The sequence below is a fragment of the Amedibacillus sp. YH-ame6 genome, from assembly GCF_053848845.1.
Genome location: NZ_JBSPEZ010000013.1, coordinates 1 through 57,671 on the forward strand (window position 1 = coordinate 1; position 57,671 = coordinate 57,671).

At 33.8% G+C, this 57,671-nt stretch carries 56 protein-coding genes, 2 tRNA genes and 2 riboswitches (1 of these 60 running past the window's edge); of the genes, 43 read left to right on the forward strand and 15 right to left on the reverse strand.

Translation table 11 applies throughout. The annotated features are described in order from the left end of the window. Positions 1-195 precede the first annotated feature (195 nt). From ACWG0P_RS09435 to ACWG0P_RS09445, 3 genes are all read left to right on the forward strand, one after another. A tRNA-Glu gene (locus ACWG0P_RS09435) sits at positions 196-271 on the forward strand. 149 nt (positions 272-420) lie between these two features. After that, a complete protein-coding gene (locus tag ACWG0P_RS09440) occupies positions 421-2,136 on the forward strand; it encodes a peptidase M3 (RefSeq protein ID WP_455801505.1) in 1,716 nt (571 codons plus the stop codon). 248 nt (positions 2,137-2,384) lie between these two features. Next, a complete protein-coding gene (locus ACWG0P_RS09445) occupies positions 2,385-3,152 on the forward strand; it encodes a GNAT family N-acetyltransferase (protein ID WP_455801506.1) in 768 nt (255 codons plus the stop codon). Between the two features lie 35 nt (positions 3,153-3,187). Here the strand turns inward: ACWG0P_RS09445 and ACWG0P_RS09450 are convergent, their stop codons facing one another. Continuing rightward, positions 3,188-3,646, reverse strand: a complete 459-nt coding sequence (locus ACWG0P_RS09450) for a GNAT family N-acetyltransferase (RefSeq protein WP_455801507.1) — start codon at positions 3,644-3,646, stop codon at positions 3,188-3,190. 111 nt (positions 3,647-3,757) lie between these two features. Here ACWG0P_RS09450 and ACWG0P_RS09455 point away from each other — a divergent pair, with 111 nt between their 5' ends. From ACWG0P_RS09455 to ACWG0P_RS09480, 6 genes are all read left to right on the forward strand, one after another. After that, entirely contained in the window at positions 3,758-4,078 is a 321-nt protein-coding gene (locus ACWG0P_RS09455) for a PadR family transcriptional regulator (RefSeq protein ID WP_455789595.1), read from the forward strand. Further along, a complete protein-coding gene (locus tag ACWG0P_RS09460; RefSeq protein ID WP_455801508.1) occupies positions 4,071-4,688 on the forward strand; it encodes a DUF1700 domain-containing protein in 618 nt (205 codons plus the stop codon). Before ACWG0P_RS09455 ends, ACWG0P_RS09460 begins: the two co-directional genes overlap by 8 nt. Beyond that, positions 4,675-5,517, forward strand: coding sequence for a DUF4097 family beta strand repeat-containing protein (locus ACWG0P_RS09465; protein ID WP_455801509.1), 843 nt, complete (start codon positions 4,675-4,677; stop codon positions 5,515-5,517). The genes ACWG0P_RS09460 and ACWG0P_RS09465 overlap by 14 nt, the downstream gene beginning before the upstream one ends. A gap of 3 nt (positions 5,518-5,520) precedes the next feature. Continuing rightward, entirely contained in the window at positions 5,521-6,702 is a 1,182-nt protein-coding gene (locus tag ACWG0P_RS09470) for a hypothetical protein (RefSeq protein WP_455801510.1), read from the forward strand. 280 nt (positions 6,703-6,982) lie between these two features. Then, positions 6,983-7,606, forward strand: coding sequence for a hypothetical protein (locus ACWG0P_RS09475; protein ID WP_455801511.1), 624 nt, complete (start codon positions 6,983-6,985; stop codon positions 7,604-7,606). Positions 7,607-8,079: 473 nt separating this feature from the next. Next, on the forward strand, positions 8,080-9,180 hold the full coding sequence (locus tag ACWG0P_RS09480; protein ID WP_455801512.1) for a GGDEF domain-containing protein: 1,101 nt from the start codon (positions 8,080-8,082) through the stop codon (positions 9,178-9,180). A 791-nt stretch (positions 9,181-9,971) separates the two neighbouring features. Here the strand turns inward: ACWG0P_RS09480 and ACWG0P_RS09485 are convergent. Continuing rightward, a tRNA-Leu gene (locus ACWG0P_RS09485) sits at positions 9,972-10,055 on the reverse strand. Positions 10,056-10,185: 130 nt separating this feature from the next. On the opposite strand from ACWG0P_RS09485, the gene ACWG0P_RS09490 reads away from it, so the two are divergent. From ACWG0P_RS09490 to ACWG0P_RS09505, 4 genes are all read left to right on the forward strand, one after another. After that, a complete protein-coding gene (locus ACWG0P_RS09490; RefSeq protein WP_455801513.1) occupies positions 10,186-11,823 on the forward strand; it encodes a DUF1653 domain-containing protein in 1,638 nt (545 codons plus the stop codon). A gap of 291 nt (positions 11,824-12,114) precedes the next feature. Next, positions 12,115-13,761, forward strand: a complete 1,647-nt coding sequence (locus tag ACWG0P_RS09495) for a sensor domain-containing diguanylate cyclase (protein WP_455801514.1) — start codon at positions 12,115-12,117, stop codon at positions 13,759-13,761. A gap of 166 nt (positions 13,762-13,927) precedes the next feature. Beyond that, the gene (locus tag ACWG0P_RS09500) at positions 13,928-14,470 is read left to right on the forward strand and encodes a metallophosphoesterase family protein (protein ID WP_455801515.1); all 543 of its coding nucleotides are present in this window, start codon (positions 13,928-13,930) and stop codon (positions 14,468-14,470) included. A 17-nt stretch (positions 14,471-14,487) separates the two neighbouring features. Then, positions 14,488-15,810 (forward strand): MFS transporter, encoded by a 1,323-nt coding sequence (locus tag ACWG0P_RS09505; RefSeq protein ID WP_455801516.1) that lies wholly within the window; start codon positions 14,488-14,490, stop codon positions 15,808-15,810. A 53-nt stretch (positions 15,811-15,863) separates the two neighbouring features. On the opposite strand, the gene ACWG0P_RS09510 is transcribed toward ACWG0P_RS09505, so the two are convergent. Continuing rightward, entirely contained in the window at positions 15,864-17,036 is a 1,173-nt protein-coding gene (locus ACWG0P_RS09510) for a serpin family protein (RefSeq protein WP_455801517.1), read from the reverse strand. Positions 17,037-17,113: 77 nt separating this feature from the next. Continuing rightward, on the reverse strand, positions 17,114-19,036 hold the full coding sequence (locus ACWG0P_RS09515; RefSeq protein ID WP_455801518.1) for an aconitate hydratase: 1,923 nt from the start codon (positions 19,034-19,036) through the stop codon (positions 17,114-17,116). 119 nt (positions 19,037-19,155) lie between these two features. On the opposite strand from ACWG0P_RS09515, the gene ACWG0P_RS09520 reads away from it, so the two are divergent. Both ACWG0P_RS09520 and ACWG0P_RS09525 read left to right on the forward strand, forming a co-directional pair. Continuing rightward, positions 19,156-20,514, forward strand: a complete 1,359-nt coding sequence (locus ACWG0P_RS09520) for a citrate synthase (RefSeq protein ID WP_455789580.1) — start codon at positions 19,156-19,158, stop codon at positions 20,512-20,514. Then, positions 20,492-21,493 (forward strand): isocitrate/isopropylmalate dehydrogenase family protein, encoded by a 1,002-nt coding sequence (locus ACWG0P_RS09525; RefSeq protein WP_455801519.1) that lies wholly within the window; start codon positions 20,492-20,494, stop codon positions 21,491-21,493. The genes ACWG0P_RS09520 and ACWG0P_RS09525 overlap by 23 nt, the downstream gene beginning before the upstream one ends. A gap of 154 nt (positions 21,494-21,647) precedes the next feature. Here the strand turns inward: ACWG0P_RS09525 and ACWG0P_RS09530 are convergent, their stop codons facing one another. From ACWG0P_RS09530 to ACWG0P_RS09540, 3 genes are all read right to left on the reverse strand, one after another. After that, positions 21,648-22,892: a glutamate-5-semialdehyde dehydrogenase gene (locus ACWG0P_RS09530; protein ID WP_455801520.1), complete on the reverse strand. Its 1,245-nt coding sequence runs from the start codon at positions 22,890-22,892 to the stop codon at positions 21,648-21,650. Beyond that, a complete protein-coding gene (gene proB, locus ACWG0P_RS09535) occupies positions 22,883-23,686 on the reverse strand; it encodes a glutamate 5-kinase (protein ID WP_455801521.1) in 804 nt (267 codons plus the stop codon). Before proB ends, ACWG0P_RS09530 begins: the two co-directional genes overlap by 10 nt. Positions 23,687-23,782: 96 nt before the next feature. After that, entirely contained in the window at positions 23,783-24,622 is an 840-nt protein-coding gene (locus ACWG0P_RS09540; RefSeq protein WP_455801522.1) for a carbon-nitrogen hydrolase family protein, read from the reverse strand. 109 nt (positions 24,623-24,731) lie between these two features. On the opposite strand from ACWG0P_RS09540, the gene ACWG0P_RS09545 reads away from it, so the two are divergent. The 12 genes from ACWG0P_RS09545 (at position 24,732) to ACWG0P_RS09600 (ending at position 34,772) form a co-directional block, all read left to right on the forward strand. Next, the gene (locus ACWG0P_RS09545; protein ID WP_455801523.1) at positions 24,732-25,091 is read left to right on the forward strand and encodes a winged helix-turn-helix transcriptional regulator; all 360 of its coding nucleotides are present in this window, start codon (positions 24,732-24,734) and stop codon (positions 25,089-25,091) included. A gap of 76 nt (positions 25,092-25,167) precedes the next feature. Further along, positions 25,168-25,671, forward strand: coding sequence for a YbhB/YbcL family Raf kinase inhibitor-like protein (locus tag ACWG0P_RS09550; RefSeq protein WP_455801524.1), 504 nt, complete (start codon positions 25,168-25,170; stop codon positions 25,669-25,671). After that, positions 25,652-26,032, forward strand: coding sequence for a VOC family protein (locus tag ACWG0P_RS09555; protein WP_455801525.1), 381 nt, complete (start codon positions 25,652-25,654; stop codon positions 26,030-26,032). Before ACWG0P_RS09550 ends, ACWG0P_RS09555 begins: the two co-directional genes overlap by 20 nt. Then, positions 26,025-26,957, forward strand: coding sequence for an AEC family transporter (locus ACWG0P_RS09560; RefSeq protein ID WP_455801526.1), 933 nt, complete (start codon positions 26,025-26,027; stop codon positions 26,955-26,957). Before ACWG0P_RS09555 ends, ACWG0P_RS09560 begins: the two co-directional genes overlap by 8 nt. Before the next feature lie 115 nt (positions 26,958-27,072). After that, positions 27,073-29,010: a molecular chaperone HtpG gene (gene htpG / locus ACWG0P_RS09565; RefSeq protein ID WP_455789569.1), complete on the forward strand. Its 1,938-nt coding sequence runs from the start codon at positions 27,073-27,075 to the stop codon at positions 29,008-29,010. A gap of 161 nt (positions 29,011-29,171) precedes the next feature. Then, complete coding sequence (locus tag ACWG0P_RS09570) at positions 29,172-29,504, forward strand: DUF4234 domain-containing protein (RefSeq protein WP_455801527.1); 333 nt, start codon at positions 29,172-29,174, stop codon at positions 29,502-29,504. Between the two features lie 4 nt (positions 29,505-29,508). After that, positions 29,509-29,907, forward strand: a complete 399-nt coding sequence (locus tag ACWG0P_RS09575) for a DUF2752 domain-containing protein (protein ID WP_455801528.1) — start codon at positions 29,509-29,511, stop codon at positions 29,905-29,907. 66 nt (positions 29,908-29,973) lie between these two features. Further along, complete coding sequence (locus ACWG0P_RS09580) at positions 29,974-30,588, forward strand: HAD family hydrolase (RefSeq protein ID WP_455801529.1); 615 nt, start codon at positions 29,974-29,976, stop codon at positions 30,586-30,588. Further along, positions 30,582-31,940 (forward strand): 23S rRNA (uracil(1939)-C(5))-methyltransferase RlmD, encoded by a 1,359-nt coding sequence (rlmD, locus tag ACWG0P_RS09585; RefSeq protein ID WP_455801530.1) that lies wholly within the window; start codon positions 30,582-30,584, stop codon positions 31,938-31,940. Before ACWG0P_RS09580 ends, rlmD begins: the two co-directional genes overlap by 7 nt. Before the next feature lie 37 nt (positions 31,941-31,977). After that, positions 31,978-32,280, forward strand: a complete 303-nt coding sequence (locus ACWG0P_RS09590) for a hypothetical protein (protein WP_455801531.1) — start codon at positions 31,978-31,980, stop codon at positions 32,278-32,280. Positions 32,281-33,096: 816 nt separating this feature from the next. After that, complete coding sequence (locus ACWG0P_RS09595) at positions 33,097-33,972, forward strand: BRO family protein (protein WP_455801532.1); 876 nt, start codon at positions 33,097-33,099, stop codon at positions 33,970-33,972. Between the two features lie 398 nt (positions 33,973-34,370). Next, entirely contained in the window at positions 34,371-34,772 is a 402-nt protein-coding gene (locus ACWG0P_RS09600; protein WP_455801533.1) for an iron chaperone, read from the forward strand. 47 nt (positions 34,773-34,819) lie between these two features. Here ACWG0P_RS09600 and ACWG0P_RS09605 read toward each other — a convergent pair whose 3' ends face one another. Further along, positions 34,820-35,434: an ECF transporter S component gene (locus tag ACWG0P_RS09605; protein ID WP_455801534.1), complete on the reverse strand. Its 615-nt coding sequence runs from the start codon at positions 35,432-35,434 to the stop codon at positions 34,820-34,822. 90 nt (positions 35,435-35,524) lie between these two features. Beyond that, a riboswitch (FMN riboswitch) is annotated at positions 35,525-35,642 on the reverse strand. Positions 35,643-35,689: 47 nt separating this feature from the next. Beyond that, positions 35,690-36,076, reverse strand: coding sequence for a DUF3795 domain-containing protein (locus ACWG0P_RS09610; protein ID WP_455789560.1), 387 nt, complete (start codon positions 36,074-36,076; stop codon positions 35,690-35,692). Positions 36,077-36,183: 107 nt separating this feature from the next. On the opposite strand from ACWG0P_RS09610, the gene ACWG0P_RS09615 reads away from it, so the two are divergent. The 4 genes from ACWG0P_RS09615 to ACWG0P_RS09630 all read left to right on the forward strand — a co-directional run bounded on the left by ACWG0P_RS09615 (position 36,184) and on the right by ACWG0P_RS09630 (position 37,885). Then, positions 36,184-36,486, forward strand: a complete 303-nt coding sequence (locus tag ACWG0P_RS09615; RefSeq protein WP_455789558.1) for an autorepressor SdpR family transcription factor — start codon at positions 36,184-36,186, stop codon at positions 36,484-36,486. A 52-nt stretch (positions 36,487-36,538) separates the two neighbouring features. Beyond that, the gene (locus ACWG0P_RS09620; RefSeq protein WP_455801535.1) at positions 36,539-37,120 is read left to right on the forward strand and encodes an SdpI family protein; all 582 of its coding nucleotides are present in this window, start codon (positions 36,539-36,541) and stop codon (positions 37,118-37,120) included. Then, positions 37,101-37,403 (forward strand): DUF1648 domain-containing protein, encoded by a 303-nt coding sequence (locus tag ACWG0P_RS09625; RefSeq protein WP_455801536.1) that lies wholly within the window; start codon positions 37,101-37,103, stop codon positions 37,401-37,403. The genes ACWG0P_RS09620 and ACWG0P_RS09625 overlap by 20 nt, the downstream gene beginning before the upstream one ends. Positions 37,404-37,492: 89 nt before the next feature. Then, the gene (locus ACWG0P_RS09630; protein WP_455801537.1) at positions 37,493-37,885 is read left to right on the forward strand and encodes a hypothetical protein; all 393 of its coding nucleotides are present in this window, start codon (positions 37,493-37,495) and stop codon (positions 37,883-37,885) included. Positions 37,886-37,925: 40 nt separating this feature from the next. Here the strand turns inward: ACWG0P_RS09630 and typA are convergent, their stop codons facing one another. Then, entirely contained in the window at positions 37,926-39,761 is a 1,836-nt protein-coding gene (gene typA / locus ACWG0P_RS09635; protein ID WP_455789553.1) for a translational GTPase TypA, read from the reverse strand. Positions 39,762-39,885: 124 nt separating this feature from the next. Between typA and ACWG0P_RS09640 the strand changes: the two genes are divergently transcribed. From ACWG0P_RS09640 to ACWG0P_RS09650, 3 genes are all read left to right on the forward strand, one after another. After that, positions 39,886-41,196 (forward strand): polysaccharide deacetylase family protein, encoded by a 1,311-nt coding sequence (locus ACWG0P_RS09640; protein ID WP_455801538.1) that lies wholly within the window; start codon positions 39,886-39,888, stop codon positions 41,194-41,196. 258 nt (positions 41,197-41,454) lie between these two features. Next, positions 41,455-42,195 (forward strand): esterase family protein, encoded by a 741-nt coding sequence (locus tag ACWG0P_RS09645; protein ID WP_455801539.1) that lies wholly within the window; start codon positions 41,455-41,457, stop codon positions 42,193-42,195. Positions 42,196-42,540: 345 nt separating this feature from the next. Further along, on the forward strand, positions 42,541-42,945 hold the full coding sequence (locus ACWG0P_RS09650) for a winged helix-turn-helix transcriptional regulator (RefSeq protein WP_455801540.1): 405 nt from the start codon (positions 42,541-42,543) through the stop codon (positions 42,943-42,945). 203 nt (positions 42,946-43,148) lie between these two features. On the opposite strand, the gene ACWG0P_RS09655 is transcribed toward ACWG0P_RS09650, so the two are convergent. Next, the gene (locus tag ACWG0P_RS09655; protein ID WP_455801541.1) at positions 43,149-43,484 is read right to left on the reverse strand and encodes a helix-turn-helix domain-containing protein; all 336 of its coding nucleotides are present in this window, start codon (positions 43,482-43,484) and stop codon (positions 43,149-43,151) included. A 125-nt stretch (positions 43,485-43,609) separates the two neighbouring features. Here ACWG0P_RS09655 and ACWG0P_RS09660 point away from each other — a divergent pair, with 125 nt between their 5' ends. From ACWG0P_RS09660 to ACWG0P_RS09680, 5 genes are all read left to right on the forward strand, one after another. Then, complete coding sequence (locus ACWG0P_RS09660; RefSeq protein WP_455789548.1) at positions 43,610-43,774, forward strand: hypothetical protein; 165 nt, start codon at positions 43,610-43,612, stop codon at positions 43,772-43,774. Positions 43,775-43,937: 163 nt separating this feature from the next. After that, positions 43,938-44,471, forward strand: coding sequence for a helix-turn-helix domain-containing protein (locus ACWG0P_RS09665; RefSeq protein ID WP_455789547.1), 534 nt, complete (start codon positions 43,938-43,940; stop codon positions 44,469-44,471). 11 nt (positions 44,472-44,482) lie between these two features. Then, positions 44,483-46,060, forward strand: a complete 1,578-nt coding sequence (locus ACWG0P_RS09670; protein WP_455801542.1) for an ABC transporter ATP-binding protein — start codon at positions 44,483-44,485, stop codon at positions 46,058-46,060. A gap of 2 nt (positions 46,061-46,062) precedes the next feature. Further along, on the forward strand, positions 46,063-46,911 hold the full coding sequence (locus tag ACWG0P_RS09675) for an ABC transporter permease (RefSeq protein ID WP_455801543.1): 849 nt from the start codon (positions 46,063-46,065) through the stop codon (positions 46,909-46,911). Continuing rightward, the gene (locus tag ACWG0P_RS09680) at positions 46,908-48,803 is read left to right on the forward strand and encodes an extracellular solute-binding protein (RefSeq protein ID WP_455801544.1); all 1,896 of its coding nucleotides are present in this window, start codon (positions 46,908-46,910) and stop codon (positions 48,801-48,803) included. The genes ACWG0P_RS09675 and ACWG0P_RS09680 overlap by 4 nt, the downstream gene beginning before the upstream one ends. A 126-nt stretch (positions 48,804-48,929) precedes the next feature. On the opposite strand, the gene ACWG0P_RS09685 is transcribed toward ACWG0P_RS09680, so the two are convergent. The 3 genes from ACWG0P_RS09685 to ACWG0P_RS09695 form a co-directional block, all read right to left on the reverse strand. Then, entirely contained in the window at positions 48,930-50,042 is a 1,113-nt protein-coding gene (locus ACWG0P_RS09685) for a DHHW family protein (RefSeq protein WP_455801545.1), read from the reverse strand. Positions 50,043-50,052: 10 nt separating this feature from the next. Then, a complete protein-coding gene (locus ACWG0P_RS09690) occupies positions 50,053-51,297 on the reverse strand; it encodes an MBOAT family O-acyltransferase (protein ID WP_455801546.1) in 1,245 nt (414 codons plus the stop codon). Positions 51,298-51,446: 149 nt separating this feature from the next. Then, positions 51,447-51,902 (reverse strand): DUF4358 domain-containing protein, encoded by a 456-nt coding sequence (locus ACWG0P_RS09695; RefSeq protein WP_455801547.1) that lies wholly within the window; start codon positions 51,900-51,902, stop codon positions 51,447-51,449. Between the two features lie 158 nt (positions 51,903-52,060). Further along, positions 52,061-52,140, forward strand: a riboswitch (ZMP/ZTP riboswitch). 42 nt (positions 52,141-52,182) lie between these two features. Between ACWG0P_RS09695 and ACWG0P_RS09700 the strand changes: the two genes are divergently transcribed. Continuing rightward, entirely contained in the window at positions 52,183-53,355 is a 1,173-nt protein-coding gene (locus ACWG0P_RS09700; RefSeq protein WP_455801548.1) for a phosphoribosylaminoimidazolecarboxamide formyltransferase, read from the forward strand. A 95-nt stretch (positions 53,356-53,450) separates the two neighbouring features. Next, positions 53,451-54,881 (forward strand): beta-Ala-His dipeptidase, encoded by a 1,431-nt coding sequence (pepD, locus tag ACWG0P_RS09705; RefSeq protein ID WP_455801549.1) that lies wholly within the window; start codon positions 53,451-53,453, stop codon positions 54,879-54,881. Between the two features lie 106 nt (positions 54,882-54,987). Here pepD and ACWG0P_RS09710 read toward each other — a convergent pair whose 3' ends face one another. Beyond that, a complete protein-coding gene (locus ACWG0P_RS09710; RefSeq protein ID WP_455801550.1) occupies positions 54,988-55,902 on the reverse strand; it encodes a diacylglycerol/lipid kinase family protein in 915 nt (304 codons plus the stop codon). A 206-nt stretch (positions 55,903-56,108) separates the two neighbouring features. On the opposite strand from ACWG0P_RS09710, the gene ACWG0P_RS09715 reads away from it, so the two are divergent. Then, positions 56,109-57,488, forward strand: a complete 1,380-nt coding sequence (locus tag ACWG0P_RS09715; protein WP_455801551.1) for a UDP-N-acetylmuramoyl-tripeptide--D-alanyl-D-alanine ligase — start codon at positions 56,109-56,111, stop codon at positions 57,486-57,488. Between the two features lie 2 nt (positions 57,489-57,490). Continuing rightward, on the forward strand, positions 57,491-57,671 hold the 5' end (the start) of the coding sequence (locus ACWG0P_RS09720; protein ID WP_455801552.1) for a D-alanine--D-alanine ligase family protein. Its footprint extends 890 nt past the window's final position; 181 of the gene's 1,071 nt are visible here — the first part of the coding sequence; it begins with the start codon at positions 57,491-57,493; the stop codon falls past the right edge of the window.

Here is a 57,671-nt window from a genome sequence, read left to right on the forward strand (position 1 = left end):
AAAGAAAACATATTTATCATACAGAAATGTAAGAGAAAATTCCACACTTAATGAAGTGGATTATTCTGTAAACCTTAATTCCACTTTTTCTCATCATTGTGGAATTAACTTTTTCACTTCACGATATAAAAATATTTTCATTTTTTTATTGACGTGATATGTAGATTTTGTTATACTATCTAAGCAATGAAACGTGGCGCGTTGGAGAAACGGTTAACTCACTTGCCTTTCACGCAAGCATTCACGGGTTCGAATCCCGTACGCGTCACCATGTAAAAGATAAACTCGTGTAATGCGAGTTTTTTTGTATCTATTTTATTAGAATTATATGAGAATATACTAAGTTGGTGTATCGTGTGTTCATTTTGGTAAAAATAATATATACTATAGGTAAGAGATTTTTGAAGAAGAGGAGATATTATGAAAAATTTAAAGAGATTAGGTATTTGTAGTATTCTTGTTTTTTCATTGTTCATCACGGGGTGTTCGAACAATGGTGGAGCAAAGGATGAAAAAGTAAACTATGTAGAGCCTACGTATAACACGGAACATACAGATGTTGATTTTAATGAGTTAACATATGTTCACCCAGATACAGATGCACTAGACGCTCTTATTGTGCAAGTAAAAGAGATATCGCAAAAAGAGGATGCAGAAGAACAGTTATTAAAAGGATATGATGATATCTTATCTTCCGTTATGAAGTATGATACTATGCAAACTCTTGTTTCTATTCTTTCTGCAAAAGATGTAAAAGATGAATTTTATAGTAATGAAGATGAATTCTTAACCAATTATTATACAAAATTAGATAATAAAATGCTGGATTTAACAAAAACTATTTTAGATTCAAAGTATGCGAAAGCTTTTGAAAATAAGATGGGAAAAGATTTCATCAAACGTTATGAAATTAATAGTAAACTTAATTCACCAGAAATTGAGGAATTAACGGAACAAGAAACAGCATTAGTAAATGAGTATAAAAAAGCATCTGTGGATCCATATACAACTACTTGGAAGGGAAAAGAAGTAGGAGTCGATGATTTGGATTTTAGTGATCCTGATGCAGCTACACCATATTATGAAATATATGAAAAAAAGAATGCCGTTACTGGAGAACTCTATCGTAAGTTGGTACAAGTACGTGTTAAAATTGCGAAAAAATTAGGTTATGACAGTTATACAGAATATGCTTATGAAGTGCTAGGTTATGACTTTAAACCAGAGGATTCGAAGAAACTTCAAGACTATGTTGTAAAGAATATCGCACCACTTTATGATAAAGTATCAAGTGCTTATCAAAGTGATATAGCGAACGCAAAAGAAAATAATACAGCAGATTTTGATAGTGGAATTCCTACACTGGAAAAGGCAATAAAAAAAGAATTCCCTGAATATATGATGAGCGCATTAGACTACATGAAGAGAAATAATATGTACCTTTATACAGATGATGCAAATGCTATTCAAGCAGCTTATTCTACATTGTTAAATGAGTATTCAGCTCCATTTATGTTTGTAAATACAAGCGTTTACACGGATCCTTCTACTATATTCCATGAATTTGGACATTATTATAATTTTTTCCATTATGCAAAATTAAAATGGAATGATTCTAACGATTTGAATTTGGCAGAAATTCATTCCCAAGGATTAGAAGTGTTGATGTACCCATATTATGAAGACTTATATGGGGAAAATGCAAAACTAATGGAATATGATAATCTTTCTTCTATGTTGCAATCTATTCTTGCAGGATGTGCAGAGGATGAATTTCAACAAGCAGTTTTTGAAGATCCAACGATGTCTTTAGATGATATGAATGCATTACATGGAAGTATTAGTACCAAATACTATGGTTATCCTCAGATTTATGAATGGGTAGATATTCACCATCATTTTGAAACACCATTCTATTATATTAGCTACGCAACGAGTGCAGTTTCTGCATTAGAATTGTGGCAGATATCATCGAAAGATAGAACGGAAGCTTTAGATATTTATGATAAAATTACAAAACATCCAGAGAATTCTCATTATTTGGATGCCCTAAAGAACGTGGGTTTATCAAATCCGTTTAAAAGCGATATCATGTCAGATATTGCAATTGCGTTAAAAAAGGAAATGGACTTATAAGTAAAAAGGATGAACATCGTTCATCCTTTCTTTTTCCCTTTGTTATCCTTTTTTCTTTTTGCTTCTTCTTGTTTATCTTTTAATGTCGTAATGATTTTTGGTTGAATTAATGGTTTTACTCGTTGCATATCATCACCTCAAATATAGTATAGCATAGCAAATATAGAATAGAAAATAAAAGTATGAATATGACATACATATGTCATATTTGCTATGGTAAGATATAAACAGAAAGTGAGGAAGTAATTATGAACTTTATAACAATTACACAGGATACTTTAGAAACAGAACATATCTGTTGTGCAATAGCAGATAAACCAAAGGAGAATTGTGTTGCGTCTAAAAAAGCATGGTTAAAACAACGAATAGAAGAAGGTTTGGTATTTACTAAATTAAACGAACGAGCAAAGGTATTTATTGAATATATTCCTGCAGAATATGCATGGGCTCCTATTGATGCGGATAAGTATATGCATATTAATTGTTTTTGGGTTTCTGGTCAATATAAAGGACAAGGATATGCAAATGCTTTATTGGAATCATGTATAAAGGATGCGAAAGAAAAAGGTAAGGATGGACTTACTGTAATTGCCTCAGAGAAGAAAAGGCCATATCTATCTGATGCACAATATTTAAAACATAAAGGCTTTCTACCTATTGATAGTGCAAATCCATTCTTTGTATTATATTACTTACCATTTCATAAAGATGCAAAAGCACCTAAATTTAAAGCGTGTGTTAAGAAAGAAGAGATTGAAGATAAGAACATTGTTCTATACTATACCAATCAATGTCCTCATACCGCAAAATATGTTCCACTTATCGAGGAAGTCGCAAAACGCTATCATACACCACTTACAGTTCATAAAATTGAAACAAGAGAAGATGCTCAAGAAGCTCCCATTCCATCTACTACCTATGCCTTATTTTATCAAGGAAAGTTTGTGACGAATGAAATTATGAGTGAAAAGAAATTTGAGAATTATTTAAAAGAAATAGGATATACCTGTTCATAAAAAAAAGAGTTCACTATGCAAAGCGTAGTGAACTCTTATACTTTCTGAATCATCAAAAGACAAGGATTCCACTCATCCCATAAAGGTAATACTTCCACATCTTCAAACCCATTTGCCTTATAAAAAGCGTATGTAGAAAGATAGCCTGGATCTTTTACAGTAGGGGATAATGTTTTTACTTGTAGGTAATGGATACCATGTGTTTGTGCATACATCTTTACTTGTTTGATAAGTTCTTTACCAATTCCTTGTCGATGATGCATGGGCAAAATACCCATAACATACACTTCTAAGGTAGTCTCACTCGTTGGTTTCAAACTTACAAAACCAATCATATTTGTTGTATCATAAGCACTTATAAGTGTTAAGTTTTCACTCTCTTTCACATACTCGTCCAGTGCTGAGGGAATTCCAAACCATTGTGGTAACTGTTCTAAAATCGTACGAATAGAAAGTTGTTGTACAGATGTACATGTTTCTGTCTTATATATCATAATGATCACCTATTCTATATATAACATTCAATATCTTTTAATGCAATTGTATAATATGTATTGACTTATAATACTATACGCCATATAATATTATTGAAGAAAGGTGATAACATGACATTTCAATTAGGATCGGCATTGCTAGATGCATGTGTACTAGCAACGCTGCACAAAGAAGATACGTATGGATATAAGTTGACTCAAGAAGTAAAAGTTGTAATGAGTGTAAGTGAATCAACGTTATATCCAGTTTTAAGAAGATTGATGCGTGATGGATACTTGGCTACCTATGACCAAGAACATCTAGGACGTAATCGTAGATATTATCGATTGACCGATTTAGGGAAAGAAAAATATGATGAATATGTAGGAGAATGGAAAGATTTCTCGACAAAAATTACCAATATACTAGAGGGAGGTACCATAAATGAATAGGGACGAATACATTTCAGAGCTACGAAGCAAACTTCGTGGACTAAGAGAAGAAGATATTGAAGATGCGATTTTATATTGTGAAGAATATTTTGAAGATGCAGGAGTAGAGAATGAGCAATCAGTGATTGAGGAATTAGGGACTCCTACAAAGTATGCAGCACAAATACGTGCAGATTTTGCGATTAGAAATAATACACAAAGACAGCGTGTTGACACAAGGAGCAAAAACCCACATACTTCTATGAAGAATATCGTAGTGATTTTTCTAGGAATTTGTGCGTTACCACTAGCCTTGCCACTCGCACTTGCAGTTGTATTATTATTCTTTGCATTCATGCTTGTTATGGTTGCGTTGATGTTTGCAGCAGTTGCTACTGTAGCGGCAGTTCTATTCTCAGGAGTTCCACTTATCATTTCTGGATTTACGAACATGGCGAATCCAGGAAATGCAATGGTTGCTCTTGGCGGAGGATTGTTGGCAATCGGATTATCCTTGTTGTTGCTTGTTGGACTTATCAAATTGATCAGTGTTTTAATTCCAGCATTTTCAAGAGCAATTACTGGAATTTATCATAAGGCAAAGGGAGGTAAAAAATATGAAAAAGCATAGAGGTGCTAAAATCACAGTTATTATTTCCTTTATACTTATTATATGCGGTTCGTTGTTGTTAGGGGCTGGTGTTGTACAAGGTGGTAGTTTACGTTACTTAAGTGTCAATTCCAATACCGTATCTTGGTGGCCTTTTGGATTTGGAAATATTGGAGTTGGGTTCTTTGATGAAGCGTTTGACGATGATTTCATGGATTCCTCAAACTCTGGTACAAGTGAAAAACAACTAGGAGATGTAAAATCTTTATCTATTGATGCAGATGTTGCAGATATTGAAATTCATCGTGGTACGACTAATAAAATACGTTATAGAGTAAGATCTAACCAAAATATATCAATCGATGAAAATAGTGGAAATGTATCTGTTGTATTAAAGCATAAACGAGGCATAAATCACAATAATGGTAGTATCTATGTTGAATTAAAAGATGAAATATATGATAAAATTAAAGTTGATTGTGCAGTTGGTGAAATTAGCATAAACGGTACTAAGACAAAAGAATTAATCGTAAAAGCAGATTTAGGGAATATCGAATTAGAAGACATTTATAGTGAACAAACACAGGTTGATGAAAAATGTGGAGAAATCAATATCGATGGTGTATTGTTGGGTAGAAGTGAAATATCTAATAAATTAGGAAGTACGGATGTAAATATCAAAGGAAATCCTAGCGAATATCGTTATGAAGTCAAGAACTCTTTAGGAAGTACACAAATAATGGATAGTGATCATGATGGAAAAGCTGATGTAGCTGGAGGAAATTCAAGTGCCAAAAACTTTATCAGTATTAAGAACTCGTTGGGTGATATTGAACTGGAGTTTAACTAAACTATGAATGCTTTTGAAAGTGCGTGTGCATATTGTAAAAAACAATGGGAAGAAATAGAAGGTATTTCTATTTCTTCCTTTCCTAAAATAAGTCAAAAACAGCAGATTCAAAACGAAACCTATTTACAAGAGTTACTAAAAGAAATAGAAGGATTTTATGAAGGCCAAGATTTTGAAATGTTGGATGCTCATATGAAACAATGGTTTCAACGTGATGAAGTTTGGAATTTATCTTGGTTAAGTGAAGAAGAAAGAGAAATATTTTACCAAATTAGTAAAAGCTTTATGAGAGATGCGAGAAGTTTTGATAATAACCTTTGTATCGAAGACATTGGACAAGCATTACGAAATGTTTGGATCATTTTAATTCTTGAAAAAGTATGCAATCGTCCATTGTCTTATCATAAAGCAATTTTTGCCTATAGTATGTTATATCCTTATACCGATAATTTTTTAGATGATAAAGATATTGAAACAAAGGATAAAAAAGAATTTAATAACTGGTTAAGTAATCGATTGATGGGGATAGATACTACGTATCAAAAAGAGAATCAAAAGAAAGTGAACGAGCTTGTTTCTATGATTGAAAGTACTTACCCTAGGGATAGCTACGAGGATGTATACCATTCCTTGTTGCATATACAAGATGGACAAAAGAAATCGTTGCTACAGAGTGATATTGAGGATTATCAAACACTATTAGAGATATCAATTGAAAAAGGGGGAGCCTCTGTATTAGCAGATGGGTATTTAATGGATGGAACGTTGAGTGATGAGGAGTACAAGTTCTGTATTTCTTTTGGCTTTATGTTACAAATAGCAGATGATATCCAGGATATTCATGAAGATTATGAAAATGGATTTCATACCTTGGCAAGTATTCAACGACAAAAAAGAGATAGTGTTTCTCTTTGCAATGCCTACTTCCAATATGTACATTCTGTGATCCATAATATTTGTCCAAATAAGGATCGAAAATTAAGAGATTTTATTGAGGAGAACTGCCGTTTGTTAATTTTTTTCTCCCTTTTAAAGAATACGCAGTATTATACTCGTAGTTTCTTATATCAGGTACAAAAAAGAATTCCTCTTAGAACATCCTTCTTGCAGTCTATGAATAGTAATCAAGAAAAATGGGCATTTTCACATGAAGAATTCATCCAAAAATTCGATATGTATTTATAAAGTAATGAAATAAAAATACAGTAGACAGAAATATAATCATAGCTATATACTTTGTATTATCACTTTATAAAATGTATATTAAAAAAAATATTCTTGAAAATCAATGTTTTATATACAAAGATGAACAGAAATGAAGAGATAGCTTGTTATAGATGTGATTGTTTATCATAGTGCCTATAATGGAATTTCTCTGCTTAAGCGACGCCAGTGTTTGATTGTGGAAAATCATAGTTCAGCTACATTTTCCTGTGATACAATATGGAGTAAGGAGGGGAGAGTTATGAAGTGCATTTTTTGTAAACAACCTGCACGATTCTTAAAATCATACCATAGCGCTTGTATGGAAGAGAAACAGGAAATAATATTAAAGATAAAGAACATAATACAGAATGTTCAAGAACATGTAATTTGTGCAGTAGATGGGAAAGTTGAGTTGGTAAAATTAGTATCATCTAACTTGTTTTATAAGAACTATCTAAAACATGAGATAAATGATTGTACTGCAATTCGAACAAATGAAACTATAATTTATATTGAATCAGGATTAAAGTTTTCGAAGTCCATGAATAGTTATAAAATGGTTAGGACAGGTTATAGATATGAGAAAGTACCAAGCTGGAATGTAACAAATGTATTGGTTGGACAAAATGTACAACTAGTTTTTACAGATAAAAGTGTCTATATGTTGTTTGATGGTAAGGTGTTATCATATTCGTATAAAAAAATTGTTAATCTTGGCGTTGAAGAGAATCTTCGTTATACTTATTTCGATATAAAAACATCTTCTCCATATCCACATCGTTTTTTCATTCAATCATTTTGTAAAAATGACTCTATCAAAATACAAAATGTGTATTTATTCTTAAGCTGCTTAATGGACTATCACCCAATGTTTGATAGATAGAAGACAAAAAACCTTTGATTAACTCCTTGTTTAAAGGAAATTAGAGGTTTTTTTATGTAAAGATGTTATGGGAGGATGATGCAATCAACTGTAAAAAAGTTCTAATTTGATGATTTGTGTTTTACTTTAATAGAAAACTGTTACAAAACATAAAATAGGAAAAATAATCAATAAAAGGTGAGGTGTGATAACTATTACACCAAGCAATGTTGTATGTGACTATCGCAATTAGTTACTAGGTGATATAAATGAATAATTATCGTGGTATTATGAAACAATATAGCGAGAGAGAACTTACTTCTAGTGGTATAGAAGCCACATAAATTGAAAGAAAACTGATAATTTTGTATTTAAAGAGAACGTTGAATCTTGAATTTGATGAATTTATCGACGCTTTGTCGACACTATATATGTATAATGAATAAGGATTGAAATTTAATACTTTTGAAAATTCTAGAATAGAGGATAGAGACATGACTATATATGAACAGTATTCTGCACAATACAACAAACGTTGGCAAGAGAGAATAGTAAAAACAAATTTTGTAACCGCATCGGTTGTCCTTATTTTTGAGATTGCTTATTATTTTATTTTGACAAAGATTGGACTTAGAAATCAAACATCATTAGAATATATTCTTCAATATATTCTTTTACCTGCTAGTATAATTTTTAGTTCGTGTATTATGGGGTGGTTCGTTGTTTATCGTAGTAATCAAAGTTCAGAAGTAAAATCATTAGCAGCTATTCTTACAACAGTTGCATTGTGTACTGCTGCGGCATCTGTCCATAATATTTTTGCTACAACTCTATGTAGCTTTTTTATCCCGCTCTCTATATCTGTAGTGTTTGGGAGTCCGCGTATTACAAATGCTGTTGGAAGTTTTTGCTTATTGGGAGAATTGATTGCTATGTGCTTTGCTAACATGGATTTAAGAGGAAATGATCCGTATTTTTTATTGGATTGTTTGATGCTCTTTATTGTGTTTGGGATATCATGGTATGCCACCCTTCTCTTGATGAAAAACGAGCAGGAGAAACGTCATGTTATTGATCGCATGAGGGAAGAACAAAGCATGTTAGAACAGAAAATATGTAATGACGAATTAACTGGTTTATATAACATGCTAGGTTTGCAACTCTTTGCAGAAGCAATAATAAACGAAAAATCCGAAAGGTATCTCGACTCAACTCTTGCCTTCTTAGACATCGATAATTTTAAGCTAGTAAATGATACGTATGGGCATGAGGCAGGAAATATTGCACTTATTTATATTGCTAACTTTTTGAAGAACCACTGCCCAAAAAATGCTTGTGTTTCGCGCTATGGAGGGGATGAATATATTATATTGCTTCCTAATGTTTCTATTATAGAATGTGAAATTCTAATGAACAATATGTTAAGCAAATTGGCTACATCGTCCATTGAAGAATTGAATGAAATGACACTTTCGCTTTCTTGTGGTGTATCAACATATGATTTCTGTACACCTGTACTAAATGCAATCAAGAACAGTGATCATGCAATGTATCAAGCAAAAAATACTGGAAAGAACCGTTGTGTAGTTTTGTAAGAATGGAGAAGAAGAATGAAATTTAAATTGAAGTTATGGTGGGTTAGATAAGGAATTTTATATAGAACAAAAATAAGCTATTCATCAATATAATACGAAGATGATGGAACACTTACTACTTATTATGGAGGGGGGGATGCGGACAAATTCTTGGACAAACGTAATCTATTTACACTCTTGCGAAGGCAAATGATTTTGAACCATATTCATATCTATCAACAATATTCAAATATTTACCTAGTCAAGATCTAATGTAGGGTCATATAAAAACTAGCCAAAGCCTTATCCAATTATAGGATGAAAGCTTTGGCTTTTCTATACACCTTTTTATCTTGTATATCATAATACCTTGAGTCAATGTAAAATTTTGTTCATCGACAAAATCATTGATTTCTTTTCGAAATAAAAGATGCATTCATAGTTATTCTCTTAGCAAGTTTACTTTGCTTCTTGATTTTTAACTATGTACACATCTTTTGTAATACTCACAAAACGCCTAGTTTTGGTAAAAAATTTATGTAATGACTCTTTTTCTACGAGATTCCGTCACTATTTCTAGATAACTATAAAAACTTTTTGTATCTTTATTTAAGTATGGTATTAATTTATAATTATCTACAATTTTCACATTATGATAAGCAATTATTTGAAAAAAATTAAGTATATTTCTATTATTTAAACCATCATCTAATGACATTGATTGAGATAGTGTAATAATGCATTTGTCCTCTCAGGCGTTAAAAAAACTCTTAATTCCTTTGTTTATAAAGGTTTAAGAGTTAATTTTATACTGGTGCGGGCGACAGGACTTGAACCTGCACGCGCAAGGCACTAGATCCTAAGTCTAGCGTGTCTGCCAATTTCACCACGCCCGCATGTGCCTATTTATTATAGCATATTTTTCAAATGTTGCAATTACTTTTTTGGAAATTTTTAAATTTTTTAGTGAAAGCATTTCTGTTATCAAGATATGATATACTAATATATATTATATGAGGTGAATTTATGAAAAATTGGATTAACAAAGCTGTCTTTTATCACATCTATCCTTTAGGATTGTGTGGTGCCCCACGTTTCCATGAAGAAACGATAACCCATTCTATTATCAAAGTATTAGATTGGATACCACATCTAAAACAGATGCAAATAAATGCGGTATATTTAGGACCTGTATTTGAAAGTTATGAACACGGATATGATACAAGTGACTATCGTATGCTTGATCGTCGTTTAGGGGATAATGAGGATTTTAAAAGGGTGTGTGATGCTCTTCATGAAGAAGGTATTCATATTGTGTTGGATGGAGTGTTTAATCATGTGGGAAGAGAATTTTTTGCGTTCAAGGATATTTTAAAAAATAGAGAAAATTCTAAGTATTTGAATTGGTTTGTGAATGTTCGTTTTGATCAAAACAATCCATACAATGATGGGTTCAATTATGATACATGGCAAGGGTACCATAACCTTATAAAGTTGAATTTAAAAAATGAGGAAGTTGTACAATATTTATTAGAATCTGTTGGCATGTGGATGGATGATTTTCATGTGAATGGATTGCGATTGGATGCGGCAGATTGTATTGATTTAGAGTTCTTCCATCGTTTGAAGGGATATTGTAAGAGAAAAGATGAATCTTTTTGGTTGATGGGAGAAATCATTCATGGGGATTATACTGTATGGGCTAATAATGATACTTTAGATTCAGTAACGAATTATGAATGTTATAAGGGGCTATATTCATCTCATAATGATAAGAATTATTTTGAAATTGGACATTCTCTTAATCGACAGTTTGCGAAAGGGGGAATCTATGAACACTTACATTTATACAACTTCGTAGATAATCATGATGTTAACCGACTTGCGAGCACATTGAAAGATAAAATAGATTTAGTGAACGTGTATACCTTACTCTATACAATGCCAGGCATTCCTTCTGTGTACTATGGTAGTGAATGGGCGATGGAAGGTAAGAAACATGATGGAAGTGATGCGGATATTCGTCCTTCCATAGAGATTGAAAAGATGAAGGACATACCTCTAACTAAACACATTGCAAAGCTAGGGAGTATACGACAACAATATCCAGTGTTATTTGATGGGACGTATGAATCCATTTCATTAAAGAATGAACAGTTCGTATTTAAGCGTTATAATGAAGAAATGAGTCTTACTATTGTGTTGAACGTTGCGAATACTGATTGTGAAGTGGATATCGCATCTCAACGAATGGATTTATTTGATGTGTTAGAAGATACATCTTATCCTTGTATAAAGGATAACGTGCGTATATGTGTGAAAGCAAAAAGTTCATGTATTCTAATAGAAAAACAGAGTGTAACACCTCCAAAAACCCTCATTCAGAAAGAAGATAAGAAAACTTTGATAGTAGAGCAGCCTTTACAGAAACCACTTGTGGTAGAAATAAATGAAGATCTTCCTTTAGGGCGTTATGAACATTTTAAAGGGAAACACTATGCTGTATTATATGTTGGATACCATAGTGAAACTTTAGAGAAATATGTTGTATATCGCCAACTGTATGGAGAAGGTAGTGTGTGGGTACGTCCACTAAGCATGTTTAAAGAAAACGTGGAAGTAGATGGGAAACAAGTGCCTAGGTTTCGATATATAAAAGAGTAAAGGGAGAAATCCCTTTTTTCTAATTATATAAGTTTTCTATAGAATAAAATGATAAAAATATACTTTAAAGATGGATAGTTTATCTTTCAAAGAGGTGGGAATATCTTGTTTTATAAAAATAGTTTAGAAAATAAGTGACCAGAGGATAGAAAATATTTAAAAAGGATATACAAATATAATAACAAATTTCTATTTCATTTTAATAAATGCTATAATATATACAAATGAAAAATACAAAGCTTCAAAAACGATATGTATGAAATGAAAGATGAGAGAAGGAGTAAAGAGCATATGAAATCCATCCGAAGTAAAATTATTTTGCTTGTTGTAGGATGTGTGGTGGTATCCTCAGTAGCCATAGGAGTTATGAGCTTTTTTAATGCTCGTCATGTGGTATTGCAAGATTCTAAACAAATCATGAATCTTTTATGTGAAAATAAATCAGAAAATTTTAATGAAACCTTCAAACGAATTGAACAATCTGTTGAAACGTTGGCAATTTATGTTGATCAAGAAGTATCGAACGCAATAGAATCCCTTCAGACGACGCAAGAGTTTGATGAATTTTCAGAACATATGTTACCAACTACGCTTGCGGCAGCACAAAATACAGAGAATGTTATTAGTGTTTACTTTCGCTTTGATCCTACCTTTTCATCTACTCCCTCTGGCCTGTTTTATACAGTTGATGATGATGGATCCTTCAAGAAAGAAGAACCTACGGATCTTACCAAGTATGAAGAAGATGATACTGCTCATGTAGGGTGGTTTTATGGCGCAAAAAACACAGGGAAGCCGACATGGTTACCACCATATTATAATGAAAATATAGGTGTTGAAATGATATCTTATGTAGTTCCACTTTATTATCAGGAAACCTTTATCGGTGTGGTAGGCATGGATATCGATTTCGAGCATATAAAGAACGTTGTATCTGGCACTAAAGTATATGATAGTGGATATGCTTTCTTGACAGATGATAAAGCACATATTGTTTATCATAAAGAATTGAAAAGTGGAACAAATTTGATTGATTACAACCAGGGTGAATTTAAATCAATGGCAAAGGCATTGTTGAAAGAAAGTAAAGAAAACGATGAACTTATCGATTATTCCTATGGAGGTATTTATAAACAAGCTACCTTTCAAAGCTTGGAAAATGGAATGCGCTTTATAGTTTCTGCGCCAACAGATGAAATTGACGAGCAAGCAAATGCGCTCTTGAGTCAAATACTGATGGGAAGTTTTGTTATTCTATTTATTACGATTTTATTAGTGTATGCTTTTAGTAAACGGCTGGTGCATCCATTAGCGGAGTTAACAAGTGCAGCAAAGGAAATAGCAAATGGGGATTTAAGCGTTACTATTACTCATCATTCAAAAGATGAAGTTGGAGTTCTTTCTGAGGCTTTGCGACAAACAATAGCACAACTTCGTAAAAGCTTTGATAAAATTAATGCGCTTGCATATATAGATTATTTAACAGGTACGAAAAATAAGACAGCCTATATGGAACATGTTTTCGATATAGAGGAAAAGATGAAACAAGAATCGGTTCGTTTTTCTGTTATTGTTTTTGATTTAAATGATTTAAAGATTGTAAATGATACATTGGGGCATGATGCAGGAGATGGGTTTATATTACACGCAACAAAGATTATTCAAGATAGTTTTCAAGGTTTCCCACTATATCGGATAGGTGGAGATGAATTTGTTGTGGTTATAGAAAATCAAACAATACATAAAGAACGTGAAATGTTATCACTGTATTTAGAAAAGATAGAAGAGTATAATTTTGGGCAAGGAAATGTTAAGATATCCATTGCATATGGGGTGGCAAGTTATGAATCTGGCGTAGATAATAGCTTTAAAGATGTGTTTAAACGTGCAGATAATGAGATGTATGAGTGTAAACAAAAAATGAAAGGAAAAAAATAAGAGGAGAGTAGGGCGATTGCATTTAGTTGTAGATTTGAGAATACATGAAGAAAAGATATATAGGTTAGAAATGTAATCTTTTGGTTAAAAATGAAAGAAACCAATATTTCTTATTTCTATTCCGCATTATTCATATTATAATGAAACTAGTGAAGGGATGTAGGAAATGAAAATATTGGTAATGAGTGATACCCATGGGGAACTTGAAAAAACACGTAGGATATTAGAAAATAGTGAACCTGTGAATATTTTCATTCATCTAGGTGATATTGGATTTCCTTTACAAGAATTATCAAAATTTCACTTGGTGTGTGGAAATCACGATAAAGATTCCTCTTTGCCTTTGGAATTAATTATGGATTTAGAAGAACGTAAAGTGTTATGTATCCATGGAAATAGATTTGACGATGAGACCATTCTTGAAGTTTTATCACAAAAGAATATCAAGAGTGAGGATTTAATGGATTTTTGTATGGCCACCTTATATGGTAAAATTGCATCCTATGCAAAAAGAAAAGGGTGCGATACTGTATTTTTCGGGCATACACATCATCAGTTTTCAGGAGTTGTAGATGGTGTTACATTAGTGAATCCAGGTTCTGTATGTTTTGGTACACCACAAAGTGGATATGCTATTGTAGAGATACAACATATGGAAATGGTTACTAGACTTTATCATTGTGATGAAGAGTCTGGCTTGGATTCATAATAGAAAGAGGAGAATGTATGTTCACAAAATTATTAAAGAAATTAGGATTCACAAAAGAAGAGGCAAGTTGGATCCTTTATGATGTTGGAAATAGTGCACAAGTATTAACCACTTGTACTGTTATATTTCCAATGTTAATCGCTAAGATCACACCAGGGGATAGTAGTGTGTATGTGGGATGGGCAAATGCAGTGTATGCTATTATATTGGCACTGATATCTCCAGTATTAGGTACCATGGCAGATTATAAAGATAAGAAAATGAAGATGTTTAAATTCTTTCTTTTTCTTGGAATTGCGGGAGGTTTTGGTTTAGCACTACCTTTTATCGACTATAAAATGGCAATCGTAATTTTCATTATCGCAATGCTAGGTTACAATGGTTCTATTATCTTCTATGATGCATTTATTGTAGATGTGTGTGATGATGATCGTGTTGATAAAGTATCTGCTGCAGGATATGCATGGGGATATATTGGAAGTGTGTTACCTTTTATTATATTTATTATTCCTTTCGCTGCAGTTACTTTGTTTGGGGATGCGAATGGGGATTTAGTACTTGGTGGATTTACATTGTCTTATCGTTTAGCTTGCGGGTTAACAATGGGGATGGCGGTTATTTGGTGGTGGCTGTATTCACGTCCAATGTTGAAAAATGTAAAACAAACGCATTATCATGAACCAGTACCCAATGTAGTGAAAGAATCCTTTTCACATTTATATCATACGTTTAAAGATGTAAAGAAGAATAAAAATATCTTTCTGTTTTGTATATCCTATTTCTTTTATATCGATTGTGTAAATACGGTTATTAAAATGGCAGTAAGCCTAGCAACGGAAATGGGTATCAGTGATGTTATGAGCTTGGTTGTCGTTATCTTTATTAATGTTATTGCTTGCCCTGCATCTATCTTCTTTGGTCGATTGGTAGGTCGTTTCGGATCTAAGAAAATGATTTATGCAGGTATTATTGGATATGTTGGTGTAGTAGCGAGTGGAGTTATGATTAAGAGTAATCCAAACTTTATTTGGGCTGTGGCAATCTTAGTAGGATTATTCCAAGGTGGAATTCAATCCGTATCAAGAAGTTACTTTGCGAAGCTAATTCCAGATAAAGCAGATAGTAATGAGTTCTTTGGATTCTTTTCTGTATTCTCTAAATTCTCGGCGATCTTAGGACCAATCGCAGTTTCTGTGATTATCATGATGACAGGGGAAACGCGTTATGGTATTTTAGGACTTATTCCACTTATGATTTTAGGGGCTATCTTCTTAGCATTTGTGAAAGATCCAGAAAGCGAAAAAGAAATGAAGAAGAATTATAAAAAGAACAAAGCATAATACATATTGTATATAGGAATGAAAGAAAAGCAGACGCCACATATGGAGTCTGCTTATTTTGGTTGATAGACACTACCGATAAATAGAGGTAGACAATCTTTGGTTGTTAGAACATATAAGAAAGGGCGATTGAAATTCAATGATACTTTACCCTCCGGATTTCTTGCGGTTTCTATTAAATCAACTTTTGTATAACTTGTGGCTGTTACACCAAATTCGTTCACATCCATTTGTGTGCCTTGTAGGATGGAGGAAATATATATGTTATTTTTGAATTGCGCATTTTGTTCAAAGGCTTGTTGAACACCAAGGTGTTGAAACATGCTTTTTAAATTTAAGTCTGTATTGTATTTGAATTTAGGAAGAGCAAGGTTTATTAACTTACTTTCTTCTGCTTGTTTATTATCGAGTTCTTCTAACCAATCGCTTTGTAATACATCTTCTACTGTAGTTTGTTGTGTTGGTAGGAAGAAATACATTAGATTACCATCCTTTAAGGGAAGTTGTGTTCTTTCGTAGTCTTCTGTTTTTAAGTATGGACTATCTATTAACATATGCATGAAATCTGCTTTTATAGTAGTATTCTCTGCTTGATAGAAATTATCTTGTTTTGTAAGTTCTTGTGTGAAAGGTTGTTCCCATTCATTCAGCAGGGAGATCGTATTCATGATAGATAGTTTGGTATCTTTTTGAATAGGCAAGTCGATATTCCATGTTACTTTGCTTTGCTTATTGAGCCAATCCACCATTTGTTTATTTGTGTTTTCGTTATTGAAATCAACTGAGTAGGTATCCGCAAAATATTGTTTTTCTAATGTTTGTTTCCATGCGGAATCTAAGCTAAATTGAGCATCTATCCAAAGAGAATTTCCTAAAAGGATATGTTCGTTTTGTTTTAGGGATTGAATTAAATCTTTACTTTGTTTTGCTAAAGATTTATTTGTACCATCGAAGGTTAATCCTTCATGGATTTCTTTTAGAGTTGTATCTTGTGCGCCTTGTGCACTCATACTTAAGGCAAGATATGCACTCATAGGAGAATAACAAATGTTTTCTTGTTTGTTTAGTAGGAAGGCTGCACTCTTACTAGAAAATTGCTTCGCGGACTTTATCATATCCTTTGATAATGGTATTTCTTTCTTTGGCTCACTTGTTGCATTATTAACAGAGCATCCAAGCAATACACAGGAAACTAGTAGAATTGAACCTATATGTTTAGATTTCATAAAATCCCTCCATTCTACAATTTATACCCTATGGAAAAGGAAAATGTTTCAAAAAAAAGACGCTTTCGCATCTTTTCTTATTTTTGATTTTGTCGGATAAGATTTAATGTTCCACCTGCTTTAATAGTTTCGATATCTAAAGCTGTTAAATTATGAGCAACCTGATAAGAAAGGCCTTTTGTAAGGTTCATCATTGTGACAGGTGTGTTTTCCTTTAAGTTCATTAAATCGCTTAATTTTAATTCGTCCATTTCATCAATTGTATCGTAATCACTTTCCTTGATAAAGGTAAAAGGAAGGATACCGAAATTGATTAAGTTTGCACGATGAATTCTTGCAAAACTTTTCGCAACCACAGCTTTAATTCCTAAATACATAGGAGCTAGTGCGGCATGTTCACGAGAACTTCCTTGACCATAGTTGTTTCCAGCAATGATAAATCCACCACCATATTTTAAACAATCATCATGGAAGCTTTCCTTTACGTTCATAAAAATAAATTCACTTATTTTTTCTATGTTAGAACGATAAGGAAGAACTTTTGCGCCTGCAGGTGCAATATGATCTGTTGTGATATTGTCATCAACTTTAATCATAACTTGTTTTACAATTGTATCATCTAATGGTGTATTGATTGGTAATGGTTTGATATTTGGACCACGAATAACTTCTGTTTCTTCTGCTGTTTCTTTGTCAGGAATGATTACCATACGATCATCGATGGTAAAATTAGCAGGTTCTTCTGGTAATGTATAATCCACAGTTCTAGGGTCTACAATGTATCCAGCCAATGCACTTGCGGCAGCCGTTTCAGGAGAAACTAAGCATACTTTAGCACTTAAGGTACCACTTCTTCCATAGAAGTTACGGTTGAAGGTACGAAGAGATAATGCATTCGTAATAGGGGATTGTCCCATACCAATGCAAGGACCACAAGTACTTTCTAAAATACGAGCTCCAGCAGAAATCATATCCGCTAGTCCTCCATTTTGAGAAATCATGTGAAGAACTTGACGAGAACCAGGAGATACAACTAAAGAAACACTTGGATCTACTGTTTTACCATGTAACATATTGGCAACACTCATCATGTCCATATAAGAAGAGTTTGTACAACTTCCTATCGCAACTTGATCTACTTTTAAACCTAATACTTCAGATAAAGGTAATACATTATCAGGAGAGTGAGGCATTGCAATCATTGGCTCTAAAGCATTTAAATCAAGTTCAATTACTTGATCATAAACAGCATCTTCATCTGCCTTGATTTCTGTGTAATCATTTTCACGTTGTTGTTTCTTTAAGAATTCATAAGTGACTTCATCACTTGGGAAAACGGAAGTAGTTGCGCCTAATTCAGCCCCCATATTGGTAATGGTTGCACGTTGAGGAATGCTTAGGGTAGAAACACCATCTCCACTATATTCAATTACATTTCCAACGCCGCCTTTAACGCTTAAAATTTGTAATACTTTAAGTATGATATCTTTTGAACTAACACCTTTTGTTAAACTTCCACTCAGTTTCACATTGATGATTTTTGGCATATTCAAATGAAATGGCATACCCGCCATTGCGCAAGCAACATCTAATCCACCAGCACCAATCGCAATGGATCCGATACCTCCAGCAGTTGGTGTATGAGAATCACTTCCTAATAAGGTTGCTCCTGGTTTTGCAAAGCGTTCTAAATGAACTTGGTGACAAATCCCGTTTCCAGGACGAGAGAAACGAACTCCATGTTTCATAGCTACGGTTTGTAAATACTTGTGATCATCTGCGTTTTCAAAGCCACTTTGTAACGTGTTGTGATCTACATAACTAATGGATATATCAGTTTTTACTTGATCCACTCCCATGGCTTCTAATTGTAGATACGCCATGGTACCTGTAGCATCTTGTGTTAATGTTTGATCCATATGGATGGCGATTGGTTCACCACGATTCATCTCACCTTCGATAAGATGTGCTTTTAATATTTTCTCTGTAATTGTTGGCATAAATCTTCTTCCTTTCTCATATACAAGGATTATTATACCATGAAAAATGAAAATATTTCATTGATTTTATGAAAAATATGATATAATATTGAAAGAATATTGCAAAAGGAGGCCATGCTATGAATGATCTATTAAATTCGTTCTATCAAAAAGCTAGAGAACACAATGATATTGCCAACGATCTATATCGTACATTTGATGTAAAAAAGGGTCTTCGTAATGAGGATGGTACCGGTGTACGTGTCGGTTTAACAAAGATTGCAGACGTTGTCGGATATAAAATAGTTGAAAATGTAAAACAGGATGATGAAGGTAAACTCTATTATCGTGGTATCGAACTTCGTGATATAATCAAGGGTAGAAACTATGAAACGATATGCGGGTATGAAGAGACCTGCTTTTTATTACTTTTTGGCTACTTACCAAGTCAAAAAGAATTGGATGGTTTTTGTGAATTGTTGAGATCTCATTATGAATTGCCAAATGACTTTTTAGAATCTAAATTCTTACAAATGCCAGGTAAAAACATTATGAATCGTATCCAACAAGCGGTTCTTGGATTATATGATTATGATGACGCTCCAGATAACATCACTGTGGAAAACACATTGGAACAGGGAATTAATATTGTTGCGAAATTGCCATCTATTTTATGCTACGCTTATCAAAGTAAAATGCATAAATACAATAAAGAGTCATTGGTAATCCACCCTGCACAAGCACATTTATCAATTGCGGAAAATATTTTATACATGCTTCGTAAAGACCATAGCTTTTCAAAACTTGAAGCACAATTACTTGATATGATCTTAATCGTTCATGCGGATCATGGTGGAGGTAACAACTCAACTTTTACCAATGTGGTGATTTCTTCCACTGGAACAGATATCTATGCTTCTATCGTAGGTGCTATTGGTTCTTTAAAAGGGCCACGTCATGGAGGCGCAAACTTAAAAGTAAGTGGAATGATGCGTGCTGTTATCGATGAAATAGGATATTGTGAAAATGAAATCGAAATCAAAGCATTGATTTATCGTATTTTGCACAAGCAATTCTATGATTATTCTGGCTTAGTATACGGATTAGGACATGCAATTTATACGTTAAGTGATCCACGTAGTGAAGTATTACAAGGATATATCGAAAAATTAGCGGAAAAGAAAGGCAAAGAGAAAGAATATGCTTTCTATCAACGCTTTGAACAATGTGCGAAAGAAGTTATCCTAGATGTGAAAGGAATTAATGTTTCTAGTAACGTTGACTTCTATAGTGGCTTTGTATATGAAATGATGGGAATTCCTGAAGATTTGTTTACACCATTGTTTGTCATGGCTAGAACTGTTGGATGGCTTGCTCATAATATTGAAAATAAGTTGTACGATGGAAGAATTGTTCGTCCTGCGACGAAATATGTAGGAACAACAAAGAAATATATACCAATGGAGGAGAGAAATAATGAAGACGATAACAGTATTTAAAGGAGATGGCATCGGTCCTGAAATCTGTGATGCAGTATTAAAAATATTGGAGGCTGCAAAAGCCCCAATTACATATGAATGTTTCGAAGTTGGTGAAGCTGAGTATCACCGCAATGGAAAATTGATTCCAGATGAAGCATTCGCATCTTTTGAAAAAAACAAGATTCTTTTAAAAGCACCAATTACAACACCAATAGGAAAAGGATTTCGTTCATTAAATGTTACCTTGCGTAATCAATATGACTTATATGCAAATATTCGTCCAGCAAAATCAAATACTGCAGTAGTAACACCATTTCCAAATGTGGACATCGTTACTTTTAGAGAAAATACTGAAGATTTATACGTTGGAATTGAAGAACAAATAGATGCTGATACAGTTCATGCTAAGAAAATTATCACACGTAAAGCAAGTACAAGAATCATCCGTGATGCATTTGAATATGCAGTTGCGAATGATCGTAAGAAAGTTACTTGTGTACATAAGGCAAACATTTTAAAAATGAGTGATGGAATGTTCTTAGATATTTTTCAAGAAATTGCCAAAGAATATCCAAGTATCATTTCGGATGATAAAATTGTGGATAATGTTTGTATGCAATTGGTTATGCGTCCTGAAACATTCGATGTTATGGTAATGCCTAATCTTTATGGTGATATTGTTTCTGATTTGACTTCGGGTTTAATTGGTGGATTGGGATTGTTGCCTAGTTGCAATCTTGGAAATGACTATGCTATGTTTGAGGCAGTGCATGGTTCAGCACCAGATATTGCTGGTAAACATATTGCAAATCCTACAGCATTGTTATGGTCTGCATGTATGATGTTAGAACATCTTGGAGAACATGAAATTGCATTTAAGATTCGTAAAGCGGTAGATGAAGTACTTCAGGAAGCAAATGCATTAACTCCTGATTTACATGGAAATGCTAAGACAGAGGATTATCGAGATGCGATCATCTCACATTTAGAGAACTAGAATATATCTTATATTATATTGAAAGCGTTGGTTGTTTTGATTATTATATAGATACTAGGCATAGGTTGTGAAAACAACCATAAAGAAAGGGAACGAGGCGCTAGCTCGTTCCCTTTAGACGTTTGAAAGTAAAGAAACTAGCACATCATCTGTGCTAGTTTCTTATTTGTCCATCACCAAGAATAATGAATTTTTCATTTGTTAAAGACTTAAGTCCCATAGGGCCTCGAGCATGTAATTTCTGTGTACTTATACCTATCTCAGCACCTAAACCAAATTCAAAACCATCTGAGAAGCGAGTGGAAGCATTCGCATATACACAAGCACTATCAACTTCACGCAAAAATCTTTTAACATTAGTATAGTTTTCAGAAATGATGCTTTCACTATGATGAGTACTATATTTATTAATATGATGGATAGCTTCATCAAGAGAAATAACTCGTTTAATAGAAATTTCTAAATCGAGATATTCCTTGTAATAATCTTCTTCAATAGCAAGAATACACTCCTTATCCAGTTTACTAATATATTCATCCGCATGTATGACAACATGTTTTTCTTTTAGTTTTTGAAGTAATTTTATGGTGAAATCATCGGCTATACATTCATGAATCAAAACACTTTCTAACGCATTGCATACCGAAGTTCTTGTTGTTTTACCATTCAGTATAATAGCAGTAGCTTTTTCTAAATCTGCTTCTTTATCAACAAACACATGGCAATTACCAGTACCTGTCTCTAACACTGGTACAGTTGCTTGATCCACGGTAGTTTTTATTAAATTTGCGCCACCTCTTGGTATTAGAACATCTAAATACAGATTTAATTTCATAAACTTTGTTGCTGTTTCTCTAGAAGTGTCTTCGAGCAAAGTGATAATATCTTTGTTGAATCCACAATCTGTTAATGCTTTTCGCATCAGAGAAACAAGCACTACATTCGAATGTAGAATATCCTTAGACCCTCTCAACATAACTGCATTACCAGCTTTTAAACATAGAATGGCCGCATCAACCGTAACGTTGGGACGTGCTTCATAAATCATTCCAACAACCCCTAACGCCACTCGCATTTTACCAATCTGCAATCCATTAGATGTAGTCTTCATTTCGCTAATTTCACCAATAGGATCTTCTAGTTGCATAACTTGATAAATTCCTTCAATGATTTGTTCAATACGCGCTTGATCTAACTTCATACGATCAATCAAACCAGCATTCATTTGATTTGCGATTCCAGCCTCTATATCTTTTTTATTAGCTTCTATAATTTCTGCGCTATGATTGCGTAATTCATTTGCGATTGTTTCTAGTATTTTATTTTTTTCAAGTGAACTTGCGTTCATAATCTGCGCACTTGAAGATTTACAACGTTTCCCTAGTTCTTCTAATTGCATGATGATTCCTCCTCAATATCGAATAAAGTGCCTCGATAGTCATTGTTTAATATATCATACAGTATGGCAGGGCGTTCTCCATTACCAATAATCATAGGAATACCTCGTTCATTCGCAAATCTTGCGGCATGTATTTTCGTAACCATCCCACCAGTTCCATGTTTACTACCAGCACCTTTTGCCATAGATTCGATGGATTCATCGATAGTGCTTACCACAGGTATCAAATTTGCGTTTGAATTTTTTGAAGGGTCATCGTCAAAGAGACCGTCTATATCACTTAACAATATTAAAAGATCTGCATGGATAATAGAAGCAGTGACAGCACTTAATGTATCATTATCACCATATGCAATTTCATCTACAGCGACACTATCATTTTCATTTACAATAGGAATTACTCCATATTCTAAAAGAGTTTCTAATGTGTTAATTGCGTTTGTTCGCAATGTTTCATCATTGGTAACTGTTTTTGTTATCAATAATTGTGCGATTTTTTGTCCATATTGAGAGAAAAACTTATCATATATAAACATCAATTCACATTGACCAACAGAAGCAGCTGCTTGTTTTTCGCGCATCAAAGTTGGGCGTGATTTCATTTGTAGTTTACTTACTCCAGCACTAACTGCACCACTAGATACAAGAATAATATCCTTACCACTATTTTTAATATCACTCAACACCATAGCTAATTGATCGATCTTTTGAAAATTTAATCCACCATTTGCATGTGTTAAGGTAGATGAACCTACTTTCACAACAATTCTGTTAATATCTTTCATTTGTTTCATTTTCTTACAACCCCTTTGTAAATGTTTTCTTATATTATAGACGAGAATCTACACATAGGCAACTATTTCATTCATTTTAGAATATGTAGGAGGACTTTATATATGACGTAGGAAGGGTTTTTTTACTTCCTCATTTTGTAAGTTTTTATATGCGATGCATTTTCGAAAGGTATTTCCCATCATTTCATGTTCACGATAAAAGCGTAATTGTTCCATATCATATGTTACATAATATACGTCTTCACTCATATCGTCTGCCATCATCATTTCCATATCTAAACAATTTCCATCCCTGTCCCAAGCAATAGGAGAATATGCGCAAGAATTTCCAGCATTGTTCCCTGGCGCATTTGCCATCACAATTCCTGTCATGTTCTCGTATGCGCGTGTTTGTAGTGCACATAGGCGAGGTTTCATAGATCCACAATTGTTTGGTACTACTATAATCTCTGCACCGTTTAGCATCAATTCTCGGGCACTTTCAGGATATTCCCGATCATAACATATCATCACTCCCAATTGTATATTATTTAATGTACATACAGGAAAGGAAGTTCCATTTTCTATCATTTTCTCATCCGCAAAATCACACGTATGAACTTTATCATAGCGCAATAGGATATCTCCCTTAGAATCAATTATAAATGCCGTGTTTCTAGGTTTCTTTATTCCTTTTGTAAACGTCGTAATCACAACACTGATGGAAAGTTCTTTCGCTTTGGTACGAATACGCTGTATATAACAGGAATCTTCTTCTAGAGCTTCATAAGTAGAAATAGGGAAATGATAACCAGTTAAAAAGCATTCCGGAAAAAGAAGTAAATCTACCTGTTCCTTGGCAGCTTGTTCCATATAGAAAAGAGCTTTGTTTGTATTTCCTTCTAAGTTTCCATTTTCTGATAAAAGTTGAGCAACACCTATTTTAAAGTTTTTCATAATATCACCATATTCATAGTAACATAATTTTCAACTACCTAGTAGTAAAAGAGTTTTACTTGCGCAATAGGAATGATATACTATATTCAATAAGAGAGGTCGTGGTTTTATGAAATTACGAGATGTATACACGTGTCCCTTGGAGTTAACACATGATATGATGAAAGGGAAATGGAAACCAATCATCGTATGGCGTTTACGATTAGGACCAACTTCCTTGTCTAAGCTAGAACATGATATTGAAGGAATATCGCAGAAGATGTTGTTGGAACAGTTAAAAGAACTAATGGCTTTTTCCATAGTAGATAAAGAAGTATACGAAGGATATCCTTTACGTGTGGAATATTTTCTTACTTCGGAATTAGGAAATGAGATGTTACAAGCGTTGAGTATTCTTCAAAAGATTGGAATACATTATATGAAGACCCACGGTATGGAAGATGTATTAGAAGAGAAAGGGATTCTTTGATACACACAAAAAAGTGGGTAATTTACAAAGTTATCCTCCTTGTTTACACTATAGGTAGAACGAGGAGGATTTTTATATGATCATAACAAGTACAGGAATAATAAATGGTAAGATTGAGGATATGTATGGGAAAAGAGGCACACAGTTTAACGAAAATGGAATGCCAACATACTCTTTGCCTTTTAAAATCGAAGGAGCACCAGCAGAAACAAAAAGTTTTGCGATTGTATTAGAAGACAAAGACGCGATTCCAGTATCTGGTGGTTTTGTATGGACACATTGGGTTGCGGCAAATATTACTAGAATAGAGATTATGGAAAATGAAAGTCAAAGTGCGCTAGATTTTGTGCAAGGACTCAATAGTTGGACAAGTATACAAGGGGGAGAACAATCGAAAGAATTGTCGCGTTATTATGGAGGTATGGCACCACCAAATGCGCCGCATGAATATGAACTTCATGTTTATGCATTAGATACATTGTTGCAATTAGAAAATGGATTCTATATGAATGAAATGTTTCATAAGATGAAGGGACATATCCTAGAAGAAGGTGTTTTATATGGAGTATACGAAAATTAAGAAGATTGATCATGTAGTGTTAACAAGCAAACATGTAGAAGAATGTCTTGGCTTTTATAGAATGTTAGGATTTAAAGTTGTAGAGGAAGGTATGCGTTTTGCCTTATATGCTGGAGATTTTAAATTGAATGTGCATATAGAAGGACAAGAGTTAAAGCCCAATGCATATCTTGCAAAACCAGGGACATTGGATTTATGTTTTGAAATTGAGGACTCTTTAGATGAAATGATACATGCGTTGGATAAACAAGGGATAAAGACTTCTGAAATAGGAATCAAACATGGAGTATTGGGGGAGATGCATTCCTTTTATGTGCGTGATCCAGATCAGAATTTATTAGAATTCTGTAGTTATGAATAGCTTTCTATTTGCATTTGAAACTGTGTTTCCTTTATGCGCAATGTTGATGTTAGGTTTTTTAGCACAAAGGCTTCGTTGGATACAAGAGACAAGTGTACGACAGATGAATCAGGTTTGTTTTTATTTGTTTTTACCAATGTCTTTATTTTCAAGTGTATATCATAGTTCGTGGGAAAATATATCGTGGAAGTTGATTCTATTTGCAGTGGGTGTAGTGCTGCTTTCTTTCCTAGTTATTTTATGGATGGTACATCACTCATCAATGAAAAATATTCGAAAAGGTGTTGTTGTACAAGGGACTTTTCGTAGTAACTTTATTTTGTTTGGACTACCATTAACCATTTCTTTCTTTGGTGAACAACATGCAGGTACGACTGCTATATTAATTGCGTTTATAATACCTTTGTACAATGTTTTATCAATTCTTGTTTTACAAGGGTATGGAAATAGCAAATGTAGTGGAATCACCTTATTGAAGAAGACATGTAGCAATCCTTTGATTATTGGGGCAGCATGCGCATTTGTGTGTGTCACATGTAATGTAAGATTATTGAAACCGATAGAAGTTAGTGTTGAGATGATTGCGGATAGTGCAACGCCACTTGCCTTATTTCTACTAGGGGCTAGTTTTGTATGTGCTAAGGTTCGTCATAATCTTCATGTATTGATGCTTGTAAGTATTGGAAAACTTTTGATCTTACCGGGATGTGTGGTAGGACTTGCATGGTGGTTTGGATTTCGACAAGAAGCATTGATTGCTTTACTAGCGATGAGTGCAAGTCCGACGGCAGTGTCAAGTTTTACAATGGCACAAAGTATGAATATGGATCACGAATTAGCAGGACAAATCGTTGTGTTTACAACGCTATTTAGTATTCTGTCTTTATTCTTATGGATTAGTTTTATGAGAATGATAGGAGTATGAGATTTTTCTCTTATACTTTTTTATTCTTTTTAGCACTATAATGTTGACAGTGCTAAAATAATGTTTTATACTATTAGCAGACTTATATAAAGAGTGCTAATAGGAGGTTGCGAACATGGCAAAAAACAAACAGTTTAAAGCAGAATCGAAACGACTTTTGGATCTAATGATCAATTCTATTTATACGCATAAGGAAATTTTCTTACGTGAATTAATTTCCAATGCAAGTGATGCAATTGATAAGCTATATTATGAAGCATTATCTAATAACATCAGTGGAATTAATCGTAGTGAGTTTAAGATTCATTTAGATGTAGATAAAGAGAACCGTGCATTAACCATTAGCGATAATGGGATTGGTATGACAAAAGAGGAGTTAGAGGAAAACCTTGGTACCATTGCGAAGAGTGGTTCTTTAGCTTTTAAAGAAGGCTTAAATGAGGAAGACGCAAAAGATGAAGCTGTAGATATCATTGGACAATTCGGTGTTGGATTTTATTCTGCATTCATGGTAGCTTCTCGTGTAGAAGTGCATACCAAAAAGTATGGAGAAGAAAAAGCATATATCTGGAGCAGCAACGCAGTAGATGGATACAGTATTGAAGAAACTACCAAAGAAGAACATGGTACAACTATCACATTGTATTTAAAAGACAATAGTGAAGATGAAAACTACGATGAGTATTTACAGCAATATGAAATTGAACGTTTGATTAAGAAGTACTCTGACTATATCCGATTCCCAATTGAGATGATGGTAGAAGAACAAAAACGCATCGAAGTTGAAAATGAAGATGAAAAAGAAAATGAAGAACCAAAATATGAAACTGTTCATGAATTAAAAACTTTGAACTCTATGATTCCTTTATGGAAACGTAGTAAATCTGATATTACGAAGGAAGAATACAATGAATTTTATCAAGATAAATTCAATGACTTCCACGAACCACAAAAAGTCATTCATACGAGTGTAGAAGGTGCAGTATCATTCTCAACACTATTATTTATTCCTGGAAAGGCGCCTTACAATTACTACCAACAAGATTACAAAAAAGGTCTTCAGTTATATAGCCGTGGTGTGTTCATTATGGACAATGCAGAAGAGTTGATTCCAGAACACTTCCGTTTTGTTAAGGGATTGGTTGATTCTCAAGATCTTTCATTGAACATTTCTCGTGAAATGTTACAACACGATCGTCAATTAAAAGTTATTGCAAATCGTATTGAAAAGAAAGTAAAATCAGAATTGTTGTTGATGTTAAAGAACGAACGTGAAGAATATGAAACGTTCTGGAAGAATTTTGGATTACAGATTAAATTCGGTGTATACAACGATTTCGGTGCCAATAAGGAATTGTTAGAAGACTTGTTGTTGTTCTATTCTTCAAAAGAAGAGAAACTTGTAACACTTGATGAATATATCAATCGTATGGAAGAAGGACAAGATTCTATTTACTTTATGAGTGGAGAGAAAATTGATGCGATTAACCAATTGCCACAAGTTAAGAAAGTAAAAGAAAAAGGTTATGAAATCTTATATCTAACAGATAACGTAGATGAATTCGCATTGCAAATTCTAGGTGCTTATAAAGAAAAGAAATTCAAAAATATCTCACAAGGTGATTTGGATTTAAGCAGTGAAGAAGAAAAGAAAGAATTAGAAAAGAAAAGTGAAGAAAACAAGGATATGTTAACTGGTATCAAAGAAGCATTAGGTGATAAAGTTAAAGAAGTAAAAGTATCCTCTCGTTTGATTGATGATCCTGTGTGCTTGAGTAGTGAAGAGGGAATGTCTTTTGAAATGGAAAAGGTATTGAGCGCAATGCCAGATGCAAATCCATATGGTATGAAAGCGACTCGTATTTTGGAAATCAATCCAGATCATGAGATCTTCAAAGCATTACAAAAAGTTTATGCTCAAGATAAGGATGCTGTAAAAGATTATGCAGACTTATTATATGATCAAGCGTTGTTAATCGAAGGGTTCCCAATTGAAAGTCCAACAGAATTTTCTAAGAAAATCTGTGAATTTATGATTCGCGCAAGTAAATAAAAAGAGCAAAGGACATATGAAACAACATGTGTCTTTTCTTTTGCAAGTTATTTTCTATAATACAGGAACAAAAAAATAAAAAGTTCATAAGAGGGGAATTTTTGCTAGGCAAATAACATAGTGTATGGTACTATGTTAGTTAGAAAAAGGGAGGATTTAATATGAGAAAACGTAGTCTTGTAAGTATGGTTATATTATCCATTATTACTTGTGGCATTATGCAATTAGTATATTTTTACCAAGTAATGTCGGATATCAACTATGCTAGTAAAGAGAATGATACAGCAGGTACAGATTTGCTTCTTACGATCATTACATGTGGTCTTTGGGGAATTTACTGTTATTGGAAGTATTCTAAGAAACTCGTAAATCTTGGAGGAGAAGATAACTCCATCATCAATGTAATTTTAGCCGTTCTTGGTTTTCAAATCATATCATTGATTATTTTACAAAGCAGTATCAATAACTTAATCGATCGTCAAAGTTCTTATTAGTGTTATGAAGAAGTATCGTGATCGTATTGCATTAGGTATTGGGATTTTCATTCTATTATTCTTTATTGGAAATGCCTGTCCCATTGAACATATGTTTGGAGTACCTTGTCCTGGCTGTAATATGTTTACTGCTTTATATTGGCTTTTAAGAGGCAATATAGAGACTGCGACGTATTATCATCCAGCTTGGTTGTTTTTCCTAATATACGCAGGTATATGCGCTTTTCTGTTTTATAAATATAAAGTAGATATGAAACAAACCATTGCCTTTAAGAGTGCTACTACGGTATTCTTGATTGTGTTTATTGGTATCTATGTAGTACGTATGATTACGGTATTTCCAAATATGCCTATGCAATTTAATGAACAGGCAATCTTCGTAAAGCTATTCCATCTATTCTAGGTGGAATTTTCTTTTTATATAGAGCTTCATCATGTATAATATACCTATAGATAGGATGTGCGTTAAATGATTAAAAATATCGTATTTGACATTGGAAATGTATTGGTTACATTTCATCCAATGGCTCACTTTTTACCCCATTTTAAAGATGAAGAAAAGACAAAACAGCTCTGCCATCAGGTGTTTTCACATGATGCTTGGGGATGGTATGATCAAGGGTTAAAAACTATGGATGAGCTCCATGAAATCTACCAAGAAACATATCCTATACAATATGAAGATATCTCCTACATATTACAACACTGGCTTCCTCTTATGAAATTTATGCCGGAAACGTTTGCCTATATGAAGGAACTAAAGACAAGAGGATTTCATTTGTATTTACTCTCTAATATAAGTAAAGATTCTGCAGATTATTTGAAGGGATGCATGCCTTTTTTTGAAATTGTGGATGGAGAAATACTATCTTATGCATATAAAGTAAATAAACCAGATGTAAAGATTTATCAAGCTTTATTTGATACATATTCTTTGATTCCTGAAGAAACGATATTTTTCGACGATAACTTGCCTAATATCGAACAAGCGAATCGATTGAAAGTGCATGGTGTATTATTTGAAAATTTAGAAGATGCGAAAAAGAAAGCAGAAGAAATAATTGGGAGTTTAAAACTATGTTAAAAGAAGGACAGATTGTAAAAGGTACTATTAAATATATAGATGAATTTGGGAATGGTGTTCTTGTACAAGGGAAAGATCATGTCTTATTACGAAATGTATTTGTGAATGAAGAAGTTTCAGCAATTATCAAGAAGCGTATTCAAAAAGGATATGTTGCACAAATTAAGCAAATGATAAAACCCTCGAAAGATCGAGTGAAACCAGAATGTGGAATTTATGAACGCTGTGGTAGTTGCCATTTGATGCATATGAAAAAAGATGTACAAAGCAAGTATAAAAAGAACATGATTGAAGAGCTTTGTAAGAAGGCAAAACTATCTATCAAGGTAGAAGATGTTTGTACTATGAAAGATCCTTACCATTATCGTAATAAAATCATTGTAGGCTTTCAAAAAGATAAGCAACGTCATATACAGGCAGGATTCTACGAAGAATTTTCTCATAGAATTATACCGTATAAAGATTGTCATTTACACCCATCCATATGTGATGAAATTATACAGACGATCACTCGCTTGTTAGAAAAATTTCGAGTGGAATTATATAATGAAGACAAACGAAGTGGTATGTTAAGACATGTGTTGATTCGTTATGGAAAAATTAGTAAACAAATTATGGTAGTTTTAGTTGTTCAATCCAACGTGTTTCCAGCACGTAAGAATTTCATACAAGTTTTACTTAAGGAGCACCCAGAGATTACCACCATTATTCAAAATGTAAACTCTAGAAAAACAAGCGTTGTGCTTGGAAATGAAGAACGCGTACTTTATGGACAAGGCTATATAGAGGATACCTTATGTGGATGCACCTATCGTATTTCCGCAAAATCATTTTATCAAATCAATCATGAACAAACCGAAGTTCTCTACAAAATGGCCATCGAACGTTTGCATTTACAAGGAAATGAAAAAGTATTAGATGCGTATTGTGGGATTGGAACGATTGGCATGTATGCATCTCAATTCGCAAAAGAAGTGATTGGTGTCGAAATTAATAAGGATGCCATTGCGGATGCGAAAGTAAATGCAAAACTGAATGCAATTCATAATATACATTTCCAATGCGATGATGCGGGGAAGTATATGCAAAAGATGGCAGCTAAGAGAGAGAAGTTAGACGTTGTCATTATGGATCCTCCAAGAAATGGGAGCAGCGAGGCATTTATTCAAAGTGTGGCGATGTTAAAAGTAAAAGAAGTATTATATATTTCTTGTAATCCTGAAACGCAAATTCAAGATATAAAACTCTTTCAAAAGATGGGATATCAAACAGAAGGGACTATGCAACTTGTGGACATGTTTCCTTTTACAGAACATGTAGAAAGCATCGTGAAATTAGTGAGAAATAAATAGAGGAACAAATTAGAATTTATAGAGGTGGATAGAATAAATGAAAACAATTACTATTTGTGGCAGTATGAAATTTTCAAAGGAAATGAAAAAAGTAGCTTTTGAATTAGAAAGCATAAAAGGATATAATGTTTTACAATGTACTTATAACGAGCTAAATGTTGATATTACTGCAATAATGTTGGAAAATCTTAAACAAGCACACTTTAGAAAAATTGATATGAGTGACATGATTTATGTAGTAGATGTAAATGATTATATTGGTAATTCGGTTAGGTCAGAAATTGAATATGCAAAAAATCATCACAAAGAAGTTGTGTTTTATAGTGAAAGTGTTTTGTAAACAATCCTGCAAATTCCAGTTTGTTTAATAAAGAATAAGTTTAAAATGGAATAGGTGATTTTCAATATTTTTTGATTATAGCTAGAATGCATAATTAAAAAGACGCATTTCTTCAATGAGATAAGTCCAACGATATGACGTCTAAAAATGACATACAGTCCATGTGGAAAGTGTTGTGAAATTGGTAAAGATAAAATAGAATTACAAATTAGAATTTGTCGGAGAGAATGTGAAACTTGTATGGTATAGAAAATAAGCCTAGATGCGAAATAGATATCGTTTCTTAATAAAAAAAAGATTTGTGTTGAAATTAAATATTCTCGAGTGACGGATATGGCTGTTAAAAGAATATATGAAGTTTTGGAACATAGTAATATGCAACCAATACTAGTAACAGCATTTAATGTTAAAGAAAGTAGGAAGAAGTTTTTTCAAGAAATGTATCCAAATTTAATAGTAATTACTCAAAAAGAAGTATAAACTACGGAAAAATTTTTATATTCTAAAACATTACGAAGCGTTGCGGTAATAATATCTGCAAATGGTTATAGTGAAAATGTATATTGGGCTGCAAAAGGATGTTTAAGCGAAAATGGAAAACTTATTATTTTGCTAAAAATAGATGATTTGATAGAAATGAATAAAATTAAAAATAATCTAGAGAACCCTTTGAATTATTTATTAGATAGAGTAGATGGATTCCTTTTAGATTTGGAAAAATAATTTGATACTTTCTATATGAAAGTTCTATAAATTCACCTTTGTAGTATAGATGTAGACAACAATTAAATTAAGAATTTGTTAAGGAGGTAAAGTATGGATAACAACGAAATTCAATTATTTGAAAACAAAAAAATCAGAAGTGTCTGGGATGTTGAACAAGAAGAATGGTATTTCTCTATTATTGATGTTGTTGAAGCACTTGCAGAAAGTATTGATCCTAAGCAATATGTTAAAAAAATGAGAAAACGTGATCCTGAATTAAATGCTAACTGGGGTACAATTTGTACCCCAGTTAAAATGGTTTCAAAGGATGGAAAGAAAAGAGCTATTCAAGCAGCTAGTATAGAAGGTATACTACGAGTTATTCAATCAATTTCTTCACCTAAAGCGGAGCCTTTTAAAATTTGGTTGTCAAGAGTGGGGGCGGAGCGTATTGAAGAAACTATCGACCCAGAATTAACAATAGAACGAGCCCTTGCAACATATTTACAAAAGGGCTATAGTCGTGAATGGATCAATCAAAGGTTACAAGCAATTCAAGTACGAAAAGAGTTGACGGATGAGTGGAATGATAGAGGGGTAAAAGAAGGAAAAGAATATGCTATTTTGACGAACGAAATAACAAGAGCATGGTCTGGAATGAACACGAAACAATACAAGAAGTTGAAGAATTTGAAAAAAGAAAATTTAAGAGACAATATGAGCACGACTGAACTTGTTTTGAATATGCTTGCTGAAACATCAACTACTGATATTTCAAAAGAGGAAAGACCAGTAACTTTTGACGACAATAAAGATATAGCTCGCCGAGGTGGAAGTGTTGCAGGAATTGCGAGAAAGGCATTGGAAGAAGAAACAGGAAAACCAGTTATTACTTCGATGAATGCAATTGACTTTGCAAAGCTAATAAGTGATGTTATAAGTAATGTAGAAGAAGAAAAAAACGAAAATGAGGTAATAGTCATATAATATAGTGTATTTTAAATTTTTTCGATTGTAGCCAGAATGCACTATCAAAAAAGCATTTCTTAATGGGATAAGTTGCTTATGTGGCGTCTAAAAGTGACCTATAGTCCATGTAGAATCCGTCGTGAAATTTGTAAGAAAGCAATAAAGGTAGAGATTAGAATTTGCAATAGAACATATTTATACTGGAGGAATTAGTAATGCAAGATTTTTTGAAGCATTAGCAAGTGAAAGTAAAAATATAGTATTACCAGAAGCATTTAACTATTTTGGAAAACTTATTGGTGGTTGGGCTATAGGCTTTATAGAAAGTAACTTACAAATTCACTTTGCAGTACAGATATAGGAAATAATTTAATGTAATTTCTTGTTTACACTAAACATTATAAAGGAGAGTTTCAATGGAGATAAATACAATCAATGAGTATATTGCTCAGTTTTCACAGGAAGATGCGAAACGTATGCAACTTCTATATGCAACTATTAAAGAAGTTTGCCCTGAAGCAGAGGAGAGAATGAGTTGGAAAATGCCAACGTTTGTATATTGTGGCTTTAATCTGGTTCATTTTGCGAAGGCAAAACATCATATTGGCTTTTATCCTGCGAATACTGGTGTGAGTATGTTTCAAGATTGTTTAAAAGATTTTGTATGTACTAAAGGATCAATTCATTTAGATGATAAAAAAGATATTCCTATCACACTTATTAAGGAGATTGTGGAATTTCGTATGAAGGAAAATGAGCAATATGCAATAGAAAGAGAAGAAGCTAAGAAGTCAAAGAAAAAGAAGGAAGCAAAATAAAAAGTGCCGAGGGGCACTTTTCTTGTTTTATTAGGTGAAACGTGGGTTTATAATCTTTTCAATAGTGGTGATACTTTCTTATATCCTATAAACACCACAGCACTGACCATAATTCCTTTGATCAAATTAAAAGGGACTACACAGATCATAATGAGTGCAAACAAACCATCTATGTTAGAATTTACTGCTTTTCCCATTGTCAATATGATATCTAATGGAATTTTTGCGAACATTGTATATGCTGGAATCAATACAAAATAATTCAAGATAGCACCGACGATGGTCATAAGAACAACACCTAAGCATAAACCAATGAGAGCATGTTTTTTGCTTTTGTCTTTTTGATAGATAATGACAGCTGGTAAAACAAGGGAACATCCAATTAGAAAGTTCGCAAATTCACCAACTCCTGCGGTAATAGTACCGTTGATCATTAGATTTAAAATAACCTTAAGTCCTTCAATACAAACAGCAGCCCATGGTCCCAATGCAAATCCACCAATGAGTACTACGACTTCACTGAAGTCTAATTGGTAAAACGTTGGTGCGATTGGTAATGGAAACTCGAACATCATCAGAATAAAGGATAAAGCTCCTAGAATACTGATTTTGGTAATTGCATGAATGTTCATGCGGTTTTTTGTTGAAACATATGCTGACATGATATTTTCCTCCTCTACATATCGTTCACATATCCTTTTTTATAACAAAAAAAGGTCTTTCAACAAAACCTTTAGGGAATTACATAAAAAAATACACTTCTTTCATCCAGACTTTACTGTCGCCACCGGAATTACACTCGGTTCCTGCCATACATGGCTCGCGGGGTTTACCGCCGATTGGGAATTTCACCCGACCCTGAAGTTTTTGTCACGGATATCATAACAGGAATTTATTTTCTTGTCAACGCAGATGATTTATTTACAAGTATGTTTGTTTTTGTCATACCAATAGATAAGCTTTCCACAATGAGGACAAGTATGTTCTATCGTTTTTTGATGCACCCATGCATCTATACCGATGCTTTTCATCAAAGTAAGATCATGAATTACTTCTTCATGGTGACCAATACCATTTTGATAATGACACTTTTTAAAATTTAAAAGGCGTTCACAAGGCATATCTGCACATTCACTACAACGTGTTACTCGATGGTGTTTTGCACAAGCACGAAAGCCATTGGCGCATGTTTCACAGTCTCCTCTAACATGGGCGGATAAACATCCATGACAGCTTGTTGGATAACAAGGACAAGTTCCACAAAACAATCCACATATGGCAGCGGTATCTTGGTTAGGTTTCATTTTATCACTTCCTGTTGTCATTATAACATAAGAATATATTGACTTTGTATTGGAAAGTTATATAATATATTTAACTAAATAGTTAAATATCGATAGGAGGCGATTTCATGTCAGATGTATTTAAGGCTTTATCAGATCCAACAAGAAGAAAGATTTTACAACTTCTAAGAGCACAGGATCTATCAGCGGGAGATATTTCAAAAGAATTTGAGATGTCCAAACCTGCCATATCCAAACATTTGGATATATTAAAAAATGCAGATTTAATAGACTGTGTAAAACGTGGTCAATTTGTTGTATATTCAATCAATACAACGGCCTTACAAAATACACTGCAAGATTTTTTAAGTTTTTTTGAACATACCAAGAGTGAGGCTGTAGAACTTAAACAACAAAATGAAAAGTTATAGTTTGTATTTATGTTCTTTACGCAAGAGTGTATGAGAGCGAGGGGAAATGGTTATGAAGAAGAATAGAAGTGTATTAAATGTTTGCACAGTTGTGATGATTGTACTTGGCGTACTTTCTAATTATTTTGATTTGCTTCGTTATGTTTTTGTTGGTATGGTGTTATTGATTCAATGGTATCTGTTTCATCATGCGGATGTTTTTTCAAATTATGAAAAAGGAAGCCCAAAATGGAAGACGTATCGTTACTTGTCAGCTTTTTCGATGTTGATAGTGGTTGTGGTGTATTGTTATAGCTACTTCATTGCTCCTACTTCTATGAATGAAGATCGAAATTCTTATTTGTTTTTGATTTTGTTGGTAGGCGTACTTGGAAATCTTTCACCTAAGATTGGCTATAATAGAACATTAGGATTGCGATTGCCATGGACTTTACAAAATGAGCATACTTGGCGATATGCGCATCGTATGGTTGGATACTGTACAATTCCATGTTTGATTGTTATGATGGTTGGATACTTTTTAGATAGTAAAGAATGTATGGCGATGGGAGTATTGTTATGGTGTTTTATACCTGGACTTTTATCTTATCGTTTTGATCAAAGGAGAAAAAACAATGAAAAACAGGCTTTATGATATGAAATTTATGGTGTTTTTACCTTTTGTAATTAGCCTTGTCTCCACGTTCATCTTATTGTTTTATTTGCCTATGGATATGCCGATGCAGTTTGCGGGAGATGGAAGTGTGAATTGGAGTATGAATAAATATCTTGGTGTATGGCTAATTCCAGCAATTGGGTTTGTTATTTGTAGAGGATACCAAAAGGGAAGTGGATTGGATCTACGTGTTGTATTATTATCATGGTTACTCAATATTTTAAATATAGCTTTTTTAGTGTATACTGCATTTCTTAGGTAGATTGTGTGAAACTATCTTAAATTTGCGTATCTCATGGAATTTCCTTAATTGAAGTGATATAATGAGTCCCGATGGAAGGAGATTTTATCATGAGATGGTTACAAAATTTTATGAGAGGGAGATACGGTCCTGATCAGTTATCTTTTTTTCTATTAGCATTATACTTGGTGATCACCATTGTGTCTTCATTCTTACGATTACCGATCCTAACATATTTATCTTTGATTCTAATGTTTTGGTGTTGGTTTCGAATTCTAAGCAGAAAGACGTACAAAAGATCTGCGGAAAATACAAAATTTTTACGTATGGTGTTTCCAATCACAAGTCGTTTTCGCTCCTTAAAGAAAAGGTTTCGTGATCGTAAATTCTATAAATATTATAAATGCCCAAGTTGTAAACAGGAACTGCGTGTTCCAAAAGGGAAAGGTGAAATTACAATCACTTGTCCAAAATGTAAGACAAAGTTTGATAAACGCACATAAAAGGATATGTTCATGGAAGAACATATCCTTTTCTTTATCTTTAGATTTCGTCTGTGGAAACACGATCACGGAAATATTGACGTCTTTCTTGAGGTGTTAAACCTTTTTTACGAAGACGAATCATATCTGGTGTGATTTCTACTAACTCATCATCATTGATCCATTCTAATGCTTCTTCAAGAGTCATCAACTTAGGTGGCGTTAAACGCATTGCTTCGTCATTTCCAGAAGAACGAATTGCGGTAAGCTTTTTGTTCTTTAATGGATTGACATCTAAGTCAACTGTACGTGCGGATACACCGATGATCATTCCTTGATAAACTTCTGTTTGAGGAGTGATGAATAGGGTACCTCTTTCTTGTAGGTTCCATAATGCATATGTCATAGCTCCACCAGTTTCAGTAGAAACCATAGCCCCATTTGCACGTTGTTGGATATCACCTTTGTATTCTGTATATCCATTGATTCTACGAACTAATGTACCTTCACCACGTGTATCATTGATGAATTCACTACGGTATCCTAACAATCCACGAGTTGGTGCTTCATATGTAATACGGCAGTAACCATTTTCTTCTACCATATCAATCATTGTACCTTTACGTAGATTCAATTTGTTGATAATCGATCCTGAGTATTCTTCAGGGGCAATTGCGACAACTTCTTCTACTGGTTCTACGGTATGTCCATCTTTATCTTTATGTAAGATAACTTCTGGTTTTGATACAGCAACTTCATAACCTTCACGGCGCATTTGTTCTAATAGTACAGAGATGTGAAGTTCTCCACGTCCACTGACTTTGAAACAATCTCCGCTATCCGTTGGTTCTACTTTCAATCCAACATTGACTTCTAATTCTTTTTCCAAACGATCTTTTAGATTACGGCTGGTTACGAATTTTCCACTCAATCCTGCAAATGGAGATTTATTAACGATGAAGTTCATACTTAATGTAGGCTCTTCGATATGGATACCAGGCAATGGAAGCTCATGGTCTTTCAAACATAAAGTCTCTCCTATAGAAATATCAGAGATACCAGCCACAACGATGATATCACCAGCATGTGCTTCTTTTACAGAAACTCTATTCATTCCACGATATACAAAGATTTGTGTTGTATTGGCATTACGTTTGTTTCCAAAGGAATCACATACCACAATGCTTTGTTGTGCACGTAACACACCTTGATAAATTCTACCAATTCCTAAACGACCGATATATTCATCATAAGCAAGTGCAGATACTTGTACTTGTAATGGTTCATCATCCAAATCTGGATATACATCACAATGGTTCAAGATTGTCTTAAACAGTGGTTCAATAGAATCACTAGGTGTTTCTACATCATATTGTACAATACCTTGTTTTGCGATACCATAAAGGATTGGGAAATCCAATTGTTCATCACTTGCGTTTAAGTCTAAGAATAGTTCATAGACTTCATCCACAACTTCTTGAGGACGTGCATCTTTCTTATCAATTTTGTTAATTAACAAAATTGGACGAAGTCCTAACTCCAAAGACTTACTTAATACAAAGCGTGTCTGAGGCATTGGACCTTCACTTGAATCTACCAATAAGATAACCGTATCTACGGTTTTGATGATACGCTCTACTTCACTAGAGAAGTCGGCATGGCCTGGCGTATCCACAATATTGATTTTTACACCATCATGGATGACACTGCAGTTTTTGGAATAGATCGTGATTCCACGTTCTCTTTCCAGATCATTGCTATCCATCACGCAGTCAACGACTTCTTCGTTGCTACGGAACACATCACTTTGACGTAAGAAGGCATCTACTAGTGTAGATTTTCCTGCATCAACGTGGGCAATGACGGCGATATTTATAATTTTTTCTTTTTCACTCATTTTTATTCCACCTTTTAACCTTATAATAATATACCGAAACCGCAACAATTACAATTTTTTTCGCATAATAATGCATTATTTTCACCCTTATTTCAATATACTAGAGAAAGTAGGTGATAAAGTAATGAAATTGTTAAAACTTGTATGCCCTTTCTTATGTTTCACATTATTGCTTGGTTGCTTTTCTAATACCATAAAAACGAATCGAAACCAAAAACAGGAAATAGGAGAAAACATACAGCAACTAAAATACGAAGAAAAATACTTAGAAAGTATCCAGTATCCAAAAACGGATATAACGAAATTGGATAAGAAAATCCAAGCATGTATTGAGACATATCGTAAAAGCTTTCATAAACAAGTAAAGAATTTTAAGGAAGATCGAAAAGCAGAATTTAACGTATCGTATGAATCGTATGTAAAAGCGAATCGTTATGTTTCGATAAAATTTATGATATTTGAATCCATCTATCAGAATCATGAATATATAGAAACGATTGTATTCGATCAACAAAAAGATGAATTCTTGCATTTGTACGATATTTATAATGAGGATAAGATGCAAGCGTTGTCCGCTATGGCGAAATCTTATTTCGAGGAACGCTTTCCTCAAGAATGTGATAATGATGTATTTCGTTCTCATATATCCGCAATTGAAGATAATTTTGATACCTTTGTATTAAAGAAGGATCGTATTGTATTCTATTTTGAAGAAGGGAAGCTATTTGAAAATAGCGCTACCTTTGAAGTTGGATATCAAGATATTGATGATGCCGTGGATTTAAAGAATGAAACAGTACCAACATTCGTTCCATATCCGGACATTTTAAATGAACCTGTAAAAGTGATTAATCCTAATAAACCTATGGTGGCACTTACCTTTGATGATGGACCAACAAGAAGATACACAACTGCGATATTGGATGCTTTAAAGGAAAATAATGCAAGTGCTACTTTTTTTATACTGGGAAGTCGTGCGAATAACGCTCCAGACGTATTACAACGAATGGTACTTGAGGGGAATGAAATCGGAAACCATACGTATTCTCACAAGCAGTTAACCACACTATCCAAAGAAAAAATAGAAGAAGAAATTGAGGTAACCCAAGAAACAATTTATGAAATCACACACCTATATCCAGTGCTTATACGTCCTCCATATGGAAGCAAAAATGATACTGTTATCAGTTGTGCTCATGATAAAAGAGTTGTTGCGTGGACCTTAGATACAAGAGATTGGGCAAGTAAAAATGCAAAAACAATTGTAGACAATGTAATGAATACCGTAAAAGATGGAGATGTTATTTTGATGCATGATTTATATGCATCAAGTGCACAAGCAGCCACTATTGTCATTCCAAAATTAAAAGAAGCTGGATATCAACTTGTGACCGTATCCGAGTTGTACGCCTATCATCCTGATTACGCAAAATAGATATGTTTTATTATGTATGAAATTAAAAAACAAAAGGAAACCTTATAATAAAAGTATTGCGATTGTAGGCAATACTTTTGTTATGAAACAAAGTGAAAGTTTTTAATTGTTTTTACATATGTTTCATTGAGTGGTATAATAGAGGTAGCTTAAAGGATTTTTTTTAGTTTATGTAGTACAAGTTTATATTAGCCTGGAAGTAAAATGTGTAAGTCTGGGAGAGGCATTGGCACATGAAGAAAAGAGGAGGATGGTTTTATGAAAGTGGAATACTACAAAGAGTTCAGTCATGAACTAAATCGTGAAATGCAGTTTAAGGTGTATGGGGAAAGTGGGATACCTTGTTTAGTATTTCCAGCACAAGATGGACATTTTTATGATTTTGAAAATTTTGGGATGATTGATGCCGCAAAAGATTATATCGAAGCAGGAAGAATTCAGTTTTTTTGTTGCGATAGTATTGATGCGGAAACTTGGTCAAATGAAGAAGGCAATCCACGTGAGCGTATGGAACAACATGAACGTTGGTATCATTATATTGTTGATGAGTTAGTGCCGTTAATCTATGATATCAATAGACAGAAGGAACATGGAATCATGACATGTGGTTGTAGCATGGGAGCTATGCACGCGCTAAATTTTCTATTAAGAAGACCAGATATATTCCAACGCGTACTTGGTATGAGTGGGATTTATCACGCAGATTTCTTTTTCAAAGATTATCACGATGAGTTAACTTATCAAAATTCACCATCTGATTATCTTCCAAACATGCAACAAGATCATCCATATATGGAGTATTACCATAGTGCTGAAATTGCATTATGCTGTGGTAGAGGTGCTTGGGAACAAGAAATGGAAGCTAGTTTAAAACAGATGGAACAAATCTTCCAAAACAAACAAGTAGATGTTTGGATTGATTATTGGGGATATGATGTATCTCATGATTGGTATTGGTGGAAAAAACAGTTGGATTATTTCTTACAATTTATGGTATAGCTCTGCAAATGCAGGGCTTTTTCTTTGACTTTAGAGTTCACACATTTTCACGAATTTCAAACATTTTTTTCTTACACTGATTTACTATACTATATACAGGCAAGGAACAATGCCTTGTCCGTATGTACTCATCATTCTCCCTAATGATAATTCATACAATTTTCTATCCCCTTAAATAATTTTGAAAAAGTTGGCACCCCTTAGCCAACTTTTTCATTCATGAAAACCTCGAGAATGCATATTTATTTCAAGAAAATAGAAAAAAACGCAACTTCTTCTCAATGTATTGATGAAATTCATTGATTTTGTTACGATAAGGACAATAAAAAGAAGGGAATGCTATCTATGAAAGTAAAGACGTATCGAGATCCGTTAGTATTGGCCATTGATGTCACACAACAACGTGTGAAGGCACTTATTTTATGGGAAATGGAAAAGAAAAAACAAGAGTTATCTTCTCTTGTTCATAACATTCCCTCACTAGATTCTCGAATTATCTTTGAGGAACTGAATGAGTTAATAGAATTAGGATTGGTGAGTAGAGTGGTGCATGTGAAAAGAAAGCCACAACAAATCATTGAATACGCACTAACCAATCGTGGAGCACAGTTATTGAAATGTCTTCGCAAGATGATGAATGTGGGAATTGAAATTATGATGGATTATGGGATGAATGAGTACTTAATGGAAGAAGGGTATATTGAACGAGTGGACTTGGTTGAAGATGATCTCTTGCCATGTTCTGTATAGTTCATTTCCAAATATTCTCTATAAACAGAAAAAAAGCGCTAGGGATACGCTTTTTTTCTTGATACTAAATTATTAAGGGGATAGAATGTATAGAAAATAATTAGGGGGTTATTTTCTATCAGGCGAAGAATATCTTTGCCTACATAGTATTATACCAAAAAGATAAAGGAAAAAGATAAGTAAATTGTGGGAAAATATGTGATTTAATCCTTTAGGAGGTTTGTTAGCCCCAAAAAGCTCTCAAGAAATTCCTTTTTCTGTTCTTCAGGAATCGAACGAAAGCCTTCTAACAGCTTATATTCTTTTTCATCCTGTGCTAACAAATGCGCACAATTCTTTTCTTTGATATCTAATATAAAACGGATATCTATATCTAATATTCTGCATAATGCGGATAAAGTGTCTAAATCTGGGAAAGATTTATTTGTACAATAACTGGATATTGTTCTTTGATCCAAGTTTAATTGTTCCGCCAGGTCTTTTTGATGCAGTTTTTTTCGTACCATTTGTGCCCGTATGATACCACCTATATTTATCACGACAACACCTCTTCCTGTACTAAGTATAAATGAGAAATGGAAAAACTTGGCAGAATACCAATAAAAATGGTAAAATATTATTACACCAATAACAATAGTATTTTTATGTATAATGAGGGAAGACAATGAGTAATGAACAAAAACTAATTTACATGTTGGATACATGTTGTACCACAAGAGAAGATTTGGACCTTTTATTATCATGGATTGATGAAGAAGGAATCGATGAAGTGTATAAGATAGTACACTATATGTTTGATGAAGATGAGCATATAAAACCAGGAAGATAATGGGCATATTCATGCTCATTTTTTTCTTGTATGAAACTTTTTGTTTAATATATCGAATATTTTATCAAATCTACTTGAAAATCTATAGAAGCATGATATAATCTTTCTGTTTCAAATATCATACGAAAAGTTTAGTGATACTAAACAGAAAAGGGAGGTATGTATGGACATCGGTCAAAGGATAAAGCAACTACGTATACAAAATAATCTTACGTTGGAAGAATTAGCGTCTAGAAGTGAACTTACTAAGGGGTTTTTATCCCAATTAGAAAGGAATCTTACCTCCCCCTCTGTTTCTACATTGGAGGATATTTTAGAGGCGCTAGGCACTGACCTTGCGTCTTTTTTTAAGGAAAGTAAAGAATCAAAAGTCGTCTTTAAAAAGGAAGATTATTTTGTGGATGAGCATGATGAATATTGTATTCATTGGATCGTTCCAAATGCACAAAAGAATGAAATGGAACCCATTGTTTTAGATATTTATTCCCATGGGCAATCCAAAGAAATTGATCCCCATGATGGAGAAGAGTTTGGCTTTGTTTTAGAGGGGCGAATTACCCTTGTAAATGGAGAACAAGAACTTCCAGTAAAAAAGGGAGAAACGTTTTATATCAATGGCAAATATCGTCATTATTTAAAGAATGTTGGCAAAGTGGATGCGAAAGTATTATGGATCACTACGCCACCATTATTTTAGGAGGAACTTAAATGGAAGAGAAAAAGTTGATTCAATTTAAAAATATAGTAAAAGATTTCGATGGACAATTGGTACTAAAAGGAATAAATTTGGACATTCATGAAAATGAATTCGTTACCTTACTAGGACCAAGTGGATGTGGTAAAACAACTTTGCTTAGAATTCTTGCGGGATTTTTGACACAGAGTGAAGGGAAAGTTTTGTTTGAGGGAGAAGATATTTCACAAGTACCTCCTTATAAAAGAGAATTGAATACCGTATTTCAAAAGTATGCGTTATTTCCTCATATGAATGTATATGACAATATTGCATTCGGTTTAAAAATCAAGAAGATGAGTAAAGATGTTATCGAACAAAAAGTATTGAAGATGTTAAAACTAATCGGATTAGAAGGCTTTGAAAAAAGAGATGTTACATTATTATCTGGTGGACAACAACAACGTATTGCGATTGCACGTGCACTTGTTAATGAACCTAAGATATTATTGTTGGATGAACCTTTAGGAGCTCTAGATTTAAAACTTCGTAAAGAGATGCAATATGAATTGAAAAAGATTCAACAAGAAGTAGGGATTACCTTTATTTATGTAACACATGATCAAGAAGAGGCATTGACAATGTCCGATAAGATTGTGGTTATGAAAGATGGAGAAATTCAACAAGTTGGTTCTCCTACAGATATATATAACGAACCAGAAAATCGCTATGTAGCGAATTTTATAGGAGAGTCTAATATTATTCCTGCAACTATGTTAGATGATTATAAGGTTCAATTCGATGATATTACATTTGAATGCGTGGATTTTGGATTTAAGAAAAATGAAGCGGTGGATGTAGTATTACGTCCTGAGGATTTAGATATTGTAAAAGTAGCAGATGGAAAAATGAATGGACTTGTAAAATCTGTTCTATTTAAGGGTGTTCATTATGAAATCATGGTAGAAACAGTGCCAGGGACAACCGTAACGGTACGTATGAACGTATCGAAAGAACATGATGTTATCTCCGACAATAAGAAGGAAAAAATATCTGCTAATGATTTCTTCGTAGATATTGAAGATATCAAAGAATTAAACGATGCGGAAATTATTGCACGTGCGGATGCACAAGCATGGAGTCCTGAAGATGATGAATATATTTCTATTTCTAAAATGGAATACGATATTCAAGAAGAAATTGGTACTTATCCAGTGACATTCTCTACAAATTCAGGAACTAGTGTTACCATCAATGTCTTTGTTGTACAACAAGAATATGTAGAAAATCCTAAAGCAAACGAGGCTATCTCTGCATTTAACTTCTTTAAAACCGTGGATGAAATCAAAGAAAGTTCTGCGATTGATACCGATTTAAAAACTTGGGCGAATGCGCAGAGTTGGAAGTTAAGTGATGAAAGTGTTGTGGAAATTTCCAATGTAGATTATGATTTTGATCCAGATAACATTCGTACAGGAACCTATAAAGTTACGTTCTCTACACAAGGACGTGAATTTAAGATTCATACAACGGATATTGCGAGTGAAGGTAGCGAAGTAGGGCTTAGCTTTCAACCAGAAGATATTCATGTCATGAGTAAGATGGGATACTAATCATGAAGACATTTAAGCGATTAACGTATCCATACATTATATGGATGGTCGCGATGATTGTTCTTCCTATGTTGTTAATTATTGTATATGCTTTAACAAAACAGGGAAACAGCGTCGCTACCCTACAATTTACATTCAACAACTTTACAAAGTTTTTTACCGATGCCGCATTCTTAAAAACCCTATGGGTATCTTTGCGCATTGCGTTTATTACGACCATTCTATGTATTCTTATAGGTTATCCAGTAGCGTATGTCATCGCAAAATCAAAACAAAGAAATTTATTGATTTTATTAGTTACTCTACCAATGTGGATCAATATGTTGGTACGTACGTACGCATGGATTGGAATTTTATCCGATAATGGACTCATCAATAATCTTTTGTCACTTGTTGGATTGGGTCATGTGAAATTATTGTATACCGAGTTTGCGGTCATTCTTGGAATGGTGTACAACTTTGTACCATTTATGATTTTACAAATTGATTCTTCCTTAGCAAAAATGGACAATTCTTTATTAGAGGCAGCGAATGATTTAGGGGCTAGTCATTTCCAACGCTTTCGTCATGTGACACTTCCCTTATCGTTACCAGGAGTGATATCTGGTATCACGTTGGTATTCTTACCAGCAGTATCTAGTTTCGTAATTCCTAAGTTAATGGGTGGTGGAGGCTTTATGATGATTGGTAATATCATAGAGAACCAGTTCATTACCGTTGGAGAATGGAACTTTGGTAGTGCGATTTCTATGATTATGGCAGTTATTATTATGATTAGTATGTATGTGACGAGAAGATTGGATAAAGGAGACGACGCTTCACACTCCAAAGAAGGAGGAAGTGGCTCATGATATCAAATAAACTTGCGAAAAGATTGATTCTTGGACTCATCTTCTTATTCTTCTATTTTCCTATTTTATATATGTTAATATTTTCTTTCAATGGCTCTCGTTCTTTGACGAGCTTTGATGGGTTCTCACTACAGTGGTATCACAAGATGTTTAGTGATCGAAATATGATGGAGGCAATTTATTATACGTTAGTAACAGCGGTTATTGCGACGTTTGTATCAACGATAGTGGGTACGATTACCGCCATTGGTTTATCTAGATCACGTCGTGTGGTACGTGAAGTAGTATCACAAATAAACAATTTACCAATCATGAATCCTGAAATTGTTACGGCAGTAGGATTGATGCTGTTCTATGTATCCCTTCGTATTGAAAAAGGTTTTCTTACCATGTTGTTGGCACATATCGCCTTTTGTATTCCTTATGTAATCCTAAGCGTTATGCCAAAACTTAGAAGTCTTGACCCAAACCTAGCGGAAGCAGCCATGGATTTAGGTGCTAAGCCATCACAAGCAATGTGGAAAGTCATCGTACCACAAATTATGCCAGGGATTGTATCTGGTGCATTGATTGCTTTTACGATGTCGTTTGATGACTTTACAATTTCCTATTTTGTGAGTGGAAATGGTGTAAAAAATATCTCTACACTTGTGTGGACAATGAGTAAACGTATCAATCCAAGTATCAACTCTTTATCAACTATTATCGTACTCATGATTACCATTACGTTAATCTTTGTGAATATCTTACCGCTTGTACGAGATAAAGCCAAAAAGAAAAACAAACCTATCTCCAATAAAGCATTTGGTATTGTTGGATTGTGTTTCACACTAGTCATTGGTGGAATGTTGTTTGCCTTAAAAGGTGGTGTATCACAATCATCTCCAGAAGATGCAATCGCAAAATATGGAAGTGATGTTTTAAAGGTTTATAATGTTGGAGAATATATTGATCCAGACATCAATACTGCATTTGAAAAACAATTTGGAGTAAAAATCATATACGATACATTCGATTCTAATGAATTGATGTACACGAAATTACAAGGTGGAGAATCTTATGATATCCTTGTGCCTAGTGATTATATGATTGAACGTTTACTTCTAGAAGATAAGCTACAACCACTTGATAAAAAACGTATTCCCAATATTACGAATTTAAGTGAACGTGTAAAAAATCTTGCGTATGATCCAAAGAATACGTACAGTGTTCCATATTTCTGGGGAAGTGTTGGTATTGTCTACAATAAGAATAATGTGGATAAAAAAGATCTAGAAAAACAAGGATGGAATATTTTCCAAAATACAAAGTATAAGGGAAAAATTTATATGTATGATTCAGAACGTGATTCCTTTATGATGGCATTAAAAGCATTGGGTTATTCTATGAATACAGAAAATCCTAAGGAATTAGAAGAAGCTTATGAATGGTTAAGCAATGTCGTAAAAACCATGAGTCCTGAAATCGTTACGGATGAAGTTATCGATTCCATGGTAAATGGTAATAAAGATATGGCATTGGTATATAGTGGAGATGCGGCCTATATCTTATCGGAAAATGAAGATATGGATTATTACGCACCAAAACAGGGAACCAATTTGTGGAGCGATGCTATGGTCATTCCAAAAGATGCGAAAAATCCAAAACTAGCAAATGAATACATTAACTTTGTATTAGATTATGAACAAAGTATGAAGAATACATTGTTTGTTGGATATGCATCAATGAATGAAGAAGTTCTTGAGGAAGTTAGTGCTCCTGATGGAGAATTCGATGGAAATAATGCATATTTACCACGAGTAGGTTATAAGAAGGATGAAATCTTTGAGTACAATGATGTCACAAAGAAAATCATTTCTGATTATTGGGTGAAAGTGAAAATCGCGAAATAGAGGTGAGTTTTATCAATAAACAAATCAAATTATGGATCAAACGTTTCTTGGTGATTCTAGTCATTGTGTTTATGGTAGTATTGATGATTTTATAAGAAAAGCTGTCTGTTCTTTATGAGCAGGCAGCTATTTTAATGTGGAGATATCTCGTGTGTTCATGAAGGTATCCATACTATAGAGAAAGAGTACTTCATCTACATGATGTTCTTGTATGTACTCGCTGATATTTCCTTTGTAGTATCTCAAGTCTAATAAGGTGATTTGAGATACATCATTTACCAAATATGGCGCAAAGCTTTGCGCAAAGGAATCTCTTACAATTAAGATGTGTTCTTTTTGTGTATTTGTGGTTGTTACATTTACTTCCGCATGATTTCCATCCATAAAGTAAGTATAAGCATCACGTTTCTTTGCGTTTTCATCAATGTATAAGGTATCTCGTTGTAATCCATCGTATGTTACTTGTACGTCCACTTGGTTCTTATACGCATAAAGGGTATCTCCTGGATACCAAGAGGCTTTTGAACGAGCATATAAACTTCCTAGAAAATTGGATTTGATAAGTTCTTTTGTACCTAGTGGTGCAGGCTCTTGGTTACGTTCTTTTTGAAAGGCAACATAGCCATAATAGCTTCCAAGTGCACTCCAATGATGATCACTTTTATAATAGATATCTTCCAAACTATGATTTCGTAGGGTTTGAAAGACATCCACATAGTTGATTTGTTTGGTAAGGGAAGATTGGATGTCTTTGACTATCACATCTTCATCAATATCATAATGAGGGTTTGGCAACTTGTTTTCAAGTATGGTACGCGTAGAAGGTACCAACATCAAATATATAGGAATATCCTGATTGTGTGCGAAGGTATTAAGTACCTTTATGTTTTGTTTCCAAATGCTTTCATCTAGACGTTGTTGTTGGTTTAGTAAATAAGAATCTTTACCAAAGTATACATCATGAATGGAAGAGTAACCCAAAGCATAATCTTGAAATGTATTCAAACTGACCAAAGAATCTCGAAATAGAAATTGATCATTAAAGGCATCTTCACTCTTCTTTTGAAATGACTTATCCCATATGGATGTATTAGAAAGAGAAGGCATTTTCGATAAATATCGATTTTCTAAATCTGAAAAGGATTTCTCTGGAGTTACTAAAAACATACATAAAGGCACACTTAAAAAAAGTAAAAATATGCATATCGTCATATGTTGTACAATTCTTTGTGCTTTCATAGAGACCTCCTTAGAAACGGAAATATAAAAATGGATTGTAAATATCTGATGCCATTCGAGAAGTGCATAACAAGAGAAGTAACATCGTTATAAATAGTGTTATATATAAGATGTAGGACTTGTTTTTCAAACGCACATAAATCTTATGTACTAGTGGAGTACAACCTACTAACGCAAAGACGATAAGCAGTATTTGTGTATTCCATAAATAAAGTGTGAAAGCATCCATCAAACCTTGACTTTTAAATCCGATAAACACTTGCATATAAGATACTGCAGAAGCAATATCCTCACAGGCAAATAGAATCCATCCAAAAGCGATGATGATAAAGAAGTAAAGTCTAGATAAGAATGCATGTGAATGTAACCATTTCCCAATACCATATTTTTCAAGAATAATGAAAATCCCACAGTACAATCCCCATAAGACAAAATTCCAACTAGCTCCATGCCATAACCCCGTTAGAAACCAAACGACTAGTAAGTTACCTATCGTTTTAGACATTCCTTTACGATTACCACCAAGTGGAATATACACATATTCACGAAACCAAGTGCCTAGGGTCATATGCCATCTTCTCCAAAACTCACTCATGCTCTTTGAAATATAAGGGTAATTGAAGTTTTCAGGAAAATGAAATCCAAACATCTTACCAAGCCCGACTGCCATATCACTATACCCACTAAAATCATAATATAACTGTAGTAAGAATGCGAGTATACCAATCCAAGAGGTAAGCATGCTCATTTGGGACAAAGAGGAAACTTGATTCCAAATAGAACCCAAAGGATTGGCAAGGAGTACTTTCTTAGATAATCCACAGATAAATCTTTGGATTCCTTCATAGAACAAAGAAGAAGACGTTGTTCTATTCGTAATCTGCAAAGAGATATCACGATAACGTACAATAGGACCCGCAATCAATTGAGGAAAGAAGGTTACATACATTCCAAAATTCATGAAATTTGTTTGTGGTAAAGTTTCTTTGCGGTAAATATCAATTGGGTAGGTTAAGGTTTGGAAGGTATAAAAGGAAATACCAATTGGCAAAGCAATCTGCATAATATCCAAGGTTCCCGTTTGAAGCAGGCTGGATATATTCCAAAGGAAGAAATTGAAATATTTAAAGAAAGCTAACAATGCAATATTGAAGATTACGGAGGCAATGACATATGTTTTTGCCTTCTGTTTTGAATCAAGATTTCGATAGACAAGTTTACCAATTTGGAAATTTACCAAAATTGATACTAGCATTACTATAATATATACAGGTTCTTGCCAGCCATAAAAAAACAAGCTAACAACAAAAAGGCATCCATTACGATACCTTTTTGGTAAAACATAGTACATAAGTAACACGAGTGGTAAATATGCAAATAAAAATAGTAAACTTGAGAATAACATTAGAAGTCTTTCTTTAATTCCTTCATAATATCTTCAGCTTTTTCAGCGATTACGATAATGAAATAGTTTCCACTTTCATATTCTTGACGATTTTTTACCAATTCATATTGATCAGGCAAATAAGTAGACCATGTATCTTCATTTGTTTTCATACGTTGATCTAGGGCTTTTTTAATTACATCTTTTTTTCCATCTTTCGCTTCTATCATAATGATTTCTGTAGCTTGTACATTCATCATAGGAATTGCGATAGCATATTGTTCTACATCCGCTACATCAATTTGAAACAAGTCTTTTAAAACTTGATCATCTACTTCCATAGTCGCAGGCAATTCATCTGCCTTACTTTCTAAAACAGTACTTACTGCTTTCTTTACATCAACATCATTTCCTTTGCTGGAACATCCACTTAAACATAACATTCCAACGACAAAACATAACAATATTTTTTTCATAGTATCCTCCATACTTAAGATGTCTATATTTTAACATGGTTATACTTCTTAGGCTACTATACAATTATAAAAACAAGGAGATTATATAAGGGATAGAAAAAAATAGCATATTAGATATCAGAATTCATTGACCTTGTAATATTTGTGGTATAAAATAAAAGCAGTTATACGACTGACGGAAGTGGAATTGACCACATGAAGTATAATCGTAAGTGAGCCGACCGTCTGGGTGAAGAGTCCAGGAATGTCGGCTCTTTTTCTATGGAAAGGAAGAATTTATATGAAAGAAATGGAATTAAAGTACGGTTGTAATCCAAATCAAAAACCTGCAAGAATTTATACGAAGAATAATGATTTACCAATTCAAATTTTAAATGGAAAAGCAGGGTATATCAATTTGTTGGATGCTTTGAATAGTTGGCAATTGGTAAAGGAATTAAAAGAAGCTACGGGTTTACCAGCAGCCGCAAGCTTTAAACATGTGTCTCCTGCAGGAGCTGCTGTTTACGTGCCAATGGATGAAACTTTGAAACAGATCTATTTTGTGGATGGAGTGGAGTGTACACCAATGGCTAGCGCATACATGCGAGCTCGTGGAAGTGATCGTATGTCTAGTTATGGAGATTTTGCGGCACTTAGTGATGAGTGTGATGAAGCATGTGCAACCTATTTGGCTAGAGAGGTTAGCGATGGCGTGATTGCACCTTCATATTCAAAAGAAGCACTTGAAATCCTTAAGAAAAAGAAGAAAGGGAACTATTTGGTAATACAAATAGATCCAAGCTATGTTCCAGAAGAAATCGAACGTAAAGATGTATTTGGAGTTACTTTTGAACAAGGAAGAAATAATGTGTCCATCAATGAAGACCTATTAAAAGAATTACCTACTAAGAACAAAGTGTTGAGTGAAGGTGCTAAACGAGATTTAATGATAGCACTTATTACATTGAAATACACTCAATCTAATTCCGTTTGTTATGTAAAAGATGGACAAGCTATAGGCATTGGTGCGGGTCAACAATCCCGTGTACACTGTACTAGACTTGCTGGAAATAAAGCAGATAATTGGTATTTACGTCAACATGAAAAAGTATTATCTCTTCCATTTGTAGAAGGCATACGAAGAGCAGATCGTGACAATACCATTGATGTATATATATCGGATGATTATGAAGATGTACTTGCGGAAGGGACTTGGCAAAATTTCTTTATGCATAAACCAGACGTATTTACAAAAGAAGAAAAGAAGGCTTGGTTATCTACACTTACCGATGTATCTTTAGGTTCTGATGCATTCTTCCCATTTGGAGATAATATCGAACGTGCACATCGCAGTGGAGTATGTTATATTGCGCAAGCAGGTGGATCCATTCGTGATGACAATGTAATTGAAACATGTGATAAATATGATATAGCGATGGCGTTTACGCACCTTCGTTTATTTCATCATTAATTTAGAAAAAGTGGGTTTCCACTTTTTCTTTTGCGAAATACTTAGTAAACATAAGGGAATGTGGTAAAATAATTTCATATGGAGGTTATTTATTTATGAAAAATGTTTTGGATCATACGCTGGCACATCAGCGATACTTTGAAGAAATGACAAGAATCCCACATGGTTCTTTTCAGGAAGGTGCGTATGCGAAGTATTTGGTTGCGTTCGCAAAAGAACATCAACTTGCCTATAAACATGATGAGATGAACAACGTGATTATTTATAAAGATGCTTCAAATGGATATGAAGATCATCCTGCACTGATTTTACAAGCACATACGGATATGGTATGTGAAAAGAATAAAGATACAGAATTTGATTTTTATAAGGATGCTTTACAACTTGTGATAGAAGATGGCTTTTTGAAAGCGAAGGGGACAACATTAGGCGCGGATGATGGAACTGGTGTTGCTTATATGTTAGCCATACTTGAAGATAAAGAGGCAAAACATCCTGCACTTGAATGTATCTTTACCGTACAAGAAGAGGTAGGCTTATTTGGTGCTATGGCAATCAAAAAAGAAGATATTCACGCAAAGAGAATGATCAACTTAGATGATGGTGGAGAGAGTGCTACTTGTACAACGAGTGCTGGGGGAGTAAATGTTATATTGAAAAAAGAACGTATCTTGGTTCCTGTTAGTACACAAGGATATTCCTTAGAAGTAAAGGGTTTGTTTGGTGGACACAGTGGGGGAGAAATTGATAAAGAAAGAGGCAATGCTAATAAATTATTGGCACGTATTTTATATAAAATAGATTCCACTTGTGGATTACAGATTCATAGTATCAATGGAGGAATCAAAGACAATGCCATCCCTCGTGAAGCAGTTGCGATATTTGTGAGTGATGCATCTTATGAAACCATGGAAAAGCTTGTACGTACCTTTGAAAAAGAAATCAAAAAAGAATTAGAATTTAGTGATAAAGGTGTACATGTCGTATTCCAAAAAGAAGAAGTTTGTGAGGCAATGGCAACGGTAGAAAGTGAAGCACTTGTAAAATTATTGTGTGTCTTACCAAATGGTATGCGTGCACGTAGTATGGATATCAAGGATTTGGTAACTGCTAGCAGTAATGTAGGGGTGATTGAAAGTGGAGAACATATCATCATTAATTGTTCCGTGCGTGGAGCTTTGGAGTCTTTTGTGGATATGATCGGTGATGAAGTAGAGATTCTTGGAGAAGCATTCGAATATGAAAGCGAAAGAGAAGCTCGTTATCCTGCATGGAGTTATACGAAAGAATCCCCAATGCGTGAAACGTTACAAAAAGTATGCCGTGAACTGTATGAAAAAGAGTTAGAACTTGTTGCGGTACATGGTGGATTAGAGTGTGGGGTATTCAAAGCATTGGATGAAGATATGGATATCGTGACAATGGGGCCTATTATGTTTGATATTCATACACCAGATGAGAAATTAGATCTTGCTAGTTTTGATCGTACCTTTACGTTCTTAAAAACATATCTTGAACAACTATAATAAAGAGCGATGACTTAGAAATCTTAAGTCATCGTTTTCATATTCATATGAAGAAAAGGGTATAAAAAGTTCACAACCTTACAAGCTATTGTGAACTTTGTTTATATTATGAACGCATCGGGAGTAAAAATAATAAAGCTTTTTGATCGATGGTGATTTTTGGGTTTTCCATCGTTGAGATTTCTCCATCGATGTTCATTGTAAAGGCATTATTTGCGAGTAGTTCAACTTCTTTACAACGACGAAATATTACGATGTCAGGAATATCCAAATGCTCTCCATTCTTATATTTCTTAATAAGACTTAATACTTTTAAACGAGATACACGTTTGACACATATAAAATCTAAAAGCCCATCTTGAACATCTGCTTGAGGTGCGGCATGATATCCACCACCATAGTATTGCGCATTGGCAATGACCGCAAAGATATATGTATCATTGGGAAAGACTTCACCATCTACTTTATATGAAAATTGATGATCCATAGAAGTAAAAAAACAATAGGCAAGGGATAAGTTATAAGCACCTTGTCCACTGATCAACGGCAGATTTTTGAATTTGCTTACATTTTCTGCGATAGCACTATCCAAACCCGTTGAAATTAGGTTGATACTAACGATATCTTTTATTCTCATCAAATCGATAACTTCTTCTCTTGCGAATATTTGACGTTCGATATCTAGAAAATCATCCATCGTATATTCCTTAAATGTTTTTATAAAATCATTGCCTGTTCCAATAGGGAGTACACCAACGGCACAATGCGGGTGTCCATAAGCACCATTTACAACCTCAGTTAATGTTCCATCACCACCACACGCATAAAAACGCAAACGAGTTGTATAAGTCTGTGCCATGGTTTTGGTATAGGTAGTTGCTTCTCCTAGCGCTTCGCTGATGTGGATGATCAAATCATTTTGTAAGTTGTGTTTTTTAAACACGGTAGTAATCATTGCACTTAATTGTTTTGAACGATCTACTTTACCTGCGGTAGGGTTTATAATAAATATATATTTCATAAAAAAAGTATAGCATATTCTTACATGAAACAGTACACTTATATGATTGTTATAAAAAAAGCTAAGGAATATCTTAAGATTTCTGAAATATCTGAATTTATTTAACGGATTTTAATGGGCTATGGTATAATGTTATCGCATATATTTACAAGTATGTTTCGCATATAGTATTCGTTTATGCAATAGTTGAAAGGAAGTTACGATTCATGATTATACGTTCAATTGATTCCATCATTGCGATGTTGGATGCAGATTACATAGAAAATGGAAGTATTGAAGATAAAATTATGGGAGTTTGTATTGATTCTCGTAAAGTAGTAGAAGGAAATTTATATATCCCTATTCGTGGAGTAAACAACAATGGGCATGTATATACTTCTCAAGCAATAGCACAGGGTGCAAAAGCAGTTTTATGGGAAAGAAGAGAACCAAATCCTCCTGTAGAAGTACCTGTGATACTAGTAGAAGATACAACCAAAGCATTACAGGATTTAGCAAAAGCCTATCGTAACCAGTTGGCGATGAAAGTTGTAGGTGTAACTGGAAGCAATGGAAAAACAAGTACCAAAGATATTCTTTCTTCTGTACTTGCGAAACATTATCGTACACAAAAAACATTAGGAAACTATAATAATGAAATTGGAGTGCCTTTAACTTTGTTGTCTTTTTCAGATGATGTAGAAGTGGGTGTTGTGGAAATGGGCATGGAGAATTTGGAAGAATTGTCATTTCTAACGCATATTGTAGAACCTGACATTGCGATTATTTCAAATGTAGGAACTGCGCATCTTGAAAACTTAGGTAGTATGGAGAACATTGCAAAGGCAAAGCTTGAAATTACAGAGGGTTTAAAAGAAAATGGACTCTTTTTATACAATGGAGATCAAACGCTTTTACAACAAGCAGTGCGAGATGCACAGTTGCCTGGACATATCGCGATACGTACCTTTGGACAAGGGGAACAAAATGATTATATCGTGAGTGATGTAAAACAACTTGCGGATGGACTTGATTTCGCTATTAACAAAGAGAAGTTTCATTTGGATATGATAGGGAAACATCAAGCGATGAACGCAACCGCTGCATATATTGCCGCAAAAAGCCTTGGGTTAAGTGTAGAGGAGATTCAAGAAGGATATGCTTCTATTGAAAAGACTGGGTTACGTAATGAACTTGTAAAAGTGAAACAATGTTTGATTCTAAATGATTCTTATAAATCCAATCCACAAAGTGCGATTGCAGCTTTAGAAACGATGGAAGAATTTGCATATGATTATAAACTTGCTATTTTAGGAGATATGTTAGAATTGGGTGATACGAGTGATCTTATTCACTATACACTTGGAAAAGATTTACAAGCATTTCATGTACAGGAAGTATTAACCATTGGCGATATGGCACGTTATATTGCACAAGGAGCAAATAACTATTTAGAAGATGTAGAAGTGCGCCACTTTCAAAACAAAGACGATTTATATACGTATGTAAAACCATATATGGATAAAGAATGCATGATGCTAGTGAAAGGCTCTCGTGGTATGAAATTAGACGAATTGGTAGATGCACTTGTGAAAGAAGAGGAATGACAATGAAGAAAATTAAATTAGCGATTATATTTGGTGGAAAATCTAGTGAATATCCAGTATCTTTACATTCTGCTGGAAGCTTGATTCGTAAGATTGATAAAGAACGTTATGATTTGGTTCTTGTGGGTATAAGTCAAGATGGAAAATGGTATTTATATAATGGAGATGTAGAAAGTATTGATC

What these genes read in the sequence shown, in the direction of transcription:
- typA (WP_455789553.1), bottom strand. Translation starts at nt 39,761, where the DNA reads ATGAGTGAAAAAGAAAAAATTATAAATATCGCCGTCATTGCCCACGTT.
- ACWG0P_RS09525 (WP_455801519.1), top strand. Translation starts at nt 20,492, where the DNA reads ATGAAGACGATAACAGTATTTAAAGGAGATGGCATCGGTCCTGAAATC.
- rlmD (WP_455801530.1), top strand. Translation starts at nt 30,582, where the DNA reads ATGTTAAAAGAAGGACAGATTGTAAAAGGTACTATTAAATATATAGAT.
- ACWG0P_RS09675 (WP_455801543.1), top strand. Translation starts at nt 46,063, where the DNA reads ATGAAGACATTTAAGCGATTAACGTATCCATACATTATATGGATGGTC.
- ACWG0P_RS09445 (WP_455801506.1), top strand. Translation starts at nt 2,385, where the DNA reads ATGAACTTTATAACAATTACACAGGATACTTTAGAAACAGAACATATC.
- ACWG0P_RS09500 (WP_455801515.1), top strand. Translation starts at nt 13,928, where the DNA reads ATGAAAATATTGGTAATGAGTGATACCCATGGGGAACTTGAAAAAACA.
- ACWG0P_RS09665 (WP_455789547.1), top strand. Translation starts at nt 43,938, where the DNA reads ATGGACATCGGTCAAAGGATAAAGCAACTACGTATACAAAATAATCTT.
- ACWG0P_RS09600 (WP_455801533.1), top strand. Translation starts at nt 34,371, where the DNA reads ATGGAGATAAATACAATCAATGAGTATATTGCTCAGTTTTCACAGGAA.
- ACWG0P_RS09490 (WP_455801513.1), top strand. Translation starts at nt 10,186, where the DNA reads ATGAAAAATTGGATTAACAAAGCTGTCTTTTATCACATCTATCCTTTA.
- ACWG0P_RS09630 (WP_455801537.1), top strand. Translation starts at nt 37,493, where the DNA reads ATGAGATGGTTACAAAATTTTATGAGAGGGAGATACGGTCCTGATCAG.
- ACWG0P_RS09695 (WP_455801547.1), bottom strand. Translation starts at nt 51,902, where the DNA reads ATGAAAAAAATATTGTTATGTTTTGTCGTTGGAATGTTATGTTTAAGT.
- ACWG0P_RS09670 (WP_455801542.1), top strand. Translation starts at nt 44,483, where the DNA reads ATGGAAGAGAAAAAGTTGATTCAATTTAAAAATATAGTAAAAGATTTC.
- ACWG0P_RS09615 (WP_455789558.1), top strand. Translation starts at nt 36,184, where the DNA reads ATGTCAGATGTATTTAAGGCTTTATCAGATCCAACAAGAAGAAAGATT.
- ACWG0P_RS09480 (WP_455801512.1), top strand. Translation starts at nt 8,080, where the DNA reads ATGACTATATATGAACAGTATTCTGCACAATACAACAAACGTTGGCAA.
- ACWG0P_RS09715 (WP_455801551.1), top strand. Translation starts at nt 56,109, where the DNA reads ATGATTATACGTTCAATTGATTCCATCATTGCGATGTTGGATGCAGAT.
- ACWG0P_RS09475 (WP_455801511.1), top strand. Translation starts at nt 6,983, where the DNA reads ATGAAGTGCATTTTTTGTAAACAACCTGCACGATTCTTAAAATCATAC.
- ACWG0P_RS09610 (WP_455789560.1), bottom strand. Translation starts at nt 36,076, where the DNA reads ATGAAACCTAACCAAGATACCGCTGCCATATGTGGATTGTTTTGTGGA.
- ACWG0P_RS09540 (WP_455801522.1), bottom strand. Translation starts at nt 24,622, where the DNA reads ATGAAAAACTTTAAAATAGGTGTTGCTCAACTTTTATCAGAAAATGGA.
- ACWG0P_RS09515 (WP_455801518.1), bottom strand. Translation starts at nt 19,036, where the DNA reads ATGCCAACAATTACAGAGAAAATATTAAAAGCACATCTTATCGAAGGT.
- ACWG0P_RS09520 (WP_455789580.1), top strand. Translation starts at nt 19,156, where the DNA reads ATGAATGATCTATTAAATTCGTTCTATCAAAAAGCTAGAGAACACAAT.
- ACWG0P_RS09440 (WP_455801505.1), top strand. Translation starts at nt 421, where the DNA reads ATGAAAAATTTAAAGAGATTAGGTATTTGTAGTATTCTTGTTTTTTCA.
- ACWG0P_RS09645 (WP_455801539.1), top strand. Translation starts at nt 41,455, where the DNA reads ATGAAAGTGGAATACTACAAAGAGTTCAGTCATGAACTAAATCGTGAA.
- ACWG0P_RS09460 (WP_455801508.1), top strand. Translation starts at nt 4,071, where the DNA reads ATGAATAGGGACGAATACATTTCAGAGCTACGAAGCAAACTTCGTGGA.
- ACWG0P_RS09455 (WP_455789595.1), top strand. Translation starts at nt 3,758, where the DNA reads ATGACATTTCAATTAGGATCGGCATTGCTAGATGCATGTGTACTAGCA.
- ACWG0P_RS09595 (WP_455801532.1), top strand. Translation starts at nt 33,097, where the DNA reads ATGGATAACAACGAAATTCAATTATTTGAAAACAAAAAAATCAGAAGT.
- ACWG0P_RS09450 (WP_455801507.1), bottom strand. Translation starts at nt 3,646, where the DNA reads ATGATATATAAGACAGAAACATGTACATCTGTACAACAACTTTCTATT.
- ACWG0P_RS09650 (WP_455801540.1), top strand. Translation starts at nt 42,541, where the DNA reads ATGAAAGTAAAGACGTATCGAGATCCGTTAGTATTGGCCATTGATGTC.
- ACWG0P_RS09690 (WP_455801546.1), bottom strand. Translation starts at nt 51,297, where the DNA reads ATGCTAGTATCAATTTTGGTAAATTTCCAAATTGGTAAACTTGTCTAT.
- htpG (WP_455789569.1), top strand. Translation starts at nt 27,073, where the DNA reads ATGGCAAAAAACAAACAGTTTAAAGCAGAATCGAAACGACTTTTGGAT.
- ACWG0P_RS09685 (WP_455801545.1), bottom strand. Translation starts at nt 50,042, where the DNA reads ATGAAAGCACAAAGAATTGTACAACATATGACGATATGCATATTTTTA.
- ACWG0P_RS09570 (WP_455801527.1), top strand. Translation starts at nt 29,172, where the DNA reads ATGAGAAAACGTAGTCTTGTAAGTATGGTTATATTATCCATTATTACT.
- ACWG0P_RS09575 (WP_455801528.1), top strand. Translation starts at nt 29,509, where the DNA reads ATGAAGAAGTATCGTGATCGTATTGCATTAGGTATTGGGATTTTCATT.
- ACWG0P_RS09605 (WP_455801534.1), bottom strand. Translation starts at nt 35,434, where the DNA reads ATGTCAGCATATGTTTCAACAAAAAACCGCATGAACATTCATGCAATT.
- ACWG0P_RS09560 (WP_455801526.1), top strand. Translation starts at nt 26,025, where the DNA reads ATGAATAGCTTTCTATTTGCATTTGAAACTGTGTTTCCTTTATGCGCA.
- ACWG0P_RS09700 (WP_455801548.1), top strand. Translation starts at nt 52,183, where the DNA reads ATGAAAGAAATGGAATTAAAGTACGGTTGTAATCCAAATCAAAAACCT.
- ACWG0P_RS09545 (WP_455801523.1), top strand. Translation starts at nt 24,732, where the DNA reads ATGAAATTACGAGATGTATACACGTGTCCCTTGGAGTTAACACATGAT.
- ACWG0P_RS09510 (WP_455801517.1), bottom strand. Translation starts at nt 17,036, where the DNA reads ATGAAATCTAAACATATAGGTTCAATTCTACTAGTTTCCTGTGTATTG.
- ACWG0P_RS09580 (WP_455801529.1), top strand. Translation starts at nt 29,974, where the DNA reads ATGATTAAAAATATCGTATTTGACATTGGAAATGTATTGGTTACATTT.
- proB (WP_455801521.1), bottom strand. Translation starts at nt 23,686, where the DNA reads ATGAAACAAATGAAAGATATTAACAGAATTGTTGTGAAAGTAGGTTCA.
- ACWG0P_RS09590 (WP_455801531.1), top strand. Translation starts at nt 31,978, where the DNA reads ATGAAAACAATTACTATTTGTGGCAGTATGAAATTTTCAAAGGAAATG.
- ACWG0P_RS09505 (WP_455801516.1), top strand. Translation starts at nt 14,488, where the DNA reads ATGTTCACAAAATTATTAAAGAAATTAGGATTCACAAAAGAAGAGGCA.
- ACWG0P_RS09625 (WP_455801536.1), top strand. Translation starts at nt 37,101, where the DNA reads ATGAAAAACAGGCTTTATGATATGAAATTTATGGTGTTTTTACCTTTT.
- ACWG0P_RS09710 (WP_455801550.1), bottom strand. Translation starts at nt 55,902, where the DNA reads ATGAAATATATATTTATTATAAACCCTACCGCAGGTAAAGTAGATCGT.
- ACWG0P_RS09550 (WP_455801524.1), top strand. Translation starts at nt 25,168, where the DNA reads ATGATCATAACAAGTACAGGAATAATAAATGGTAAGATTGAGGATATG.
- ACWG0P_RS09530 (WP_455801520.1), bottom strand. Translation starts at nt 22,892, where the DNA reads ATGCAATTAGAAGAACTAGGGAAACGTTGTAAATCTTCAAGTGCGCAG.
- ACWG0P_RS09495 (WP_455801514.1), top strand. Translation starts at nt 12,115, where the DNA reads ATGAAATCCATCCGAAGTAAAATTATTTTGCTTGTTGTAGGATGTGTG.
- pepD (WP_455801549.1), top strand. Translation starts at nt 53,451, where the DNA reads ATGAAAAATGTTTTGGATCATACGCTGGCACATCAGCGATACTTTGAA.
- ACWG0P_RS09470 (WP_455801510.1), top strand. Translation starts at nt 5,521, where the DNA reads ATGAATGCTTTTGAAAGTGCGTGTGCATATTGTAAAAAACAATGGGAA.
- ACWG0P_RS09680 (WP_455801544.1), top strand. Translation starts at nt 46,908, where the DNA reads ATGATATCAAATAAACTTGCGAAAAGATTGATTCTTGGACTCATCTTC.
- ACWG0P_RS09660 (WP_455789548.1), top strand. Translation starts at nt 43,610, where the DNA reads ATGAGTAATGAACAAAAACTAATTTACATGTTGGATACATGTTGTACC.
- ACWG0P_RS09640 (WP_455801538.1), top strand. Translation starts at nt 39,886, where the DNA reads ATGAAATTGTTAAAACTTGTATGCCCTTTCTTATGTTTCACATTATTG.
- ACWG0P_RS09465 (WP_455801509.1), top strand. Translation starts at nt 4,675, where the DNA reads ATGAAAAAGCATAGAGGTGCTAAAATCACAGTTATTATTTCCTTTATA.
- ACWG0P_RS09555 (WP_455801525.1), top strand. Translation starts at nt 25,652, where the DNA reads ATGGAGTATACGAAAATTAAGAAGATTGATCATGTAGTGTTAACAAGC.
- ACWG0P_RS09620 (WP_455801535.1), top strand. Translation starts at nt 36,539, where the DNA reads ATGAAGAAGAATAGAAGTGTATTAAATGTTTGCACAGTTGTGATGATT.